The following is a 56066-nucleotide window of genomic DNA, read 5'->3' as shown; positions in this document are numbered from 1 at the left end:
GGACCGGCGCCTACAAGCGCGGCGTCCGGGCAACCACGTTCGCCTGGGGCGACAAGGGCATCTGCTACTTCCTTGGGGAAGGTGCCGACGCCCGCATCGTCCGGGCCGTCGAGATCGACGCCCCGGCCGCCGAGGCCATCGCTCTGCGCGGCCGCGCGGCCCGGCAGGACGCCGGGTTGCTGGCCGGGTACGCCCTCGGTGAGGAGACGGAGGCTGAGCCGACGGCCACGTTCGATCTGTTGGCCGACCTCCTGGCCGTCATCGGCGCCGACGAACCGAAGCTGTGGAACGAGACCGCTGTGGCCCGCCTGGCCGAACTGCGGCCGCAGGTCTACGGCGGGTGGGAGGCCGAGCAGCTCACCGCCGCTCTGAAGCCGTACCGCATCGCCACCGGTCAGGTGTGGGGCAAGACCGAGGACGGCAAGGGCGCCAACCGGCGCGGCATCAAGCGCACCGACATCACTGCCTCCGTCGCAGAACGTGACCAGACCCGGGGTGCTGCGTAGCCCTGCATCGCCGCTAGACCTAGCGGACTCGCCCGCTAGGTCTAGCACCTCCACTAGCGATCAATACCTGCCCTGATCAGGGCGCTAGCGCCTAGCGCCCTTCCCCTCGCACGTCCTGAAACGGCTCCTGGAGGCCCTCCGTGCCCATCTCCGCTGACGCTAGCTTCGCACTCCTCCTCGTCGCTCTCGGTTACGCCGCGCTGTGTGCCGTCTCGCCGTTCGGCAACTGCCGCAAGTGCCGGGGCTTCGGTGTCGAGATCCGCACCGACCGCAAGGGGCGCCCGCGCCCCGGCCGCACCTGTCCCCGCTGCCACGGCGACCGCAAGCGCATACGCCTCGGCCGGCACCTCTTCAACCTCGTCTCCCGCGCCCACCACGACGGCACCCGCTGACCCCGCACACCACCCCAGGAAGGACACCCGTCATGGCCATCACCATCTCCCTCGCCCTCTTCTTCGGCATCGTCCTGGCGCTGCTGCTCAAGTCCCACAGCGTCAGCGCCGGGTCCGCGTTCGTCGCTGCCGGGTTCGGCTACTTCCTCGCCGCGACCGGCGCCGCCGGGCCCATCAACGAGTTCACCGCCGCCGTCATCGCCGCCATTCCCAACCTGTGAGGGAAGCCGTGCCGAACGACCGGATCACGCTCATGGCCGCCGGCGAACTCCGCGACGCCATGGAAGCGCTGCGGCGGAACGACCGCCCCGCCGCCGCCCACGCCCTCATGTCCATCGACCCGGACTCCTGGCACGCCATCGAGCATCGCCTGAGCACGCTCGACGGCACCCTCGGCGAACTCCTCGCCGCGCCGTCCGACAAGGAGAACTGACCGTGACCGACACGGCCCCCGAGTACCTCGCCTTCGTCGCCGCCTCGGCGATCCGGGATCTCAACCACGCCACCTGGCCCGGCCGCGGGAGCCAGCAGCCCGCCGGCCTGGAGTACCCCGGGGACGCCTACGCCACCGTCGCGGGTCTCAAGCAGCTTGCGCAGCGGCTCCCACAGTCCATCGACCAGATCCAGCACTTCATGGAGCGGCTGGAGGCCCGCGGCCAGCTCCGCACCGACGAGAGCGGCAAGCGGCTTGACCTCGCTTTGCGCGAACTGCGCGCTGGCCTCGACCTCGCCCGGACGGCGGCCGAGTCGCTGGAAAACGGACTGAACACCGCGCACAACGCACTCGGCCCGATCGGCTACGCCGACTGAAGCCCCGGGGGCGACGGCCAACCGGCCAAGGAATGCCCGCCGCCCCCGGCTTCCCCTGCCCGCCCAACGAGACAGAACAGGAGACATCCAGGATGCCAGTTGATACCCCTGCCACGCTGCACGGCATTCCGCCACAGGACACCGGAGCGGAACAGGCCGTCCTCGGCTCGATGCTGCTCGCGCCCGCCGCGATCAGCACCGCCTGCGCGGTGATCGACCCCGGTGACTACTACCGCCCCGCACACGAGACGATCCACCGCGCCATCGTCGAAATGCGCGGCCAGGGCCAGCCCATCGACCCGATCACGGTCGCCCATTTCCTCGACCAGCGGGGAGACCTCCGCCGGGCCGGCGGACACGGCTACCTTCACACGCTGGTGCAGAGCACCCCGACGCCCGCGCACGCCGACTACTACGCGCGCATCGTCCGTGAAATGGCCGACCGGCGCCGCATGATCGAGGCCGGAACTCGCCTCGTCCAGGCCGCGACGGCTCCCGAGTCGACTCCCGACGACGTGCGCGAGGCCCTGGCCGCCGGGACCCAGTCCGTGCCCGAAACGTGGTCCGAGCCGATCCCGCTCAGCCACCGGCCGGCCCTGCCTCCCTTCCCCGTCCATGCGCTCCCCGGCTGGCTGGCCGACTTCACCGCCGCGCTGGCGGAGGAAACGCAGACTCCGTCCGACATGGCGGGATCTCTCGCCCTGGCGGTGCTGGCCACCGCCGCCGCAGGCCGCAGCGTCGTCCAGGTCCGCGGCCGTTGGCGCGAGCCGACGAACCTGTTCGTGGTCGTGGCGCTCCCGCCGGCGAACCGGAAGTCAGCGGTGTTCTCGGCGATGACCGGACCGCTGTACGAGGCGGAGAAGCAGCTCGCCGAGGCAGCGGCCGGCAGGATCGTGGAAGCCGAACTCACCGCGAAGGTGGCCCGGGAGGCGGCCGACAAGGCCGCGGGGAAGGCAGCCAACGCCGAAGGGCCCGAACGCGAAATGCTCGTGGCCGAGGCCGTGGACCTGGCGCAGACCGCCGAGGCTCTCACCGTGCCGGTGCGGCCTCGACTCCTGGCCGACGACGCCACTCCCGAGGTCGTCTCGACGCTGCTCTCCGAGCAGGGCGGCAGGCTCGCGGTGATGTCGGCCGAGGGCGGGATCTTCGACATCATCGCCGGACGCTATTCCGGTACCCCGAACATGGAGGTCTTTCTCAAGGGGCATGCCGGTGACCGGCTGCGGGTGGACCGGCGATGCCGGGAGGAGTACGTCGAACAGCCCGCCCTGACGATGGGCCTCGCGGTACAGCCGACCGTGCTGGAGGACATCGGCAAGAACCGTGGATTCGATGGCCGCGGCCTCCTCGCTCGCTTTCTCTACGCGCTTCCCGAATCCCTCGTCGGCTACCGCACCATCAACCCGACTCCCGTGCCCGAGAAGGTGGCCGCCACCTACGAGCAGAACGTCACCACGCTCACGCTCGCCCTGGCGGGCTGGACCGCCCCGACTGTCCTCCACCTCACCCCGGCCGCCTCCGAGACGGTCGTCGCCTACGAGGAGCGCATCGAACCCCAGCTTCGTTCCAAGGGCGGGAAGCTCGGTCACATCGGTAAGTGGGCGGGCAAGCTCGTGGGCGCCGCCGCCCGCATTGCCGGGCTCCTCCACCTCGGCAGCCACCTGGACGCCGGACACGAGCGGCCGATCGACAAGGACACCATGCGGGCCGCCATCGAGCTGGCCGACTACTACGCCGAACACGCCCTGGCCGTCTTCGACCTCATGGGCGCCGACGCCACCCAGGCCCGGGCCCGGACGGTCCTCGATGTCCTCACCACGGGCGGGTGGGAGACCATCAGCCGCCGCGACCTGTTCGCCAAGCTGCCGCGCTCCCAGTTCCCCACCGTGGCCGACCTGGAGCCCACCCTCGCCCTCCTGGAGGACCACGGCTACCTCCGCAACCACACCCCGCCCCGCACCGGCAAGCGAGGACGCCCGCCGGCACCCCGGTACCTCGTCCACCCGCAGCTCCGGGAGGCCCAGGCATGACCACAGCTGCCAACGCCCGGCGCTCCGGACGGCCGCCGCAGAATCCGCAGAAACAACAGAATCCGGCGCGCACCCCGGCTGGCCAGCGACGCAGCAACCAGCCGAGGCCCAGTGCCACGTCGCCGCAGAAAGCCACGGAACCGCCGCACAAATCGCGCCGGACCAACCGCAGCAACCAGGCTGCTCCTCCTGCTACCCGCTCCGCCGGCCGGGCCCCTGCCCCCGTCGCTGGTTTCTGCGGCGATTACGGCGATTTCCGCGGCGCCGCCCAACGCTTGCCTATCCCCGCAGGTCAGACCAGTCGTAGCCGCCTTTCTGCGGATTCTGTGATTTCTGCGGCGAGGGTCCGACCCGCACGGCGAACCGCCCAACCGCCCTACGAGGAGGAAGCCTTGAGCGTCGCCGCCCCGGACCGAGCCATGCCGACCACGCCCATGCTCTACCGGGTCGAGGACGCGATGCGCGTGCTGAGCATGGGACGGACCTTGATCTACGAGCAGATCCGCCGGGGCCGCCTGCGTTCCGTCAAGCAAGGGCGGACGCGACTCATCCCCCTCGCCGCCATCGAGGAGTACGTCGCGCTGCTGGAGCGCGAAGCAAGGGGTGGTGAGCGGTGACCAAGCGACGCAGCCGGGGTGACGGCGGTCTCCACTGGGACGAACGAAGGCAGCGCTGGATCGCCACGGTCCACCTCGGCTTTGACGCTCGGGGGAAGCGCATCGTCAAGAAGGGCAGCGGCAAGACGAAGACCGAGGCCAAGAACAAGCTGAAGGAGGTGCTGAGGGACTACGAAGACGGCCTCGCCATCGCACCCTCCGGCTACACGGTCAAGGACGCCGTGACGGACTGGCTGACATACGGTCTCGCGGGCCGCGACCAGAGGACCAAGGACACCAACGCGAGCCTCAGCAAGAACCACGTCATCCCGGCTCTCGGGGCACGAAAGCTGCGCGACTTGAGCGCAGAAGACGTGGACCGATGGCTTGCCGAGAAGGCGGAGACCCACAGCACCCGCACCCTCCAGGCGATGCGTTCGTGTCTGAACCGGGCGGTGAAACGGGCGATGGCGCGGGACAAGGTGAAGCGGAACGTGGTGGAGCTGTGCGAGATCCCCGAGGGTCGGACCGGACGCCCGTCGAAGGCCCTCACATTCGCCCAGGCCGAGGCTGTGCTCAACGCCGCGGCGAACTCGCCGATGTACGCCTACATCGTGGTCTCGCTCCTCACCGGCGGGCGTACGGAGGAACTCCGGGCACTCACCTGGGATCACGTGGACCTGGTCGGCGACCCCACGGCAACCCCCGCTGTGCCACCGCACGTCGCGGTGTGGCGATCTGTCCGCCGCACGGGCGACACCAAGACACGGAAGTCCCGCAGGACGCTCGCTCTGCCGGCGCGATGCGTCGATGCTCTCAAGGTCCAGCGGGAGCGTCAGGGGTGGCAACGCCTGGCCGCCGGGGCGCGATGGCAGGAGAACGGTCTCGTGTTCGCGTCCGATGTGGGGACCAAGCTCGACTCGGCGAATGTACGACGTGCTTTCCGCACGGCCGTCAAGGGCGCTGAGGACATCGACCCCGACGAGTGGACGCCTCGTGAGCTACGGCATAGCTTCGTGTCGCTGCTCTCCGACAACGGGCTACCGCTGGAAGAGATCTCGCGGCTGGTAGGCCACTCCAGTACGGCTGTCACCGAAGAGGTCTACCGGAAGCAGATCCGACCGGTGATCCAGTCCGGGGCGACGGCGATGGACGGGATCTTCGGAGGCACTCAGGACGAAGATCAAAAACCGTAGTCACTCAGTTAGTCACCCGACGCCGTGAGGGCCGGTTTCCCGAATTGGGAAACCGGCCCTCACCTGCTACTTCACAGTCGGGGTGGCGGGATTTGAACCCACGACCTCTTCGTCCCGAACGAAGCGCGCTGCCAAGCTGCGCCACACCCCGAAGCAACGGGGACTACTTTAGCCCACGCTCGCGTGAGCGCGAAATCCGGTTTCGCGGGGCTCAGCGGGGCCGGGGGGTGAGGGTGAGGAGGGTGGCCTCGGGGGGGCAGGCGAAGCGGGCCGGGGTGTAGCGGCTGGCGCCGCAGCCGGCGGAGACGTGGAGGTAGGCGCGGCGGTCGTCGATGGTGTGGGTGGAGAGGCCGCGGGCGCGGGCGGTGTCGATGTCGCAGTTGGTGACGAGGGCGCCGTAGCCGGGGATGCGGAGCTGGCCGCCGTGGGTGTGGCCGGCGAGGATGAGGGGGTAGCCGTCGCCGGTGAAGGCGTCGAGGCTGCGCAGGTAGGGGGCGTGGACGACGGCGAGGGAGACGTCGGCCGCGGGGTCGGGGCCGCCGGCGACCCGGTCGTAGCGGTCGCGCTTGATGTGGGGGTCGTCGAGCCCGGTGAGGGCGAGGTCGCAGCCCTCGAGCTTGATGCGGCCGCGGGCGTTGGTGAGGTCGGCCCAGCCGGAGGCGTCGAAGGCGTCGCGCATGGGTTCCCAGGGGTTGTGGACGGCGCCGACGACCGGGGGGTTGCCGTTGAGGCCGTGGCGGCCGCTGACCTTCTCCATGAGGTAGCGGGCGGGGTTGCGCAGGCGGGGGCCGTAGTAGTCGTTGGAGCCGAAGACGTAGGCGCCGGGGTAGGCCATGAGGGGGCCGAGGGCGTCGAGGAGCTCGGGGACGGCCTCGGGGTCGGAGAGGTTGTCGCCGGTGTTGACGACGAGGTCCGGATGCAGGGCCGCGAGGGACTGGAGCCAGCGCCGCTTGCGCCGCTGGCCGCTGACCATGTGGATGTCGGAGACGTGGAGCAGCCGCAGGGGGCGCATCCCGGGGGGCAGGACGGGGACGCTGATCCGGCGCAGGCGGAAGGCGAGGGGCTCGATGCCCACCGCGTAGCCGACGCAGGCCGCGCCGAAGGCGGCCACACCCAGGGGAACTCCGTATCGCACGCGCATCCGTCCATGGTCTCAGAGGGATCGCAGGTCGGGACGGTCAAGGGGAGGGGGACTGCTCGACTCGGGGGACGGAGGCCGGCCTCGGGACCCGCGGGGCTCTGGGGGTCAGGTGGCCGTGGCCACGGCGGCGCCGTAGCCGGTGGGAGTGTGGACGTCGGTGATCGTCCAGCCGGGGAGGGCGGCGGCGGTGGGGCCGGAGCCGATGTAGTCGAGGCCGGGGTCGCGGGCGAGGCCGATGCCGAGGCCCTTGAGGTAGGCCTCCTTGCGGGTCCAGGTACGGGTGAACGCGGCGGGCGCCTCGTGGGGCGGCAGGGCGCGCAGCTCGGCGGACTCGCGGGGGTGGAGCGAGCGGATGACGGTGCCGACGGTGTCCGGGGACGGGAGGGCCTCGACGTCGGCGCCGACGGGAACGGTGGCGACGGCGACGAGGGCGAGGTCGCCGGTGTGGGAGAGCGAGAAGTGGAGGGGCGAGCCGACGACGGCGGGGCGGCCGTGGGGTTCGCCGCAGCCGGGGCAGGTGAGCCGGGTGAGGGGGACGGACTGGGGAGAGCGGTCGAGGTAGGCGGCGAGCAGGAGGCGCAGGGTCACGTGGGAGGTGACGTAGAGGGCGCGGTCGGCCTCGCGGCGGAAGGCGGCGGCCTGGGTGGCCTCGGCGGGGTCGAGGACGTCGGGGGCGAGCCGGGCGGCTTCGGCGCCCAGGGCGGCGACGTGGGCCGTCCACAGGGCGGGCGTGCCGTCCTCGGCGAGCGGCGCCGGCCGCAACCGGGTCTGTACGGACGTGAGTTCCGTCGGCTTGTACACAGGGCTCCCCTCCCGTGCCGATGGGCTGTTCGTGATCGTACGGCCTGTGGGGCGGGCGGGTGCGGCGGTCACGGGGATTATGCGGACGCGTGTGTGGGGGATTGCTGGCAGACTGACGGGCATGACCACGCTCAAGTCCCGGCTGCAGGATGATCTGACCGCAGCGATCAAGGAGCGCGACGAGCTGCGCTCCTCCACTCTCCGGATGGCCCTGTCCGAGATCAGCAAGGAGGAGGTGGCGGGCAAGGAGGCCCGGCAGCTCTCCGACGACGAGGTCCTGAAGGTTCTCACGCGCGAGACGAAGAAGCGCCGCGAGGCGGCCGAGGCCTTCGACAAGGGCGGCCGGGCGGATTCGGCCGAGCGGGAGCGGGCCGAGGGCCGGTTGCTGGCCGAGTACCTGCCCGCGCAGCTGACGGACGAGGAGCTGGACGCCCTGGTGGCCGCGGCGATCGCGGAGACGGGTGCGGAGGGGCCGAAGGCCATGGGCCAGGTCATGAAGGCCGTGAACCCGAAGGTGGCGGGGCGCGCGGAGGGCGGCCGGGTGGCCGCCGCTGTGAAGAGGGCCCTCACGGGCTGAGCCGCCCTCGTGGAGTCGGCCCGCGTCCCACCCGCCGTCCACCTGGCCGCCTCGGCCAACGGACGCCGCCTCGGCTGACGGACGCCGCCGGCTGCCTCGTCCGGGCGCCTTTCGGCCGTCCCGGTGAGGGCGTGACGGCTCCGACGTGACGCGACGACGAAGGGCCCGCTCCTCCTTGGGAGCGGGCCCTTCGTCGTGGTGCCGTTACCGCGGGCTCGGCGGGTAACCCGGCTCGCCGGTGGTGCCGCCCCAGCCGCCCATGGTGCCGCCGTCCGTCGTGCCGCCGTCGGTGGTTCCGCCGTCCGTCGTGCCGCCGTCCGTGGTGCCGCCGTCGGTCCAGCCCCCGGTGGTGCCACCGTCGGTCCAGCCGCCGTTGCCGTTACCGCCGCCGTTGCCGTTGCCGCCGGTCAGCGGGTCCCAGGGGAACTCGGGCCACTCCGGGTCGCCGGAGGGCGGCGGAGGTCCGCCGGGGCGGCCGTCGTCGCGGTCGTCGTCCTTGGGCTTCTTCTCCTTGTCCGGCTTGGCGCGCGGCACCTTGACCGGGTTGAACGCGGAGGCGGGCACGCCCTCCAGGGCGCCGGACATGGCCGTCCGCCAGATGGGGCCGGGCAGGCCGCCGCCGCTGACCTTGGCGTAGTACTGGCCGCCGATGGTGATGTCGAACATCGACACCTTCTTTGCGCCGTCGCCGCCGACCCAGACGGCGGTGGAGAGCTCCGGCGTGTAGCCGACGAACCAGGCGTTGCGGCGTTCGTCGGTCGTGCCCGTCTTGCCCGCGGTCTCGCGGCCGGGCAGGCCGGCGGAGGTGCCGGTGCCGTCCTCGACGACGCCCTTGAGCATCTGGTTGATCGTGTCGGCCGTCTTCGGAGCCATGGCGGAGCTGCAGTTCGGGCCCGGGGGCCGCAGTTCCTTGCCTTCGGCGTCCGTCACGGACTCGATCGCCATCGGCTCGCAGTACGTGCCCCGGTTGGCGAAGGTGGCGTAGGCAGCGGCCATGGTGAGGGGGCTGCTGGGCTGAGCGCCGAGGGCCATGGAGGGCTGGATGTCCAGGGGCTTGCCTGAGCCCTGGGTGATGCCCATGGCCTTGGCCATCTTGGCCGTCTCGCACATGCCGGTCTTCTGCAGGAGGTCGATGGCGTAGGTGTTGATGGACATGCCCAGGGCGCTGGTCATGTCCCAGGTGCCGCGCTCGGTCTTCAGCTCGTTGGGGACGTCGTACTTCTCCTGGTTGTACGGCTGTCCGTCGCACGTGGTGAACTTCGACAGGTCGAACTCGTGCCTGTAGTCGCTCTTGAAGGTGTGGGCGGGGCTGATGCCCTTCTGCAGCGCGGCGGCGGCCACGACGGGCTTGAACGTGGAGCCGACCTGGAATCCGAAGGTCGAGCCGCCCATGTCGTGGTTGACGGACAGGTTGAGCATGGTCTGGTGCTTCTCGGCGTTGAACCCGTACGGCCGGGACTGGGCCATGGCGACGATCTTGCCGGTGCCGGGTTCGACGGAGACGACGGCGGCGGCGACCTCGTCGTCGGGGTTGACCTTGCTCTTGGACGCGGCGGACGCGGCGGCCTGGGCCTTGGGCTGGAGCGTGGTGTGGATGGTGAGGCCGCCGCGGTTCCAGCGGGCGAGCCGCTCCTTGTCCGTCTTGCCGAAGGCCGGGTTCTTGAGGAAGGCCTTGGCGACGTAGTCGCAGAAGAAGCCGGCCTCGTCGGCGGCGGTGATGCAGCCCTGGCGGGGGGCGCTGACGTCGAGGCCGAGCTCCTCGCCCCGGGCGGCCTCGGACTCCTCGGGCGTGATGTCGCCGACCTCGGCCATGCGCCGCAGCACCGTGTCGCGGCGCTCCTTGGCGTTCTCCGGGAAGGCGACCGGGTTGTACTTGCTCGGGTTCTGGACGATGCCGGCCAGCAGGGCGGCCTCGTGCAGTTCGAGGTCCTTGGCGGGCTTGGAGAAGTAGCGCTGGGCGGCGGCCTCGACGCCGTAGGCCTGCTCGGAGAAGTACGTGATGTTGAGGTAGTTCTCCAGGATCTGGTCCTTCGTCAGCTCCTGTTCCAGCGCGATGGCGTACTTCAGCTCGGTGATCTTGCGGCCGAGGGTCTTCCGGGTGGCGTACTCGAAGGCCTCTTCCTCGTTGCCCGCCTCCTCGACGAAGACGTTCTTCACGTACTGCTGGGTCAGGGTGGACCCGCCCTGGGTGACCTCGCCGCTCTGGGCGTTGCGCGTCAGGGCGCGCAGGAGGCCCTTGAGGTCGACGGCGCCGTGCTCGTAGAAGCGGGAGTCCTCGATGGCGACGATCGCCTGCCGCATCCACGGGGAGATGTCGTCCAGGGGGACGACGACCCGGTTGCGCGAGTAGACGTCGGCGATCAGCCCGCCCTCGGCGTCGAGGATGCGGGTCTTCTGGCTGAGCGGGGGCCGCTTGAGGTCGATCGGCAGTTCCTCGAAGCCCTGCGCCGTCTCCTTGGCGGTGAGGCCCGCGATGCCGACGGCCGGCAGGGCGATCCCGGCCGCGACCGCTCCGGCGAGGACGCTGACGCCGAGGAACTTGGCGGCCTGCTGCGTCGCGGACAGCCCACCGCCCGAGCGTTTGTTTGCCATGCGGGCAAGGGTAGCCCGACGCCCGGCCGCTCCCCCAGCGCCGCAGGCCCCCGCGGGCTGCGGCGCCACCGGGTTCGCGGGCCCTCCGGGTCGCCCGGCGTCGTCCGGCGTCGTCCGCGCGTGGGGGTCGTTCAACTGAGGGGCGAGAGAGGAAGCCGCCGAACACGCGTGGGAAAAGAGCGAACACGAGTGCGGATGTTCGGCTAGGGTGGCCGCGCGCAGGGGCCGTAACGTCCGGAATCTCACTCCTGCGAGTGATGAGAGCCGTCCAGATTGGCGTCATATGACAGACAACTGGTCGCCCGGACGCATGGCAAGCCGCCCGACGTGGGGTCACTCCGTTGGGTGATGTCGCGCGCACGCATAGTCCGTTCGGGCCATTCAAGATTGGGCCCGACGGGGGTGTTGTCGCTTGCTCGCCTTCCGTAACGTCCTCAACTGGCGACGGTGCATATGCCGTTTGTCGCCGTGGGGGAGCCTCGATTTCGGGAGAGGACGGCACCAGCATGAGTAGCTGGGCAACCGACTGGAGTACGCAGGCCGCCTGCCGTACGACTGATCCGGATGAACTGTTCGTGCAAGGCGCGGCCCAGAATCGAGCCAAGGCGGTGTGTACCGGATGTCCGGTACGCACCGAATGCCTGGCCGATGCCCTGGACAACCGCGTGGAGTTCGGCGTCTGGGGAGGCATGACCGAGCGGGAGCGGCGGGCGCTGCTGCGCCGACGCCCCACGGTCACGTCCTGGCGTCGGCTGCTGGAGACGGCCCGGGCGGAGTACGAGTCCTTCGGGCAGGGCTACGCGGCACCTCCACCCGGCCAGGCGGAGGTGCCGGTCGCCGCGGTCTGAGGGGTCGCCGCCTCCGCGCCGGCGAGGTCTGCGCCAGCGGGAGGCGCGGGGTCGGCCGGCGCGGGGCACCGCTCGGGCAGAGCGCGCCCCTGCCCGCAGGGTGCGGGTGAGTCGCAGCCGGTCGCGCGGTGCCCCGCGTCCCCGACGGAGTCCCGTTCAGGGGCGCTGGACGGCGAGACGCTCTCCGATGTCGCGCAGCCCCGCCAGGTCGTGGACATCGCCGGGAAGCGCGGCCACCTCAGCCACCGGCACCTCGGGGTGCAGTGCGGTGAAACGATCCCGCATCCGGCGCTCGCGGGCGATGACCCGCATCCGTTCGGCGTGCAGGGTCAGCAGTCCCGCCGCCAGCTCGTGGTACTCGCCGTCACCGGTGGCGTCCTCCAGGGCCTCCGCCGCCGCCAGCGCGCGTTCGGCGCCCAGGGAGTCGGCGTCGCTGCCGTGGACGCGGTTGAGCACCAGCCCGGCCAGGGGCATGCGGTCGGCGTGCAGCCGCTCGACGAAGTACGCGGCCTCCCGCAGGGCGTCCCGCTCGGGCGCGGCGACGACGAGGAAGGCGGTGCCCGGGGCCTGGAGCAGCCGGTAGGTGGCGTCCGCCCGCGCGCGGAAGCCGCCGAACATGGTGTCCATGGCCGCGACGAACGTCTGGACGTCGCGCAGCATGCCGGCGCCCAGCAGCTTGCCGAGCGCCCCCGTGACCATCGACACGCCCGTCATGCCGAGGCTGAACATCTTCAGCCCGGCCTTGCCGCCCGCCTTCGCCGGTGCGGACAGGAGCCGGATGAACCGGCCGTCGAGGAAGGACCCGAGGCGGCCGGGGGCGTCGAGGAAGTCCAGCGCGCTCCGGCTGGGCGGGGTGTCGACGATGATGAGGTCCCAGGTGTCGCGGGCCCGCAGCTGGCCGAGCTTCTCCATCGCCATGTACTCCTGCGTCCCGGCGAAGCCGGCCGACAGCGACTGGTAGAAGGGGTTCGCCAGGATCGCGCGGGCCCGCTGCCCGTCCGCGTGCGCCTCGACGATCTCGTCGAACGTGCGCTTCATGTCCAGCATCATCGCGTGCAGTTCGCCGCCCTTGGCGGAGTCGACGCCGGGCACCCGCCGGGGCGTGTTGTCCAGCTCCGTCAGCCCCATGGACTGCGCCAGCCGCCGCGCCGGGTCGATGGTCAGGACGACGACCTTCCGGCCGCGTTCCGCCGCCCGCACGCCGAGCGCCGCGGCGGAGGTCGTCTTGCCGACGCCACCCGCGCCGCAGCACACCACGATGCGGGTGTCCGGGTCGTCCAGCAGCGGGTCGGTCTCCAGGACCGGTACGTCCCGCAGGGTCTCCGGGCTCATGCTCCGGCTCCTTCCCGCTCGCCGCCGTCCGTGCCGTGGTCCTCGGAGACGTTCTGGGGCTCCTCGCAGCCCTTGAGCTCCGTGCGCACCCGCGCGGCCAGCTCGTACAGCCCCGCGAGGTCGACGCCGTCCCACAGCAGCGGCAGTTCCAGCGTGGGCAGGCCGAGCGCGGCGATCTCCTCCCGCCGCACCGCCTCCAGCCGTATCCGTTCGGCGTGCTCCCCGGCCTGCTGGAGCAGCGGCTCCACCAGGCGCCGCGCACCACCGCCACTGCGCTCGCCGCCGAGCCCCGCCGCGGCGAACGCCTCGGCCAGCTCGGGACGGAGGTCGTCGGCCCCGGCCAGGGCATCGGCGTCCAGCACCGCGGGGCGTGCCAGGTTGACCACGACCGCACCCACCGGCAGCCCGGCGCCGCGCAGTTCGGCGACCCCGTCGACCGTCTCCTGCACCGGCATCTCCTCCAGGAGCGTCACCAGGTGCACCGCCGTCTCCGGGGACTTGAGCACCCGCATGACGGCCTGGGCCTGGTTGTGCACGGGGCCGATGCGGGCGAGCCCGGCCACCTCGTCGTTGACGCCCAGGAACCGGGTGACGCGGCCCGTCGGCGGGGCGTCCATGACGACGGCGTCGTAGACGAAGGCGCCGTCCCGGTCGCGACGGCGCACCGCCTCGCACGCCTTGCCGGTCAGCAGCACGTCGCGCACGCCGGGGGCGATGGTGGTGGCGAAGTCGATCGCGCCGATCTTCTTCAGCGCGCGGCCCGCGCCGCCGAGCTTGTAGAACATCTGGAGGTAGTCCAGCAAGGCCCGTTCGGCGTCGATGGCCAGGGCGTACACCTCACCGCCCCCGGCGGCCACGGCGATCTTGCGCTCCTCGTAGGGGAGCGCCTCGGTCTCGAAGAGCTGTGCGATGCCCTGTCGTCCCTCCACCTCCACGAGGAGTGTGCGCTTCCCGGCGTCCGCCAGGGCCAGCGCGAGTGCGGCGGCGACCGTCGTCTTGCCGGTACCACCCTTGCCGGTGACCACATGCAGCCTGCTCACCCTGCGAGCGTAACGAGTGGGCCCCAGCCGTTACGCTCAGGCCCATGACGAAGTGGGAATACGCAACGGTGCCGCTCCTCGTGCACGCGACCAAGCAGATCCTGGACACCTGGGGCGAGGACGGCTGGGAGCTCGTCCAGGTCGTGCCGGGCCCGAACAACCCCGAGCAGCTCGTGGCCTACCTCAAGCGGGAGAAGGCGTGAGCGCGGGCCGCGTCGAGGCGAAGCTCGCCGAGCTGGGCCTGAAACTGCCCGAGGTCGCGGCGCCGCTGGCCGCGTACGTCCCGGCGGTGCGGACGGGTCCGTACGTCTACACCGCCGGTCAGCTCCCCCTGGTGGACGGCTCGCTGCCGGCCACGGGCAAGGTGGGCAGCGAGGTCTCGCCAGAGCGGGCGAAGGAGCTGGCGGCCATCTGCGCGTTGAACGCCCTGGCGGCCGTCAAGTCCGTCGCCGGTGACCTGGACCGGATCGCCCGGGTGGTGAAGGTCGTCGGCTTCGTCGCCTCCGCCCCGCACTTCACCGGCCAGCCCGGGGTCGTCAACGGCGCGAGCGAACTGCTGGGCGAGGTGCTCGGCGACGCGGGCGTCCACGCGCGCAGCGCCGTCGGCGTCTCGGTCCTGCCCATCGACGCGCCGGTGGAGATCGAGATCCAGGTCGAGCTGGCGTAGTCCCGGCGGCGCCCCCGTGGGCCCCGGCTCCCGGGGGCGCCCCCGCCCCCGCCCCCGCGGCGCGCGGGTTAGAAGGGGCAGGTGAGGGTTTGGGCTGCGGCGCGTAGGCGGGCCTCGACGGCCGCGCAGACCACGGCGGTGGGGCCGCCGTCGGCGGTCTCGCCGCAGGGCGAACGCCGGCGGACCGCGCCCAACAGCGCGGCGAGTCCGTCAGCGTGGGCCCCGGGCGTCGGCACCGGCGTCGGCCCGGTCGGCAGGCAGCGGCCGTACCGGGCGCCGAAACGCCCGCGAACGCACACGAGCCGGCCCTCGGCCAGCAGCCGGGCGCACACCGCCTCGTAGACGGACGGCGCCAGGTGCTCGAGGCAGCCCTCCAGGCAGCGGCCCCGCCCGCTCAGCAGCAGGGCGCCCAGCACCCCGTCCGCGACAGGGTCCTCGACCCGGGCGGCGGACCGGACGGTGACGCCGTCGGGCCGGACCGCCACGCGTCCGATGAGCGCCAGGTCGACGAGGACGGCGCCGGCGGCGCCCAGGCCCAGTTCGGTGCGCCACCGGTCCGGCCGCCCTCCGGTCGCCTCCGCCGCGTGCAGCAGCAGGGCGTCGGCGAGGCGGCCGGTCGCGGTGGGCGGCCGGATCACTCCGGGCGGCCCGTACGCGTCGGGTATCCCTTGCGCTTCCAGTACTCCAGGCCGCCGATCATCTCCTTGACCCGGAACCCGAGCGCCGCGAGCTTGGCCGCCGCGCGGGTGGCGCCGTTGCAGGCGGGGTCCCAGCCGTAGACGACGTGGACGGCGTCCCGGTCGAGCCCGGCGACGGACTCGGCGTCGATGTGCTGGTGCGGGAGGCTGATCGCCCCGGGCAGCCGCTCGCTCGCGTACGCCTCGGGCAGCCGGGCGTCGACGACGACCAGGCCCGCGACCTCGGCCTCGATGTCGTGGTGGAGGTCGAACGGGTCGGTCTCGCAGGCCAGCCGGGCGTCCCGGAAGTACTCCACCGCCCGTTCCGGCGCGGCCGGTTCGGTGCTGAGGACGCGGCTGGGGCGGTGGTAGCGGATGGGACGGTAGTCGGCGAGCCGCCGGAAGTCGCGGTAGGCGGCCTCGTAGTCCTTGTTGAGCACGAGGAAGGTACCGCCGTTGGCGATGAGCGAGTTGCTCTTCTCGATCTCCTCGCCGACCTCCACCTTCCAGGTCATCTCGACGTCGCTCTCGAGCTCGGGCTCGATCAGCTCGGCGACGATGCCGTGGCTCTTGGGCACGACGCCGTCGTAGCAGTAGATCTGCTCGGCGTCCCAGGGGCGGCTGGGCACCCCGCTCTCGATCTGGAAGGCGAGGTTGACGAAGGCGATGGCGTAGTTGCGCTGCATGGCGGCGAGCCCCGCCATGCCCTTGAAGCGGGCGCCGACCTCCAGGAAGACGAGTTCGTCGTCCTCGGTCCGGAACAGCTCCAGGTGGGAGGCGCCGTCGATGCGGCCGAGGGCATCCATGGCCTGCTCGCCGAAGGCCACCATGCGGGCGACGCGCGGGTCGGAGTCGATGAGGTTGATGTCGGCGTTGACCTTGCCGCCGGGGATCTCCATCGAGTTGACGAGGTACTCGGTGACGCCGCCGAAGACGGTCTTCCCGCCCTCGGTGACGATGTTGACGCTGTACATCGCGCCCTCGACGAACTCCTCGTACTCGTAGTCCCGCCCGAAGTCGGCGGGCAGACGCTCGAACTCCGCCACGTCGGCGATCTTGAGGACGCCCTCCGAGCCGGCCGCGTCGGTCGGCTTGAGGATGAAGGGCAGGCCGACCTCGCCGACGATCTCCTTGAAGTATCCGGCGCGGTCCTCCGCGTACCGCTGGGGGGAGAAGACGCCGAACAGCGGTACCCGGACGCCGGCGTCGAGGAGCCGCTGCTTCATGAGCACCTTGTCGCGGTACGGCAGGATGTCGTCCAGGCCGGGGCCGCGGATGCCGAAGTGGGAGCGGATCCCCGCCGCGACGATCATGTTCTGCTCGTCGTAGCAGTGCAGGGTCAACTCGTCCAGGGAGCTGCCGTCCAGCTCCTCCCCGACCGCCTTGCGGGCCGCGTCCTCATCGACGAGCGAGGCCAGCATGGCGCTGGGGTCGGGGAGCCCGCACGGCACCACGTGGATCCGCTCGAACCAGCCGCGCTGCTCCTCGGTGAGGTTGACGACGTCCAGGTCGGAGAAGATCCCGACGAACCGCACGGACTCCGGCGACTCCAGCAGGTCGTACCGGAAGGCGGCGAACCCCCGGGTCGAGACGATGACTGCTGTCTTCATGCGGTCGGCACTCCGTTCGTGGTCAGGTCGTGCTGGTCAGACTGGCCGCCCTGTGCGACGGCGGGGTGCAGCTCGGCCAGGGAGTCGATGAGGATGGTGAGCCCCGCCGACAGGGAGACCTGGCTGATCGTGAGCGGCGGCAGGATCTTGAGGACCTCGTCGGCCCGGCCGCAGACCTCCACGACCAGCCCCTTCTCGAAGCAGCGCCGCGACACCTCGCCGGCGTCGAGCCCCGGGACGCCGCTGACGTCGACGGCCTGCATCAGGCCGAGGCCGCGGACGCGGACGCCCAGCGGCTCGACGACCCGGCGCTGGAGCAGCTCGGTGACCAGCTCGCCCTTGGTCCGCACCCGCTGGCAGAAGGTGTCGTCGCTCCAGTAGTGCCGCAGGGCGGATGCCGCAGCGACGAAGGCGAGTTGGTTGCCCCGGAAGGTGCCGTTGTGCTGGCCGGGCTGCCAGATGTCCAGCTCCGGCTTGAGGAGGAGCACGGCGAGCGGCAGTCCGTAGCCGCCGATCGACTTGGACAGCGTGACGAGGTCGGGAACGATCTCCGCCCGCTCGAACGAGAAGAACGTCCCCGTCCGGCCGCAGCCTGCCTGGATGTCGTCGACGACGAGCAGGATGCCGTGCTCGTCGCACAGCTCGCGCAGGCCCTGGAGGAACGGCACGGGGGCCACCCAGACGCCACCCTCGCCCTGCACGGTCTCCAGCAGCACCGCGGCCGGCTTCTCCACCCCGGAACTGGGGTCCTCCACCATGCGGCGGAGCAGGTCCAGGCTGTCGAACTCCCCGAGCGGGGAGTCCGGGTAGGGGATGTGGGTGACGTGGTTGAGCGTGGCGTGCAGCCCCTGACGGAAGTAGCCGGAGGCCGTCGCCGCGAGCGAACCCGCACTGACACCGTGGAAACCGCCGCTGAACGCCACCACGTTGGTCCGGCCGGTGGCCAGCCGGGCCAGCTTCAGGGCCGCCTCGACGGCGTTGGTGCCCGTGGGCGAGGTGAACTGCACCTTGTAGTCGAGCCCGCGCGGGGTCAGGACGAAGGTGCGCAGCGCGTCGAGGAAGTCGGCCTTGGCCGAGGTGGACAGGTCGAGGCCGTGCATCAGCCCGTCCCGCTCCAGGTAGCCGATCAGCTCCTGCTTGATGCAGTCCGGGCTGTGGCCGTAGTTGAGCGTGCCCGCTCCGGAGAGGAAGTCGATGTACCGCTCCCCCGCCTCGGTGAACAGCAGGTCGCCCTTGGCACTGGTGAAGATGCCCGGGAAGGAGCGCGCGTAGGAGCGGACCCCGGACTCGACGGTCTCGAAGAGCGTCGGCGTGATGGTGTCAGTGGCCATGTGACGTCTTACCTTCCGCTGTCCGCTACGGCCAGTTCCCCGTGCGCCTCGGTGAACCGGGTGGGAGGTGCCGCCTCGAAGGCGGCTCCGATGTCGGACCGGTACCGCATGCCGGGGAACGTGATCCGCTCGATGCGCCGGTAGGCGGCGGCGCGGGCCTCGGCGAGGGTGATGCCGGTGCCGACGACGTGGAGCACCCGGCCGCCGTTGGAGACGGCGCGGCCGTCGGCGCCGGTGCGGACGTTGGCGTAGAACACCTGGCCGGCGTCCGGCGCCTCGGTCGTGGTCTCGGTGATGGGCTGGCCGGTGACGAAGTCGCCGAAGGGCCAGCCCGGCGGCGTCGTCGGGTCGGAGAGGTCCAGGCAGCCCTGGGTGAGGGCGACGCTGCACCGCACGAGCCCGTCCGTCACGAGGGGGTGGCCCGCGACGTCCCGGCGCAGGACGGCCCGGCACAGCTCGGTGAAGTTGCTGTGGACGCCCGGCAGGACGGCCTCGGCCTCGGAGTCGCCGAAGCGGGTGTTGATCTCGATCACCCGCAGACCCGTGCCGGTGATCATCGCGCCGATGTAGACGAACCCGGTGTAGGCGAGCCCTTCCGCGCGCAGGCCGCGCACCAGCGGGTCCACGAGGGTGCGCCGGATCTCCTCCATGAGGAGCGGGGACGCCTGCGGGTGCGGGGAGATGGAGCCCATGCCGTCGCAGTTCTTGCCGGCGTCGCGCTCCAGGGTGCGCTTGAAGTCGAGCGCGGTGGGGAAGAGCAGGTAGCCCGCGTCGTCCAGCAGGGCGAAGACGGAGATCTCCTGCCCGTACAGGCGCTCCTCGATGACGACGTGGAAGCTCTCCCCCTGGGCCGCGGCGAACGCCTCAAGGGCCGCCTCGGCCTCGGCGGCGGTGTCGCAGACGACCGAGCCGTCGCCGTCCGGGGTGAGACCGTCCGTCTTGACGACGCAGGCGTAGGGCACCGCGCGGACGTGGGCGCGGGCCGCCCCGGGGTCGGTGAAGGAGGCGTAGCGGGCCGTGGGCAGCCCGTGCTCGTCGCAGAACCGCTTGCCGCGCTCCTTGCTGGCCTCCAGCGCCGCCGCCTCGCGGGACGGCCCGATCACCCGGTGTCCGTGCTCGGCGAGCACGTCGGCGTAGCCGATGGACAGGGCGTCGATGTTGGAGACGAAGACGAACTCGACCGGGTGCTCGGCGAGGAACTCCAGCGCGCTGTCCGGGGAGTCGAGCCGGATGGCGGGCACCGGGACGATGCGCTCGGCTTGGAGCGCGTCGCAGCCGGGCCCGTAGTACACCCGGGTGGTGGGGTCGGTACGCACGAACAGGTCGCAGATCGCGTGCCCGCGCCCGGTGCCGTCGATGACCAGTACGTCCGTCACGGGGTGCCTCCCGGTGCCTTGCTCACGGAGCCCGCGGGCGCGGGGACGACGCCGGTGAGAACGGGGACCGACTCCTCCCACGGCGTGGGTTCGGTGTCCTCCGGCAGGCCCGTACGGTCGCCGTCGACCTGACCGGCGGCGCGCAGGTGGTCGGCGAGCGAGCCCCACACCTCGGTGTAGCGCTCGGGCCGGTTGTCCTGGTCGTCGGCGCGGATCCAGGGGGAGTTGGCCCAGTCGCAGGCGGGCATGACGTGGTGCAGGTCGTGCTGGACGGTGTCGCCGACGAGCACGAACATCCGGTAGGCGGAGTGCACGAGCAGCATCCGGTACGTCCAGTGGGTCCACGCGCCGAGCTTGCGCACGCCGCTGAGCGACGGGTCCGGCACCGGCTCACCGCAGAAGCGGCCGAAGGTCAGCAGGTCGCGCTTGTCCCGGCTGAGCCGCTCCTGGTTGCCGAAGAGCCACCAGCGGTGCTCGGTCATGGTGTAGAGGAACGTGCAGTTCTGGAAGACGTACGACACGGGGAAGACCCACAGCAGCAGCCACTCCAGCCACCAGCCGGTCAGGGCGACGAACGTGGCGGTGGCGGCGGCGTAGACGATCGACATGACCAGCCGGTACCGCGGCTTCACGCCGACGAAGTTGCCCTTGACCCGGCCGTAGAAGCCGAGGAGGTGGTGCCGGGGCGAGAACAGCGCCTTCCACAGGTACGTGCGGAACTGCGAGCGGGTCATGCCGGGCCGCATGCCGGTGCCCAGCAGGTAGAGGGTGTCGCTGTCCTTCATGGAGCAGGGGTAGGCGTGGTGCGCCAGGTGCTCCTCGCGGTTCTTGTCGTAGGGCGTGCGCCAGAACGCGGTGGTGATGATCTCCCCGACCACCCGGTTGACGCGCGCGGACTTGTGGAACATCCGGTGCAGCGTCTGGTGGACGACGACGACGTCGAGCCGCCGCATGCCGCCGCTGGTGAACAGCCACCCCAGGACGAGCAGGGGGATGGACCAGGCGGTGAAGGGGTGCAGCGCGAACGCGCCGAGCGTGATGCCCCCGGCCATCTGGAACAGGCCCAGCAGGCCGGCCCGGTTGGGGCTCCAGGGTATGAGCTGCTTGCCGCCCTTGAGGGGCACGCCGGTGATCCAGGTGAGGTAGGGCTGGACGAAGCCGGGGAAGAAGCGCATGCTCTCCCGCGGCTCCGCGTCGGCCAGCTCCGCGACGTCCGAGGTGCTGCTGTGCCGGAGCTGCTCGGCGCCCTCCGGCGTCGTCGGGGCCGTCTGCTCCGCCGCCCGCGGCTTCTCCTGCTCCTGCGACTTAGGCACCGGTACCTCCGAACAGCGCGTCGTTGGTCTCGTGCGTGATCTCACGGGTCAGGTCGGCGGCGCTGGCGAGCGTCATGTTCACGATCGTGCGGCTGGTCTCGCCGCGGATCGGGTAGACGCGGTGCATGGTGGTGTCGGTCTTGACGACGTAGGCGTCGCCCGCCTCCAGGTGGTACGAGCGCACCTGGCTCTTGAGCAGGGCGCCGTACACGTCGGGGTTCTGCTTGTCCCAGGAGGTGTGGGGCACGGCCTGGACGAAGCCGCCGTCCCGGTAGTCGGGGGCCTGGAGGACGAGGATGAAGCCGTAGGTGTAGTCGTCCCAGTGCCAGCCGTGGGTGTCGCCGTTCTTGCCCAGCCTACTGATCACGTAGTGCTCGCCGGCGTAGGGGCAGGTGTACACCTCCTCGCCCACGATGGAGCCGATCAGGCTCTTGACGGCCGGGGAGAAGTAGGTGGCGTGGATGAGGTGGCCCTCGTCCTTGATGACCGGCTGGCCCACCGTCGTCATCTGGCGGGGCGTGCCGTCGGTGATCTCGAAGGAGAACTTGCGGTCGACACCGTGCTCGTCCATGATCCCGAACGCCTCCCGCTGCAGCTCGCGCAGCAGGTCGGGCGGGCAGAACCCGCGGATGGGGACGATGTGCTCGTCGCGGAACCGCTCCTGTAGGCCGCTGAGTTCGGCACCGGTGAAGCGGTCGGCGAAGTGCTTCTCGTAACGGGCGTCTGTCTCCTGCATCTTGCTGGTCTGCGCCTGTGCACCGGACTCGGTAACCGTCATGGGGGATCGCTCCTAGGCAAGGGTTGCGGAGTGGTGGTACCTCGGGAACAAGAGCTGGTTGTTGGGGTTGTCGCCCAGCGGCCTGCCGTCGAAGAGGGTCTCCCTCCGCACGGTCAGGATCTTGCGGTGCAGTTCCTCGACGCTGTCGGCGGTCACGATGACCATGCCGACGACGTCGAGCTGGTCGGCACGCCCGGAGAGCGGCGTGCCGATCTCCTTCATGTGCCGTCCGTACTCGGTGCCCTCGGGGAAGCCCAGTTCGCACATCACGGTGGCTTCCGGGGGCGGCAGAAGGAGGATGTCCGCGGAGGCGCGGCGGGCGTTGCCGAGGAAGCCGAGGTCGGGTCGCTCGCCGCAGGCGATGTCGGTGAGCGGCACGGCGTACTCGATGCCGAAGGCGTTGCCCATGCACACCGCCATGGCCAGCCCGGCCATGCGGATGTTGAAGTCGATCAGCTCGATCGGCCCCTCGTCGGGGACCATGACCTCCAGGTGCGTGGGCCCGTGCCCGATGCCCAGCGCGGCGTGGAAATCCCGGGCCGCCGACTCGATCTCCGCGCGTCGCGGGTGCGGGTAGGGGAAGCACGCGGCCTGCTCGACGACGGGGTCCATCGCCGAGACGTACCGCCCGGTGAGCCCGACGACGTGCACCTCGCCCCGGTCCACGAGGGACTCCACGGAGAGCAGTTCGCCCTCGGCGCGCTCCTCCAGGACGAACTCGCCGTGGCTGAGGATGTACTCCTTCATCATCGGGTTCACCACGGCCGCCGCGGAGACCTGCTCCGCGGCGTCGCGCAGCTCGTCCATCGTGCCGACCATGAAGCACAGCGCGCTGCCCGTGCCGTTGGCGGGCTTGAGCACCGCGGATCGCTCGAACTCCCAGCTCTCCCAGGCCAGCGCCTCGGTGAGGGAGACCGAGCGCAGCGTGGAGAGCCCCTCGGCGTAGAGCTTGCGACGCACCCGCGCCTTGTCCAGCACCTGGGTGACGCCGTGGAATCCGCTGGTGGGGAGCCCGGCGCGGTGCCTGATCTCGGCCTCGAAGGGCAGCGTCGCCTCGAAGGCCGCGTAGGTGCCGACCACGTCGTAGGTGGCGTGCACGGTGTCGACGATCTTGCCGACCTGCTCCGCGTCGGACCAGGAGGGCACCCGCACGAGCTCGTCGACGAGGCCGTCCGGCACCGCGAAGGGCCCCTTGTCCTGTAGCGGCCCCTGGTTGAGGACGACGACGTGGTGGCCGCGCCGCTTGGCCTCCTGCGCGATCAGGAGCATGTGGTTCATCAGTTCGAGCAGGACGAAAGCCTGCTTCTTCTCGGACGCCGTCATGGCTGGTTCCTCCAACAGGGCTTACTGAGCGGCGGTCTGGGCGGGTGCCGGGTCGTCGACACCGGACGGCGTCGCCTGCTGCTCACGTCGCTGGATCCTCCTGCGGAGGAGCTCCCAGCCGATGACGAGTCCGACGGTGAGCGCGACGTTGAGGTACACGGTGGTGTCGATGCCGAGACTGCTGTCCAGGCCGCGGGCGAAGACGAAGGCGAAGACGGCCATGAGGCTGTAGCCGATGGCGGTCTGGAGCCCCACCACGGAGGAGACCCGCGCGTCCGGCGTGGTGGCGATCATCAGCTTGAAGTGGTGCACCCAGATGATCTCGCCGCCGAGGACCATCAGGGAGAACACGGCGACCGCGAGGACGATGTTGTCGCTCGTCGCGGGCATCGCCAGATACAGGGCGGTGATGGCCGTGACGACCGACAGGTTGACCTTCTGCTTGTTCGCGTCGTTGATGAGGTCGCGGCGGCTGAACCACTGGTAGATGAAGGCGCCGGCCATGATGCTGATCGACTCGAAGGTGAAGAACAGCGCGATGCCGGACTCCCCGTAGCCGTACCAGATCTCCGGGATCACCGTGATCAGCGACTCGTAGGTGGCCTGGAACGCGGTGACCGACAGGACGATGTAGAAGACGGCGGTGCCGATCGTGTCGTTGCGCGACATCAGCGAGGACGCTTCCCGCACGCCGGCCAGGCTGGTGCGGCGGCCCTCGCCCCGCGAGCTCTTCAACGAGGCTTCCAGCCGCGTCTTGTTGGGCCGCACCAGCACCATCAACCCGGCGGCGACGAGGAAGCAGGCGGCGTCGATCAGGACGACGGCGGCCATCCCGGCGATGTCGAGGATCACGATGCCCACCGCGCCCGCCAGCGCCATCGCGATCGGCAGGGCGGAGTTGAACAGCGGCGAGAAGGTGTTGGTCTCCTTCTCGCTGAAGAACTGCACGAGTCCCTTGACCCGGGCGTTCTGCACCGCGCTCTTCAGCAGCGCCCGCAGGAAGATGATGACGACCGCGTACACGTAGAGGTCCGGGTCCGTGAAGCCCAGGAACACCAACGTGACGCCGGCGGTGACCAGGTTGAGCCAGATCAGCAGCTTTCTGGCGTCCTGCCGGTCGATGTACTGCGCGCCCAGGATGCCGATGAAGAGGTTCGCGATCCAGTCGGCGGCGAACACGATCGCGGCCAGCGTCGCACTTCCCTTTTCCGTGAAGACGTACGCCACGTACGAGATCATCAGCAGCTTCGAGCCGAACAGGGAGATGAACGACGCGAGGAAGCTGAGCAGGAAGTTGCGGTGCAGGTACACACTCATGTCACAGAGGATCTTTCTGTTCGTGAGGCATCACGGCGCTCGGTCGCGATCCCGTCGCATGGGCGCATGGCGTGTTCGCGTCGCCAGGGGCACGTGAGGTCGGCGCACGACGTTGACGGGGCGCTGGGGCGCTCGCCGACGCGGTCATGGGCTCGGCAAGGGCGTGGCACGGGCGCGGCACGAGCGGCCGGACCGGTCTCGTCCGGCCGACGCGGACTCCGTCCCGCTGTCGCGGGGCACCGCGCGTGTGCCGGACGGTGCCGTCAGGACCTTCCACGGACCGGCCGACGGCCGCGTCCCGGAAGCACACCGAACAGACCCCCGTTCTCCCCGCGGAGCACGGACGAGGCAACGGCCCGAAGGCCGGCCTCCCGCCCGCTTGCTCCCAGCACTCGGGTCAGCCCCACCCTGTGTCGCCCTGGGAACCTCCGGACTGCACGGCGGCGGAGATCTGGCCGGGCCGCTGATCCGCCGCCACGTGCGCGGCCGGACCCGCGTCCTGTGTCAGGACTCCACCTGCCAGCACCAGGCCCAACGCCAGTGCGGAGGCCGAAGCGGCGAGCGCTGCTCTCTTGGCCATGTCCCCGTATCCAATCCTGTGAAGATTGTTCTCTGAAGGTCGCCTGAGGTGGCGGCGAGCCCCACGGGAAGAGGTTGCCCCGGCCTCGTGTCGCGCGGCAACATAACGACATTGTCGTGATTGAGACAGGCGTAAGTAGGAAGGCTTGCGCAGCAGGCCAGCGCCGTTCCACCGCGGAGCACAGCCCTCCACGCTCCTTTGCCCGGTCGTGACGTGACGGACCACACCGTGCGTTCGGGCAACGGAACACCCCCGGTGGCATCTTCCCCACCGGCACGGCGGCCGGCGTCCGGAAGGGGGGTGTCATCCGGCCGTCACGACCGCTCCCGGCGCCCGGCGCCCGCCGCCGCCCGCACGTCGCGGGCGGCCTGCTCGCACCCTGCTGGCGAAGTCTCGAAGGAGGGCCCAACGCCTCTGTTTTACCCGGTACTTCGCGCGGAATGCTGTGGCAAGCTCAACATGGCGTCGTAAAAATGACAGTCTCAAGAAGGACAGGCCCCGATGGTCAGCGAAGGCGCACGGACGATACCCCCCGTTCTCAGCCCCACGGCGATCCGCCTCTACCGCCACGTCGTCCGGCACACCGTCCTCCCCATCGAGGAGGCCACCCGCGCCGCCACGGGCGACGAGGGCGAACCGGCCGACGCAGCCGTCGAGTCCCTGCTGCGGCTCGGGCTGCTGCGCCGCGTCGGACGGCAGCGCATCGCCGCCGTCGACCCGGCCCTCTCCTCCATGCGGGTCCTCCACAGCCACGAGCAGCACCTCGCCGAGGAGAAGCGCCGCCTCGCCGCCCTGCGCGACCAGCTCCACCTGCTCGACTCCATCCACCGCGCCCAGGGGGAGCTGGACGCCCCCTCCCAGGAGCGGCTGACCTCCAACCGCGCCGTACGGGAGACCCTCAACCAGCTCGCCACCTCCTGCGCCAAAGAGGTCCTGGCGGCCCAGCCCGGAGGGCCCCGCCCCGCCGACGTCCTCGCCGAGGCCGCCGACCGCGACCTCGACCTGCTCAACCGCGGCGTCCAACTGCGCTCCCTCTACCAGCACTCGGCCCGCTTCGACAGCGCCACCCTCTGGCACGCCACCCAGCTCACCTCCCACGGCGCCGAGATCCGCACCCTCAGCAGCGGCCTGACCCGCTTCCTCGTCTTCGACCGCGAGACCGTCGTCCTCCCCCTGCCGGACGCCCCCGAGGGCGCCCTCGTACTGCGGGACCCCGACCTCAGCTCCTTCGCCGCCGACGTCTTCGAGGTCCTGTGGGCCCAGGGCCAGCCCATGGGCCGCTGCCAGGACAAGCCCTCCATCCAGGGCATCGGCAACCAGACCAAGCAGGCCATACTGCGGCTGCTCGTCCAGGGCTCCGACGACCGCGGCGTGGCCCGCGCCCTCGGCATCTCCGTGCGCACCTGCCAGCGCCACGTCTCCGAGATCATGACCCGCGTCGGCGCCAAGAGCCGCCTGGAACTGGGCTACCTCATCCGCGAGCGCAACCTGCTGGAGCCCTGAGCGCGCCGGGCGCCTCCGGCCGTGCCGGGCCCGCCGCGCGTCCCGGTGGCGGGCCCACCCCGTCGATCGGCTTACATGGAGCCATGACCGACGCAGAGACCATGCCCGACTGGGAGAAGCGGTTCCGCGCCCCGCGCGTCTCCCTGCCCGACTGGGCCGAAGACGCCCCCGACCACGCGCTGTTCGTGTCGAACGCGACCGGCACCTACGAGCTGTACGCCTGGGACCGGACCACCGGCGAGACCCGCCAGGTCACCGACCGCCCGAACGGCACCACCGACGGCCTCCTCTCCCCCGACGGCCGCTGGATCTGGTGGTTCGCCGACACCGACGGCGACGAGTTCGGCGTCTGGATGCGGCAGCCGTTCACCGGCCCCGGCGGGGACGGCGAAGGCGGTGCGGGCGGCGACGAACCGGCCGTGCCCGGGCTCAAGGCCGCCTACTCGGCCGGGCTGGCCCTCGGCCGCGACGGCACCGCCGTCGTGGGCCGCTCCACCGACGAGGAGGGCACGACGATCCACGTCGTACCGCCGGGCGGGGAGCCGGCCGAGATCTACCGGCACCGGGAGTCCGCGGGCGTGGGCGACCTGAGCCACGACGGCCGCTACCTCGTCATCGAGCACACCGAGCACGGCGACGCCATGCACGCGGCACTGCGCGTCGTCGACCGCGACGGCGGAGCCGTCGCCGAGCTGGACGACAGCGAGGGCGGCACCAAGGAGCTGGGGCTCGCCGTCCTCGGCTTCGCCCCGCGCGACGGTGACACCCGGCTGCTGGTCGGGCACCAGCGGCGCGGCCGGTGGGAGCCGATGGTGTGGGACCCGGTCGCCGGGGAGACGCACGACCTCGCGCTCGACCTGCCCGGGGACGTCGGCGCCGAGTGGTACCCGGACGGCACCGGGCTGCTCGTCGTCCACAGCTACCAGGCCCGCAGCGAGCTGTGGCGCTACGACCTGGCCGACGGCGAGCTGACCCGGGTCGAGACACCGCCGGGCACCGTGTCGGGAGCGACGGCCCGCCCGGACGGCACCGTGGAGTTCCTGTGGTCCTCCGCCGCCCGTCCTCCCGCGCTGCGCTCGACCTCCGGCGCCGTCGTCCTGGACCCGCCGGGGCTCAAGGCGCCCGCCTCCCGGCCGGTCGAGGACGTGTGGGTCGAGGGGCCCGGCGGGCGCGTGCACGCCCTCGTCCAGCGGCCCGACGGCGAGGGACCCTTCCCCACCGTCTTCGACATCCACGGCGGCCCGACCTGGCACGACTCCGACGCCTTCGCCGCCCAGCCCGCCGCCTGGGTCGACCACGGCTTCGCCGTCGTACGCGTCAACTACCGCGGCTCCACCGGCTACGGTCGCGCCTGGACGGACGCCCTCAAGCACCGCGTCGGGCTCATCGAGCTGGAGGACATCGCGGCGGTGCGGGAGTGGGCCGTCACCTCCGGCCTGGCCGACCCCGAGCGGCTCGTCCTGACCGGCGGCTCCTGGGGCGGCTACCTCACCCTGCTCGGCCTCGGCGTGCAGCCCGGGGACTGGACGCTGGGCATCGCGGCCGTCCCGGTGGCCGACTACGTCACCGCCTACCACGACGAGATGGAGGCGCTGAAGTCCATGGACCGCACGCTCCTCGGCGGCACTCCCGAGGAGGTGCCCGAACGGTACGCGGCCTCGTCGCCCATCACCTACGTGGACGCCGTCCGGGCCCCGGTCTACATCTCGGCCGGCGTCAACGACCCGCGCTGCCCGATCCGGCAGGTGGAGAACTACATCGAGCGCCTGGCCGCCCGGCGGCACCCGCACGAGGTGTACCGCTACGACGCCGGGCACGGCTCGCTGGTGGTGGAGGAACGGATCAAGCAGGTCGGTCTGGAGCTGCGGTTCGCACTGCGGCACCTGGGTCTTCCCGAGTCTCCCGGCCTGGCGTCTCCCGGTCCGGAGTCCGCCGGTCCGCAGTCTCCCGGTCCGGACTCCGCCCGTCCGGCGTCCCGGGAATGAGGCCCATCTCGGCGTCGCGGGCCACCTCCACCTCACGGCGGAAGAAGCGGAACCACATGAACACCACGAACCCCGCGAAGACGAACCACTCGGCCGTGTAGCCGAGGTTCTGGAAGGCCTTCATGTCCAGCCCGCTGCCCTTCGCGGCGGCGGGCGGGACGGCCCTCAGCGGCTCGCGCGCCGACTGCACGGTGATCCAGGCGTCCTCGACGTCGTAGGGCACGAGGTTCACCAGCGAGGCCGCGCTGATCACCCCGAGCTGCCCGGCCGGCAGACCCGTCCGGCCACGGCTCTCGGACGCCTGGAGCGCGCCCGTCACTCGCACCTCGCCCGCCGGGGCCGGCGGGACGCGGGACGCGTCCGGCTCCCCCGGCAGCCAGCCGCGGACGACGGGCACGGCCGGCCCGCCGCCGTCCGGACGCAGCGGCGTCAGCACGTAGAAGCCCCGCTCGCCGTCCAGCGAGCGGTCCGGCACCAGATACTCGTGCCCGGAGTCGTAGCGGCCCTCGACCCGCGCCATCCGGCCGGAGGTGTCACCGGTGACGGGAAGCAGCGCGGCCAGCGGCTCGGCCTCCTGGGCGGCGCCCTGCGTGGCCAGCCGGTCGTGGCGGCGCTGCGAGTCCACCCGGTCCTCGAACCGGCTCAGCTGCCAGGCGCCCATGACCACGCAGAACGGCACCGCCAGCACGAGGAAGACGTTGAGCATCCACCAGCGGGGAGTCAGCAGGAACCGGTACACACCCACCACGGTACGGGGGCGAAACCGGCACGCCGGACCCACCCCCGCCCGGCGGGACGGCGGGCGGCGGGACGGCGGGCGGCGGGCGGCGGGACGGCGGGCGGCGGGCAGCGGGACGGCGGCGGCTCAGCTCACCGGCAGCACGCCCGTGCGGTACACCGTCCCGGCGCAGACCCCTCCCAGGAAGGCCGTCGGAGCCGACGGCTCCCCCGCGGCCGGGACGTAGCGCAGGATCACGGCCGTGGCCGCGCCCTCGTCCTCGGCCTCGTCCACCTGCTCACCGCTGCCCGTCCCGGTGTCGGAGAGCGTCGTCAGCCCGGACGGCTCGTTCTGCTCCGGGCCCGATCCGCTGGACGTCGCCGTCTGCTCCCCGCCCTCGGTGCCGCCGCCCCCGGTGGACCCGGACGTCGTCTCCTCGCCGCCCTCGGTGCCGCCGTCCCCGCTCTGGGCGCCGCCGTCGTCCCCGCCCGAGCCTCCGGTGGTCTCGCTCCCGCCCGACGTGCCGCCCTCCGACGGCTCCGGATCCGGCTCCGCGTCCGGCGCCGGGCAGCCCCCGGGGCCGCGCTCCGCGTCCGGCATCCAGGCGAACCGCACCTGGAAGGACTCCCCGGGGCGCAGGATCAGCTCCTTCACGACCTCCGGCGGTTCGGGCAGGCCGGGTGCCCGGCCGCCCGCGGTGTGGTCCAGGACGGTGATCGCGGTGGCGTCCGCCTCCCCGCGCGCCTTCGCCGAGAGCTGGTCCGCCGCTCCGACCCGGCAGCTCTCGCCGGAGACGTTGGTGAACCGGAAGGCGCCGTGGATGACCCCGTCCTCGTCCGGCTTTCCGACCTCGGCCTCGGGCTCGCCGAGCTGGTCGCGCAGGCAGCTCGGGGAGGACGGGCCCAGGCCGTCGGTGTCGTCCGGGCTCGGGGAGGTGCTGGGCCGCGACGCGGCGCCGCCGTCTCCCGTCCCCTCGTCGCCGGACGACTCGCCCTGCGCCCCCGTCGTGTCCCGGCCACCGTAGGGCTTGCCGCTCCCGGCGTCCGTGCTGTGCGCCGCGTTCGCCCGGTCGTCCTCAGCGAGCGGCCCCGGCACCACGCCGGTCGTCATCAGCGGGACCGTGACCGCCGTGACCAGCACCGCCGTGGCGGCGCCGATCATCGCGTGCCGGCGCCGGGCCCGGCGTACGGGCACCGCGTGCCGCAGGTGGTCCAGCGCGTCCCGGGACGGCTCGATGTCGCGCACGGCGTCCTGGAGCAGCCGCCGCAGCTCGTCCTCGTCCTCGGGCAGCCCGGAGCCCTCGTCCGGCTCTCGGCCCTTGCCCGGCCCCGCCGTCATGCCGGTGCCTCCATCGCCACCCGGAGCGCGGCGATGCCGCGCGAGCCGTACGCCTTCACCGAGCCCCGGGAGATCCCGAGCGTCTGGGCCACCTGCTCCTCGGTCATGTCCGCGAAGTACCGCAGCACCAGGACCTCCCGCTGCCGCCGCTGCAGCCCGCGCAGCGCCCGCTTGAGCTCGTCGCGCTCGAGCGCCTCGTAGGCGCCCTCCTCCGCGCTCGCCGCGTCCGGCATCGGCTTCGACAGCAGCTTCAGCCCGAGGATGCGGCGGCGCAGTGTGGAACGCGAGAGGTTGACCACGGTCTGCCGCAGATACGCCAGCGTCTTCTCCGGGTCCTTCACCCGCCTGCGGGCGGAGTGCACGCGGATGAACGCCTCCTGCACGACGTCCTCGCAGGAGGCGGTGTCGTCCAGCAGCAGGGCCGCGAGGCCGAGCAGCGAACGGTAGTGAGTGCGGTAGGTCTCGGTCAGGTGGTCGACGCTGGTGCCCACGACAGCGGCACCGTCAGTCTCGCCGTACGCCGCGGGCGGGAGCCCCGCGGCCGTCGGGGGGGCCGTCGCACCCCGTGATCCGGACGCTCGCGCCACCGCCGGGCGCTGGGAAGCCGCCGACCACGGCGCCATCACAGGCACGCCGCCGATAGGCCGTGCCGTCGAAACGAGTACCTCTGCCACGCCTGTATGACACGCCGCCCCCCGTCAGGGTTGTACGCGCTCGGCGTCGCATCTGACGACGTCACGAACTCCCCCATGCGTACTCGCCTCACTCGTACTTCCCCTTCACCGGCGCCGTGGAGCTCGCGATGGCGCCCCGAGGACGCGCCGGAGTGCCCTGTTGTTCCAGGCACCGCGAGCATCTTCGACCACGGGATGACCCTGGGCAAGTCCATACCAAACACAGGTCGATCACGACTGTTTCACATTTCCCGCCAACCCGGCCACTACGGGACGGACCGGGAACGCCGAGGGGCGCCGGACCGCGTCCGACGCCCCTCGGTCCCGCGGAGTGTGGCTCAGCGGCCGGTGCCGCCGTAGACCACGGCCTCCTCGGAGTCGCTGTCGAGCCCGAACGCGGTGTGCACCACCCGCACGGCCTCGTTCACGTCGTCCTGCCGGGTGACGACCGAGATCCGGATCTCCGAGGTGGAGATCAGCTCGATGTTCACGCCCGCGTTGGACAGCGCCTCGAAGAACGTGGCCGTGACGCCCGGGTTCGTCTTCATACCCGCGCCGACCAGCGAGATCTTCGCGACCTGGTCGTCGTAGCGCAGCGAGTCGAAACCGATCTGCGCCTTGCGCCGCTCCAGCGCCTCGATCGCCCGCTTGCCGTCCGTCTTGGGCAGCGTGAACGAGATGTCCGTCAGGCCCGTCGAGGCCGCGGAGACGTTCTGCACGACCATGTCGATGTTCAGCTCGGCGTCCGCGACGGCCCGGAAGATGGCGGCGGCCTCGCCCGGCTTGTCCGGCACGCCGACGATCGTCACCTTGGCCTCGGAGGTGTCGTGCGCGACACCCGAGATGAGCGCCTGCTCCATGGGCTCGTCCCCTACTCGCGGTTCGTTGCTGACCCACGTACCCGGCAGGCCAGAGAACGACGACCGGACGTGGATCGGGATGTTGTATCGGCGTGCGTACTCCACGCACCGGTGCAACAGCACCTTGGAGCCGGAACTCGCCAGCTCCAGCATGTCACCGAAGGAGATCCAGTCGATCTTCTTCGCCTTCTTGACGACCCGGGGGTCGGCGGTGAAGACGCCGTCGACGTCGGTGTAGATCTCGCAGCACTCGGCGTTCAGCGCGGCGGCCAGCGCCACAGCCGTCGTGTCGGACCCGCCACGGCCGAGCGTGGTGATGTCCTTGCTGTCCTGCGAGACCCCCTGGAAGCCGGCGACGATGGCGATGTTGCCCTCGTCCAGCGCGGCCTGGATCCGCCCCGGCGTCACATCGATGATCCGCGCCTTGTTGTGCACGGCGTCGGTGATCACGCCGGCCTGGCTCCCGGTGAAGGACTGCGCCTCGTGGCCCAGCGATTTGATCGCCATGGCCAGCAGCGCCATGGAGATACGCTCTCCGGCGGTCAGCAGCATGTCGTACTCGCGACCGGAGGTGATCGGAGACACCTCGCTGGCGAGATCGATCAACTCATCCGTCGTGTCACCCATCGCCGACACCACGACGACCACCTCGTGGCCACGCTTCTTGGCTTCGACGATCCGCTTGGCGACGCGCTTGATGCCCTCTGCGTCGGCAACGGAGGAGCCGCCGTACTTCTGCACGACTAGGCTCACGTGCGCTCCTCGTTTCTCAGTCTCACCGGACCCTTTCGCCGGGGCCCTCGGTCGGCTCATTTTATCGAGCGGTCGGATATCGGCCTCTCGAAACCGCATCCTGAGACGCGGCCACGGCCTCCCCTGCCCGCTCCCCGCGCGCCCACACGGAAACGTGCGATACCTCACACAATGCGTCACCGCCCCGGTGAGCCCGACGCCCCGGCACCCCTACGCGTAGTCCCTCAGCTTCTCCGTGTGCAGCGTGATCCCGACGGGCTCCGGCAGGCGGACCGTGTCGCCGCAGTCGTGCGTGCGGCGGCTCTTGTACCGCCCCCTCTCCGGCTCCGCGTACACCGCGTCACGTTCGGCTCCTCACCGATGGCCGCATCGTCGCTCGCACACGGTTCACCTGGGCGGAAAGCGCCTGCGCGTCGATGCGCGGGCGGCTGGGCCGGGCCTCCCCCCGGCACGCGGCGCAGACGCCGCCGGGAAGGGCCTCGGGGCGGCCCGGAGCCTGGCACACGCTGCACTCCAGCAGCCGCAGGGCCGACGCGGGCCGCGACGGCGCCGGGGCGGCCGGGGGCACGGGTGGGACCGGGGGCGGCTCGGGCGGCATGCCGTCGGTCAGCCGGCGCCGGGCGAGGGCCCGCGGGCTGTGGACCTCGGACGGCAACCCGGCCGTCAGCGCGAGCCCGAGCCCCTCCGGCGTGACGCCCCGCTCCAGCCATCGGGCGGCGAGGGGCGCGAGCGCGGCGCAGGCCGCGGCGGACAGCGTCATGCGCGCGTCGCGCCGCCCCAGCCCGGCCAGCGCCTCGAAGGCGGGCTCCCGACGGCGTGGGGGCTCCGCCTCCCGCACCCCGCGCGACGGCACGCCGCCGCCCGCGCGAAAGGAGGCCCACCACGCGTCGTCCCGCGCGGTGCGGGTGAAGTACGTCCGCGTTACCCAGTGCTGCGGGCCGTCCCCGAGCAGATGCTCGCGCACCCGCCGCAGATGCCCGGCCTCCGACAGCCGCCGCAGCGCCGTCCACAGGGCGCACTGTCCGTAAGGCAGCACCTTGGCCAGCGTCTTGACGGAGACGTCCGCGCCCTCGGGCAAGCGGTCGAGGTAGGCGGCGATGGACGCCTCGCGGGCGGGCAGATGTGCGAAATCTGAGGCGGTACGGGGAAGTTGTTCGGGCGCCGAGCGCTTTCCGTACCCCGGATTGGCGAGAGGGTGTGCGTCGGCGGCGGACTCGGGGCTAAGCTCGTGAACAGCCACGGATCGTTGGTCTTTCTACTTGTGGACGATTCGTCGGTCAGACCCCGGCTCTGGTGCTGACGACACCAACCGGGGTCATTTCTTTCTTGCCGCGAACGCTAAACCGCGCGCACTCGGCGTGGCAATTCGACCACCTTTAGTCATATTTACACCCTGAGCGGTTGCTCTCCCTCGACCGGACAGGGGTGGGTGGGCGGGTGGAAGCCCTCCACCCATTCCTTGCAAAGACGGCTCGGAGCCCGCGACTTGAGCCTCGGAGCTATCGCGCCGCGACGTCCCCGAGGTCGATCTCGACGTCGAACGGGACACTGAGCTTCAGCACGTCGTGGTGAATTCCGGTGACCGCGTACGTCCGCGTCGCCGGCTCCAGCTCGAAGACGTAGACCACCGGCCGCCCACCGGTGTTCTCCACCCGCCAGAAATGCGGAATGCCCGCCGCCGCGTACTTGCGCGGCTTGGTGTCCCGGTCCCGGGCTTCGGAGTCCGGCGACACGACCTCAACGGCGACGAGGACGTCTTCGGGGTGGAACGCGGTCTGCCTCAGCCCGGTGACGGCATCCGCTCTCGCCACGCACAGGTCCGGCTCCGGCCTGTTGCGTTGGTCCAGGGCGACGGTCATCTCCCGGACGACCGTCAGCTCGGGAGGCACGGCCTGGATCAGCCCCCGCTCCAGAACGCGCAGCACAAGCATGTGGAAGATGGCTTGCGGACTCACGAAAACGAGACTCCCGTCGATCAGCTCCGTGTGCGGGGGCAGATTCGGAAGCCGGTCGAGGTCCTCGGCGGTGTAACCGCCCTCGGGCGGGGTCGGCCACTGGTAATCGGGCTCGGTGCTCATTACTGCTCCCATGGGCCGCATGTTCGCCGACCACAGCAGCGTACCCACGAGAAAGGGCGACAGCGTCACCACAGCGAGTGAGGAATCACAGCAGAAGAAACGATCACCGAAATATACGTTCGAACGCGCATCCGCGAGACACACTCAAGAACGCGGACGGGCGCGGCACCGAGGCCCGCCGAGCGAACGGCGGGCCTCATTCACCCACGGTTCAGCGCACCGCGCAGCGCTTCCGCAGGGCCGCCCGCGCGGTGCGCAGCGTGAGCGCGGCGGAGCGCGGCTCGACGGTGACCCTCGGGCGACGGCCGAGGCCCCAGCCCCCGCCCGCGCCGGACACCCGCTCGTTCAGCTCCTCCGCGAACGGCTGACCGGAGCGGCGCAGGCACAGCAGCTCGTAGTGATCCGGGTGCCCGGTGCCGGTGTGGTGCAGGCCGAGCCGCAGCCGCGCGTACCGTCCCACCGTGGCGTGTGCCGACACCGACACGACCGCCTCGTACGGAATGCGGCTCACCGCCTTGCGGTCCTCCCACTCGATGCCGTCCTCCGAAAGCCGGACGGTCACCCCGCCGCAGCGCAGAACGGGCTCGGCCCCCGCTGTCTTCGTTTCCCCCATCGTCGTCCCCCTTCCCCTGTGACAAAACCATGCCGCACCACGGCCACCGCCCGCCAGTCCATTGCCGGTCGTTTGTCGACGGCTCCCGTTGCCGGGATCCGGCAACGGGCCGACGGCTCGGCCGTAGCCCGCCTTCGAGCCCGGCGTCTTCCCGAAGTTGGGCAAGGCGTCCACCACGCGGTGCTGTCGGGCGCCTGTGGTCGGGAGAAGGGGTTGTCCTCGGCGTACGAGAGTAGATTCGATCTCTGACACCATGAGCACCGGCCGGGGGGAGAACAGCCACATGGACTGGGGGACGCTCGTCGCGACCGTGAGCGGCGGTTCCATCGCCATAGCCGGAACCGTCCTGGCCGACTTCCTGAGCCATCGCCGTGAGAGCGGGCAGGGGTTGGGGGAACGTCGGCGAGCGGTGTACATCGAGTTCATCGGCGCCGCCGAGGCGTGCCACGCCCAACTGCGCCGGATCGCCCAGTTCCCCGGCAGCGTCCCCGACCTCGACGAGGCGGCCCGCGCGGCCCTGGGGGACAGCGGGATCAACGAGGTCAGGGAACGCCTGTTCATCGACGCCGACACCGCCGTCGCCAGCGCGGGCCAGGCCATGTACCAGCGTCTCCGCGGCCTCCAGCGCGCCGTCGCGGCGGGCGCCGACCCCTCGTCGGCCGCGTTCCACGACGCCTACCACCCCTACATCGGCGCCGTCTGGGCCTACCGCGTGGCGGTTCGCGAGGAGTTGGAGGGGCAGTCCCTCACGCCCAAGGCCTTCGGCTGGACCCGCTGGGACGGCAAGGACCGCTGCCCGCAGTGCGAGGCCGCATGACACCGCGCGTCCGTTCCCTCCGGCCCGAGGGCTGGCCCGTCTGGCGCGAACTGCGCCTCAGGGCCCTGGCCGAGGCGCCCCACGCCTTCGGCTCCACCCTGGCCGAGTGGACGGGCGACGGCGACCGGGAGGCCCGGTGGCGGGCCCGCCTGGCCCTTCCCGGCTCACGCTCCTTCGTCGCCTCGCTGGGCGACCAGGACGTCGGCATGGCCAGCGGCATCCCGGGCGAGACGGCCGGAGTGACGGAGCTGACCTCGTTCTGGGTCGCCCCCGAGGCCCGGGGCCAGGGCGTGGGCGACGCCCTCATCCGGGCCGTCGAGGACTTCGCCCGCGCCTCCGGGTCCGCGCTCCTGGAGTTGGCGGTCCGGCCCGACAACGCGCCCGCCCTCGCCCTCTACCGCCGCAACGGCCTCACCGACACCGGCCCCCACGGCGACGTCACCCCCGACGGCCGCCGCGAACACCTCCTGCGCAAGCCCCTGACCGGGGATGACGTTCAGCGATCGTTCAACTCCCCCTGGTAGCCTCCGTTCCCGACCGAACAACTGACCACAGTGGGACGGAATCGGGCTGCATGAGTTTCGACGCGGAATGGGCTGAGCTCCGGGCGAACGCACAGGAGCGACACAACGCCACCAGGCTCAACGGCCTCGACGGCGAGGGCGGCTACGGCGGCGGCCAGCCCGATCTCGTCGTCCACCAGGACGACCTGGGCGCGGTGGGCAACGCCGCGTTCGACCTGCACGGCAGGTTCAGGAAGGCGGCGGACATCCAGGGCGCCGGGCGCGACGGCGAGGGCCTCAGTTCAACCGCCAGGGCAGGCCTGAGCCTTGAGCGGCACAACTTCCTCTCCGGCCGCACCCTCAACATCACCGAGGCGACGTGGAAGACCAAGGTCGACACGTTGCTTCAAGCCTGCGCTCACATCAGTAACCACCTGGACTTCTCCAAGAAGCGCCACGCCGAGGACGAGGCACACATCGAGGCCACGATGCGACACCACCACAACAAGGCCGTCTTCTCCGTCTCGGAGATCGACAAGCTGATCCGCTGAGCGGGGAGAGATCATGGGGAAGATCACCTTCGCGGACCTGCGCGACGTGGACCTCGGCGCACTCGGCGAGGCAGTGGACGACTGGAAGACCATGGTCGACGCGCTCGACGACATCGCCGAGCATGCCAACACGCACAACAGCGGCATGGTCCGCCTCTCCGAGAACGCCCGCTGGGCCGGGCTCAACGCCACCGTGACCAGGGAGTTCGTCAAGAAGACCGGCAACGAGTTCAACGACGCCCACGCCGAGGCCCGCAGCATCTGGAGCGTCCTGCGCGACGCCCACACGGAGCTGGAGGAGATCCAGAAAAGCCTCAGGCGCGCCGTCGAGCACCGGGACCCCATGCTCGTCGTCATCGACAACGGCGACGGCACCGTCAAGGTCAGCTTCGCCACCTACCCCGGTGACTCCGGGCCCATCCAACGCACCGACGCCGAGATCGAAGCCCGCGACGCCCTGGAGCGACGGCTCAACCGGCTGATCGAGAACGCCGAGGAGATCGACGCCTCCCTCAACCGCGCCCTCGACAAGAGCCAGGGTCCCGACGCCCGGAACTTCGGCCACGCGACCTACGACTCACTCGACGACGCCCAGTCCGAACGAGCCACCCAGCTCGCCGAGAAGAGCCTGAAACTCACCGAGCAGGGCAAACAGCTCAGCACGAAGGAACTCACCGAGTGGCAGCTCCTCATGGAGCACAACTCCAAGGACGACGCGTTCGCCACCGCGTTCTACCGTGCGCTCGGCCCCGAGGAGGCCCTCCGCCTCCACGCCCAACTCGGCGTCGACGCCTCCATGGACGGCGACAAGGAACGCCTCGAACTCGCCCGCCACATCCAGAACAGCATGGGCGTCACCCTCGCCACGGCCACCGACCTCCCGCCGAACCACCAGCCCACGGCGGCCGGCGACAAGACGTACATCGGTGACCGCTGGATCGCCGACCTCAAGAAACTCGGCCGCGAACCCCTGGTTCTCAACCACCCGGACACGGCCTACACCCCACGCGGCTACCAGGTCCTGGCGAACATCTTCCGCCACGGCGAGTACGACAAGGAGTTCCTCAACCCCATCGCGCAGGACATGGTCCTGTTCGAGCGGGAGAACGGCAACTACTACAAGACGTGGGGCCACCCCAGTCCCGAGCCGGGGCAGCGTGGCATCGACCTGAGCCTCGGTAAGCACGGAGGCGGCTTCGACCCCATGACGGGGCTCATGGAAGCCATGTCCCACAGCCCGGAAGCAGCCGAGGAGTTCTTCCACGGCTCGACCGGGGGCGGCGAGGGCAACCCGAAGAAGCTCAGCAACTTCGACTACTTCCTCGGCGACGAGAACGGCAAGGGCGCCCGCACGTGGCGTCCCGACTCAGCGGAGATCTGGAACGAGAAGGAGATCAACGGCGTCGACTCCCTCGGCCGCGCCCTCGAAGCCGCCACCTCGGGCCGCCCCTACGGCGACGAAGGCCCGTCAGTGAAGCACACCAAGGAGGGCGCCGAGCTCGTCGAGAAGCTCGTCTCCCGCTTCGGCGGAGGCGAGCCCGCCACACTCATCCGCCCCGGCGGAGAGCTCGAAGCCCTCACCGACAGCCTCGGCAACGTCGCCGCCGAATACATGCACGACATCCAGAAAGCCATGAATGGTGGCGATCTTGGGGGAATCGAATCCCACGGCGCTCCAGCAGAATTCAGGAAGGACGGGGAATACCTGTCCAGGTTCATCGAGAACGTGTCCACAGAACCAGATTCCTACGCCGCAATAATTCACGCCCAGCAGGCCGTGAGCGCCGAGATAATGCGGGAGGCATTGCTCGACCCCGGGGATAAGAGCTTGTCGGAGGCCGCTCGCCAGGCAGCATTCCCCGGAGCAGAAGTGGCCGCTGCCGCATCCGTCGGCCAAGCAGACGCAATCGCCGAAGCGGACGACCGCGTAAAGAAGGTCGAAGAATTCAACAAGTCGATCGAAACCGCCGATAAGTGGATTGGTCGCCTGACCGAGATGGGCCTGGAGCGAGCCAAGGTGGGTGGAGACGTGGCCGGATGGATCATCGAAGATCTACGCGAGGCAACGGTCGAGCACTTCAAGAAGGACCCCGAAGCGGCCGCAGCAGAGATCGCCGAGGATCGCGAGAATTTTATCGCTTCCGAGCGCTGGAATTCCGCAGACGCGATGAAGGAAACTGTCTACGCTGGCGCCGAGCAGGCAGGCATGTCACGTCACGACGAGAATGTAGGCGACGCCGCTACCGCAGCTTGGCAGGAAACCAAGGCAGCATACGAGCGATCCAAGTAGAAACCACCAAAGGTGATTCCCCAGATGGACTCTTCATTGGGCGACCCAGGGTCTAAGACCCACGAGAAATGGAAGCGGCTTATGATTGGCGCAGCCGCGTCACTGGCGGTCGCATCGATAGCGGGCGGCATTTACCTCTTCACCGCACCACAGAAAATTCAAATCCCAGAGAAGGTGTGCAGCGAGAAACTGGCAGGGGCCCAAGTGGAGAAACTTCTACCGAGCGAAGGAGAGCCGCAGTTTACCGAGGAAACGTACGGGGGGAATTTCGGGTGGGTGGATTACACAATCTCGAAGGGAAACTGCACTCTCAGCGCCGGCCAAGAGACGGTAAACGTCTGGTACCTGTACCGTCACGGGGATACGTATCCCCAGGAAGAGGTACAGGAAGATCGGCGCCGCGTGGAATGGGGTGAGGAGTACGGCTACTACGAGGACGGCGCCTTCTTCATGTTCGTTGGGTGCCCGCGGTCCACTCATGACGATCAAGGCAAGTTGCAACTGGCAGTCAGGTCGTCTCGCGCTGAACGCAGCCAGAGCGATGCAGGCAAGGACATCTCAGAACTTGCCTCGCTCACTGCTTCTGTCACACGCACCCTCGTCACGGACATGTTCAAGTGCCGCTCTGCGGAGAGCCTCCCGGAAGGGCCGGTGGAATTCAGCGGAGACCAGCCCTGAGACCTTCGGCAGGGCCCGTGTGCTGCGTGGCGAGTCGGCGGGGGAACGGGCGCGGCCGACGCCGCTGAGGCCGAGATGGTCACCCCGCGGACTCGGCTCGCAATGGGGTTCAACCGTCCTGGTTGGCTCTGCGCGGCCAGGTGGCCCAGCCGTTCGGCAGCGCCTTGAGGCGCTTCCTCGCCTCGGTGAGCCGGGCCTTCGGGTAGCCCTCGGCAGAGGCGCTGCCGCTCTCGCTCTCGGTACCGTCGGGCCCTGCGAAGGCATGGCCGATCGGGCAGCTCGCGCCGCGCCGGTAGTGTTCGCGGAACCTCCCCTCGGCGACGGCGAGGACCCGCCACTCCAGCTCCTCGGCCTCCTCCTCCACATCCTCGTCGCACGCGTCACACCCGCACACCGGATGCGAAAAGTCGTGCAGGACACCGGCACGCACCATCACCGAGGGGTACGCCGTGAAGACGAACGCCAAGGGGGCCCCGTCCTCGCAGGAGTTCGGCGTCAACGTGGCCACGCGCACTGGCGGCTCGTCCAGCTCGCTCACCAAGTCCGCGACAGGGGCCGGGTCGTGGCCCAGCCGGACGTCGTACGCGTCGACCAGGTAGTCGATGAGCGCGGCGGCGACGGTGTGCAGCGGGGCGAAGCGCTCCGGGTGTGCGTCAACGCTGTAGGAGTCGGCCGGGGGCTCGTCATCGCCCCACCGATTCCCGTACTCGATCACCGCGCCCGAGGCATCGCGGAAGACCGGGAGCGACAACCGGGGGCGAACGTACGCTGACATGCGATCGAGCCTATGCGGCATCCGCCTGCGGGGAAACGCGTTATTCCACGACGGGGGAAGGCCCGGCTCGTCGTGGAGCCGACGGCGTGATCAGGGCTCGCTCAGGGTCTGGGGTCGATGCGTCGTGAGGGTCCGGCGACATGCGTGTCAGGGCGACTCGCCCGACGCGCCGCCGCTTCCCATGACATCGAAGACCGCTAGCTTCGGGTCGCTCCCGACGTCACGGAACAGTCGAGGCGCTGCCGGGCCATCCGGGGCAGCTCGCGCGGCCTCCAGTGCGGCGCTGTCCCGCCACACCGTCTGGATACGCCACCGCCCGTCGGCCCCGCTCAGCAGGTCCGTGCGGACCAGCCCGGCCGGCAAGGCACTGGCGACGAGATCACGGTAGGCCGCGACGAGGTCCGCTTCACGCTCGGGTGCGACGATCGCGCTGACCTCGGTCAGGATCTGTTCGCTCATGGTTCCTGGCTCCTGGCTTCGCATGCGGCGGCCACCTGATGGCCTGCTCCGCGTGGGGACGGGCGCGGCTAGTCAGGGCTGGTGTCGGTGGCGGTGGTCTGGCCGGGGAGGGGGTGGTCGAGATCGCCGGCGCGCAGGCGGTAGACCTGCAACCGCATGCCGTAGTACTTGTCGGTCTCCCCCACCCACTCCATACCGATGCGCTTGGCCGTCGCCTCCCCCCTGGTGTTGTTGGGGCGGACGACGGCGAAGAGCTCGTCCACTTCCGGCTGGCTCAGCGCCCAGTGAGCGATCGCGTTGCCCGCCTCCGCGGCGTAACCGTGCCCCCACGCCTCGGGCACAAGCTGCCAGCCGAACTCCAGGTCCTCCCCCTCCGGAGGCATCGGCAGCACGACGACGCCGCCGATCACCCGCCGCTCGGCCGTCAGCTCCACGGCCCAGCGTCCCGTGGGCGGGGTGGCGCGGAAGTCCTCCGCGATCCACTGCTGGAGCAGCAGCCGCATGGCGTCCCGGTCACCGACGGTGTCCATGGCGGGGCTGAGCCAGCGCGCGACGTCCTCGTGGCCGTAGATCGCCAGCGCGGCGTCGACGTCGTCCAGCGTCCACGAGCGCAGCGTCAAGCGCTCTGAGGTGAGCGTCGTCCCCATGGCGTCCTCCTGCGGGCCCGGCTACACCCCCCAGGTAACCCCACTCGACCGGGTGTACGCATCAGGAGCGGCGTTTCAGGGATCTGATAAAGGACGTCCAACTGTCCGAACGTACGACCACCGGGCTACGCGCGGGCGCCTTCGAGTCACGGAAGGCGACGAGGCCGGGGACGCCCTCCAGAACTTCGAGGCAGTCCCCGCCACTGCCGTCGCTGTGGGTGGACTTACGCCAGGTGAACATGACCCCAGAGTGCCCGTGGGGTAACGCCCTGATGCGGGCGCGCTTCAGAACGGCCGAAAGGTGTTCTTCGTTGCGGCGGTCACAAACGCCTCCCATGGGGCGGCGCCGAACAGCAGCGGGTGTCGGTTCAGCGCCTTGGAGTCGCGGACCGGGACCACTCCGGGAACGCCGTCAGCCACCTCGATGCAGTCGCCACCGCTGCCGCCGCTGTACGACGACTTACGCCAGCGAGCAGTGCGCAGGTCGTGTTCACTCTTCATGGGTGTACTCCTCCGCTACCGCTTCGATCAGGGTCAGGGAGCGTTCCGGTGAAAGCGCAGCCGCCCCGACGAGATCGTAAGTCATGGTGTGGTGCCTTACCTGTTCCGGATCATCGCTGAGTTGAGCGGTGCCCAGTCCCTGGAGGTAGGCAAGCGGGGGAGCGCCGTCGAACGCCATCAGCTTGAGCGACCCCTCAAGCGCCGCGTGGGCGCCCGCCTCGAACGGGAGGACCTGGACGATGATGCGGTGGCGACGGGCGAGGGTGGCGATGTGGGTGAGGGCCTCGGCCATGACGGCGCGGCTGCCGACGACCTGGCGGAGGACGGGCTCGCCGAGGATCACCCACAACAGGGGCGTTGTCGGATCGTCGAGGACGTGGGCGCGGTCCAGCCGGGCGTCGACGAGTTCGTCGATGACGTCCTCCGGGGCGGTGGGCTGGTAGGCGCGGAAGACGGCGCGGGCGTAGGGCCTGGTCTGGAGGAGGCCGGGGATCAGAAGAGGGGCGAACTCCCTGATGTCCGTGGCGATGGCCTCGGCTTCGGCGGCCGCGGCGAAGTGGTCCGGGTAGCGGGACTTGCCCGCGGCCGCGCAGTTGCGGGAGAAGTAGCCGTCGGTCTTGAAGATCTCGTCGAACTTGGCGGCGAACTCGGGTTGCATGCGCCGGGTTCCGGATTCGAGTTGCCCGATGAACGAGCCGCTGACGAAGAGGTGTTGGCCCAGTTCCTCCTGGGTCATTCCGGCTTCTTCGCGCTTGTAGCGGAGCTCGGCGCCGAGGAAGGCGCGGGGCGAGGAGGAGGGGTCCAGCTTCTTGGGTGCGGGCATGGTGGTGCAACTCCCCACTGAGCAGGCGTCCTTGTTGGACATTTCCGCTGTTAACGCTAGCCCCTGAACGGACACGCTGGGTGTGGAACGTGAACACTCAGCGTGGAAAGGCGGTGCGGCATGGCGTCGGACAGGAGGACGACGATCGAGCGGATCGGGGCGGCCGAGGCCGTCGCGGAGGAGTTGCGGGAGGCCCTGGGGTCGGCGGGCGTGAAGCTGCCGTCGCTGCGGGTGGATCTCGTGTCCGTCGCGCGGGAGGTGCCGCGCCCGCTCGTGGACCTGGGGCGGTGCAACCAGGAGACGGCCCTGGCGTTGGCGGCCGTGGTGCGGAAGGGGTGCGGGCGGTGATGCCGTGGTCGCCGGAGGTCGGCGTGTACGCGGTGGACGTGCGCTCGGACCGGGTCGGACGGGTCATGGCGTTCGAGGGCGGATACGTGCAGCTCCGGCCGCCGGGTGGGGGCGTGGAGTGGGACTACCCGCCGGAGGCGCTGCGCCCGGCGGGCGTGCTCGGGGAACTGCGGGCGCGGGTCACGGAGATCAACCGGGAGGGACGGCTGCCGTAGGCCGCGGGCGGCCCCTCCCGGTCGGCGGTCAGGAGTTGCGCCAGAACTGGTCGAGGTCGGACGGGTTGCAGGCGGTTCCCTGGAGCCCGTAGGAGCTGTTGACGGTGAGGCACGTCCCGTCGGCCACGTTCACGAGGCTGTGCCCGTTGGACGACGTGGTGCCGACGCGCCAGTGCTGGGCATCCGAGCCGTCGCAGTCCTTGAGGGAGTAGCCCGCGTAGCTGACCGACTCCAGGCACTGGCGGGAGCTCTGGGCGACGAGGCGGAAGGTGCCGCCGCCCACAGAGGCGTACGTCCACTGGTAGTAGCGGGTGGTGCCGTTGCTCGCCTGGGAGCCGCAGGCCGCGTTCTGGACGGCGGAGCCGCCGTACGGGTTGTCGGACTCGGCGACGCACCGGTTCGTCGACGCGCTGCGGATCTGGTGACTCCCCGACGGCGGGGGCTGCTCGGGGGTGCCGCCGGTGGAGCCGCCGGAGGTGGTGGAACCGCCGGACGTTCCCGAGCCGCCGGACGTTCCCGAGTCCCCGGAGGAACCACCGGAGGAACCACCGGAGGAGCCTCCCGAGGAGCCGCCCGAGGAGCCTCCGGACGTGCCCGGGCTTCCGGTGCCGCCGGAGCCGCCGCCCGAGCCGTCCGGCCCTCCGGCGGTGCCGCCGTCGGAGCCTCCGGTGCCGCCGCCCGAGCCGGTGCCGCCGTCCGTGCCCTCGGCCGGTCCGGGCGCTCCCGGCGACGGGCTGCCGGAGGGCTCGTCCCGGCGGCCCGAGGGGCTGGGCGAGGGGGAGTTCGCGTTCTGGGAGTCCTCGGTCGGCGTCTCGGTGGACGGTGGCGCGACGGCCGACGGCGGCTCGGCGGCGTCGGCGTCGGCGTCGGCACCGGCGTCCCGTGGCGGGAGCAGGTGAGGGGTGAGCGAGACGGTCAGGATCGTGCCGGCGGCGACCACGACGGGGGTGAGGAGGAGCATCCCGCGGCGCCTGCGCCTTGCGCCCGGCTCGCGGGTGGGCTTGGCGTCGGGCGCGGTACCGCGAACGGACGCGGCATCGGGCTGGGGCTCGGGCTCCGGCTCCGGCTCCGGCTCCGGCTCGGGAGGGGCCGGGAGCGGGGGCGGGGGCTGCGCGGCGAAGGCGGCCCGCTGCGTGATCCGCTCCTCGACGGGCTGCGGCCACAGGGCCGTCGTCGCCGCCGGGACGTGCTCGTCCGCCAGGCCGGTGAGTTCGGCGGCGGTGGGGCGGTCCGCGGGGTCCTTGGCGAGGCACGACCCGACGACGGCCGCCAGCTCCGCGTCGGTCTCGGGCAGGCGGCCGAGGGAGGGCTCGGCGTGGACGACGCGGTAGAAGAGGTCGGGGCCGGAGCCGTCGCCGAAGGGAGGCCGGCCGTTCACCGCGTAGAGAATGAGCCCGGCGAGGGCGAACACGTCGGCCGCGCCGGTGAGTTCCCGCTCGGCCACGGCCTGCTCCGGGGCCATGTAGGCGGGGGTGCCGATGACCATGCCGGTCCGGGTCAGCCGGCTCTGGTCGGCCGCGCGGGCGACGCCGAAGTCGATGAGCGTCACGCCGTCGAGGGTCAGCATGACGTTGGAGGGCTTGAGGTCGCGGTGGACCATGCCGGCCTCGTGGACGGCGCTGAGCCCGGCCGCCGCGTCCCGGAGCAGCCTCCACAGGCTGTCGGGCGGCAGCGGCTCGCCGTTCCGCCGGACGGCGTCGCTGAGGGTGACACCGGGGACGAACTCCGTGGCGAGCCAGGGCGGCTGGGCGTCCCGGTCGCTCTCCAGCAGGCGTGCGCTGACGCCGTCGGGCAGTCGGGCGAGGTTGTCGAGCTCGTGCCCGAAGTGGCGCAGGAAGTCCTGGTCCTCCGCCAGCGCCGGGAGGACCTGCTTGACGGCGACGTACGTCCCCGCCGAGTCTCCCAGGTAGACGCGGCCCATACCGCCCGCGCCGAGCAGCCCGAGCAGCCGGAACGAGCCGATGCGCCGTGGGTCCCCCGGTTGGAGGGGCGTGGCGCCGCTACCGCTCAAACTAGAATTTTCTTCCAGTCCCCCATGCATGCGGCTCAGGCTAGCGGAGGTCGCCCGGCGACCCAAGGGGGGAACAATTCAGTTACGGGGTTGCTGAGTTGACCTGCCCTTGGGGCCTGCCGTCAGGGCGCGGGACGCCAGGGGCTGAGGGCGATGCGGCCGGTGGTACCGAGGTCGAGGCCGCCGTCGGGGGTCAGGGTGTGCCAGGGCTCCCCGGCGCCGGGAGCGACGTCGAGGTGGGGGGCGCCCACGATGTCCCCGAACTCCACGGTGTTGCGCCAGACGACGCTGGCCTGCGCCGATTCGCCGGGCTGGAGCGTGACGCGGCGAACGGCGGCGTCCTGCCCGCCGGTGGCGGTGATGTGCCCGGTGCCGTCGAGTACCCGGACGTCGACGGGCCGACGGTCGGCGTCGAGGACGCGGGCTTCGGGGTAGCCCTCGACGGTGTATGGGGTATCACCGCAGTTGGTGAGGGTGAGGCCCATGGCCCGCAGGCCCATGGCGGCTTCGGGCGGCCAGGGGGCGGTGATGCGCACGCCGGAGTCGGGGCAGGTGGTCGGCTCGGGCGAGGGCGTCGGGTCCGGCGGGAGCGGATTCGGGACCGAGGTCGGAGGCGGGGGCAGGGGCAACGCCCGGTCACCGCCGGTCGGAGCATCGGAGCCGTCGAGGTCCAGTTCGTCGGCCTCGACGGAGTACTCGCGGGTGGGCGGGCCGTCGCCCGCGGGTGCCGCCGTCACCGTCGGCCCGGCGCCGCAGCCGGTCAGCAGAGCCGCGCAGGCTGCCAGGGGCGCCCAGAGGCGGTGTGCGGCAGGCCGCGCGGTCAGGTGTCGTCGTCTCGCCGGGTTCCCCACCATCGTCTGATCATCACACAGCCCTTGGCCGTCGACCCGCCGAACTGGCCCGCCCGGCGCGGGAGGCGCAATCTGGAACAGGGGGCGGACAAGCTCAGGATCACGACAGGGAACGGACGGAAGAAGGAGAGACTCATGGGCACCGCGGCAGCAGGCTCCGCCTTCGACACGGACGCGCTCAGGCGCGCCGTCGAGGGGCGGGACACCAGGACCATGCTGGAGCTCTACGCGGACGACGCCGAGTACCGCATGATCGACCGGAACACGCAGCCGAGCCACCCGATGGTCAGGCACGGCCGGGACGAGATCCGGGGCGTGCTGGAGGACGTGTTCTCACGGGACATGACGCACAAGCTGGAGGAGTGCGTGGTGCAGGGCGACCACATCGCGTACGTGGAGTCCTGCGAGTACCCGGACGGGACGAGGGTGCTGGCCAGCTCGATGGCCACACTGCGGGACGGACGCATCACCGAGCAGACGACCGTGCAGGCCTGGGACGAGTGAGCACGTCGTCCGGGCGGCCGCGGTTCAGCTGAGCGGCAGCTCGGCGCGCACCGTCGTACCGGCCGGAGTCAGCCGGACGGAGGTGCTGGTGGCGCAGGCCTCGACGAGGGCGAGGCCGCGCCCGCGCTCGGCGTAGCGCTGGTCGGCGTCGGGGGCGGGGACGGCGTGCGGGCGCCAGTGGCCCGCGTCCTCGACCTCGACGTGCAGCGTGCGCCGTGTGGGCACGCACCGCATCCGCAGGCTGACGTCGGCGCTGCCGCTGTGCAGGATGACGTTCGTGACCAGCTCGGTGACGACGAGGGCCAGGGCGTCGTGCAGTTCCTCGCGCAGGTTCCAGCCGCGTGCGGTGGTCGTGGCGAAGTGGCGGAGAGCGGGTGCGGCGGCGCGCGTGACCGGCAGCGTGCACGCGGCCTGCTCCGGGGTGGCGGAGGGCTCGGCGAGCGTCGTCGTGACGCTCTGCTGGTGGTGTGCGCCGTGCTCTGCGGTGATCATGCGGCTCTCCTGCGCGCTTGTTCCGCTTGCCCGTAGCCGTCTCCCAGGGGTCCGGGATCTGGACTACTCGTGAAAACCACGCTGCCGCCGTCCCCCTCTCCCAGCAATCAGGGCAAACTGAAGTACGGATACGCAAAGAACGCCGGCAGGCCCGGTGAGCAGCGCTCGGGAGCAGTGTGGTCACGGTAGGTGAGGAATTCTGGGTGCGTCGGCTGCGGCGGGCGCTGGCGGAGGCGGATTCCGGGCCGACGCTCATCCTCGTCGAGGGCCTCGCGGGCACGGGCAAGAGCCGGCTGCTGCGACGGCTGACCGAACTGCCGGAGGCCGCCCGGGGCTCGACGGTGTCCTGGCGCTGCGGCGCTGCGGCCGGGCCACCGCCCGAGGTCGCACCGGGCGGGCCGGTGCTGCTGCTCGTGGACGACGTCCACCGCGCCGACGCCGAGGAGCTGGCCCGGCTGCGGGGCACGCTGGAGAACCCGCGCCCCGGGCTGGCCGCGGTCGTGACGTACCGGCCCGAGGAGCTGGCCGTGGCCGGGCTGCCGCTCGGCGCGCCGCCACCCCGGTACGGGGACGAGCTGACGGTGTTGCCGCACCGGCTGGCGCCGTGGACCCCGGAGCAGGTGCGGCAGGCCGCCGTGGAGGCGGTCGGCGAGGGCTGCACGCCGGAGGCGGTGGCCCGGCTGCACGAGCGCACCGGCGGCGTGGCACAGGTCGTGGTGGACCTGCTGGCGGCCCTGCGGGACAGCACCCGGCTGCGGTGCACGGCGGCGGACGTGGACGACGTCGGCGTGCCGGTGCGGCTGCGGGACCTGGTGCTGGGCCGGACGGCGGCGCTCCCGGCGCGGGCCCGCCGCGTGGTGTGGGCGGCGGCGGTGCTGGGTGAGCCGGTGAGCGGCCCGGAACTGCTCGCGGTCGCCGGGCTCGACGGCGGCCCCGGCCACGCCGATGACCACACCGACACCGACCACGGGGGCGACGGCACCGCGCCCGGCCATGCCGCCCTCGTCGCCGCGCTCACCGGTGGCGCGCTGGCGGAGGACGCCGAGCACCGGTACGCCCTGCCCGTACCGCTGGCCGCGGACGCCGTCTACGCGACGCTGCCCGGACCCGTCCGGCAGGAGCTGCACGGGCGGGCGGCGGACGTCCTCCAGCGCAGGCAGCCGGTGCCGTGGACGGCGCTGGCGCAGCACCGCAGGGCCAGCGGCCGGGTCCGGGGCTGGCTGCGGGCCGTGGAGCGGGCGGCCCGGGAACACGCTCAGGCGGGGCGGCACCAGGAGGCCATCTGCCTGCTGGAGACGACGCTGGCCTCGTCCGCCGTCCCGTTGGAGACCCGGGCGCACCTGGCGGGGGTGCTGGCGAGCAGTGCGGTGGTGGGGCTGCGGTCGGACCAGACGGTGGAGGTGCTGGCCCAGATCGTCGAGGACGAGCGGCTGCCCGCCACCGTCCGCGGTGAGATGCGGCTCGACCTGGGGCTGTTGCTCTGCAACCAGGTGGGGATGAGCCACCAGGGCTGGGGCGAGCTGGAGCGGGCCGCGGGCGAACTGCGCGCCGCACGGCCGGACCTGGCGGCGCGGGCCATGTCGGCGCTGGCCATGCCGTACTGGCCGGGCAGCTCGCTCGACGTCCACCACGCGTGGCTGCGGGAGGCCGAGGAGGCGGCGGAGGCCAGCGGTGACGACGTGGTGCGGGCGGCGGTCGCCGCCAACCGCGCTTCACTCGCGCTGAGTTACGGAAACCCGGAGGGGTGGAAGCTGCTGGAGGCGCTGCCCATGGACAGCCCGGACCCCAAGCGGCGTCACCACGCCGCGCGCGGGCTGTGCAACGCCGCCAACGCGGCGGCGTGGCTGGGGCACTACGAGCGGTCCCGGGAGCTGCTGGAGCAGGGGCTGGAGCTGTCGACCAAGAGCGGCTCCCCCTACACCGAGCAGACGGGGCTGGGCACCAGGCTGCTGCTGGAGTGGACGGAGGGGCGGTGGGACGGCCTGGTCGAGCGGTGCGCGGAGTTCGTCCGCAAGACCTCCGACATGCCGGTCATCTCGGCGGACGCGCGGATGGTGGCGGGTCTGCTCTGCCTGGCGCAGGGCGAGTGGAGCCGGGCGCTGGCCTGGCTGTCGGGTCCGGACGCCCCGACCGTCGAGCACGCGGCGGCGCCGCTGGCCTCGGCGGTGTCGGGTGCGCTCATCCGTCTCGCGCTGGCCCGGCAGGACCTCCCGGCGGCGGCGGAGGAGGCCCGCGCGGCGTGGTCGAAGCTGGCGGAGAAGGGCGTGTGGGTGTGGGCCGTGGAACTGGTCCCGTGGGCCGTGGAGGCGCTGGCCCGCGCGGGAGAGGCGGCCGAAGCACACGCCATGACGGAGGAGTTCGCGGCCGGGCTCGACGGGTTGGACACGCCCGCGGCCTTCGCCACGTTGCGCTGGACGCGCGCGGTGCTCGCCGAGACGACGGGCCGGACGTCAGAGGCCGCGGTCCTGTATCAGGAGGCCGAGGCGGCGTTCGCCGCACTCCCCCGCCCCTACGTCCAGGCCCTGACGGCCGAGGGCGCGGGGCGCTGCCTGCTCGCCTCGGTCACGGACTCGGACTCGAACCCGGCCCCGGACCCGGACCCGGCCGCGGCCTCGGACCCGGCCGCGGCCTCGGCGGACGGCGGAGGAGGCGAGGGCCACCCGAGTGAGCCGCACGAGGAGGACGCGGGCGAGGAAAACCAGCGCGACGGAAGCGGCAGTTCGTCAGTTTCCGCCGCGCGGGGCGCCGTGGCCCGCACCCCCGAGGAGGCGCGGTCGCAGGGTGTCGCGGAGCTGGCGACGGCGGCCCAGCGGTTCGCCGAGCTCGGCGCGGCCTGGGACGCGGCCCGGGTGCGGGCGGCGCTACGCACGCACCAGCCCGCCGAAGGGCGACGCCCGCCGGGGCGCCCGTCGTACGGGGACCAACTCTCCCCCCGCGAACGCGAGGTCGCGGAACTCGCTGCGACGGGGTTGACCAACCGGGAGATCGCGACAACGCTGCACCTCTCGCCCCGGACCGTGGAGCAGCATGTCGCCCGCGCGATGCGGAAGCTGGGCACGGCGTCCCGACAGGACCTCGCAGAGGCCCGGGAGTCCGCCGATTTCCCCGAAAGCGCAGGTCAGGACTAGACCAGGCGTCCGACGGACGCTGGGGTTAATTGCGTATCCGTAGGTTGCGGCATCCGGATAGTCGTACAAGCTGTCCGTCCGTAGGTTCCTGGCCACCGGTTGGTCGAACGTTCACCCGCTGCGGGGGATTCGCTGCGACCGCGCTCGGCCAGCCGGTGTCGTGCAAGGGCACCCCGGAGGGAGCGGGCGTGCGGGAGGGCACCGTTCACCAAGGCGGGGTCACCGGCACCCTGCGGTCCCGGCACCGAGCACGAGTGCGCGCACCCATCGCATTCGTGTCGGCGTTCCCTCCGTTGCCCGCGTCCACCCCCTTGGCCGCCACCCCCCACCCCAACCCCCTACCCCACCCCCCACCGGGCGGCCGACGCAGCATGCGCGACTTGTCATGAACCGCACCATTCGCCGGTTCCGCTTTCCGGGGCCGGCCCGTGAAAGGCAGCACCCCCTTGAACGGTTCCAGACATCTCCGCATATCCGTCCTGGCAGTAGCCACGGCCGCACTCCTGGGCACGGGAGTGACGACGTCCCTGGCCGCCCCCAGCGCCCAGCCCACCGCGGCAGGTGCGGAGGAGACCGCCGACAGCGCAGCCCAGCGCCTCATCGTCGGCTACAAGACGCAGGCAAGCGAAGCGAAGTCCAACACCGAGGCCAAGAAGGACGCCAAGGCCAAGGGCAAGAAGGCCGGCGAGTCCCTGGACTTCGAACGCCGACTGGGCACCGGCGCCGCGCTCGTCGACCTCGGCGGCGAGCTCAAGGACAGCGCCCTCGAGGACGTCATCTCCGAGTACAAGGCCGACCCGGACGTCGCGTACGTCGTCCCGGAGACGCGCATGTACACGATGGCGGACCCCAACGACACGCTGTACAACCAGCAGTGGGACCTCTTCGAGGCCACCGCGGGCATGAACGTCGAGAACGCCTGGACCTCCGGCTCCACCGGCTCGGGCGTCAACGTCGCCGTCATCGACACCGGCTACGTCGCCCACTCCGACCTGGCCGCGAACGTCATCGACGGCTACGACTTCATCTCCGACACCTTCATGTCGCAGGACGGCGACGGCCGTGACGCCGACGCCTCCGACCCCGGCGACTGGATGAACAAGGGCGAGTGCGGCACCGACCAGTTCGGCCGCCCCGTCCCCGCCCGTGACACCAACAACTCCTGGCACGGCACCCACGTCGCGGGCACCATCGCCGCCTCCGCGGACAACGGCCAGGGCATCGCGGGCATCGCCCACAACGCGACCATCCAGCCCGTGCGCGTCCTTGGCAAGTGCGGCGGCACCACCGCCGACATCATCGACGCCATCATCTGGGCCTCCGGCGGCTCGGTCCAGGGCGTGCCGGACAACCCGAACCCCGCCGACGTCATCAACATGAGCCTCGGCGGCGGCGGCTCCTGCGACGCGGGCACCCAGAACGCCATCGACGGCGCCGTCAGCCGCGGCACCACCGTCGTCGTCGCGGCCGGCAACAGCAACGCCAACGCGGCCAACTACAACCCCGCGAGCTGCGACAACGTCATCACCGTCGCCGCCAGCGACCGCGAGGGCAACCGCGCCAGCTACTCCAACTACGGCAACGTCGTCGACATCGCCGCCCCCGGCGGCGAGACGGCCGTCTCCAGCGCCAACGGCATCCTCTCCACGCTGAACAGCGGCACCCGCAGCATCGGCAACGAGAACTACGTCGCCTACCAGGGCACCAGCATGGCCGCCCCGCACATCGCCGGCCTCGCCGCGCTGATGTACGAGACCAAGCCCGGCATCACGCCGGGTGAGGTCGAGACCGCCATCGAGAACAACGCCCGCGCCCTGCCCGGCTCGTGCAGCGGCGGCTGCGGCGCCGGCCTCGCCGACGCGGCCGCCACCCTCACCGCCATCGGCGGCGAGCCGACGGACCCGACCGACCCGACGGACCCGACCGACCCCGGCACCGGCGTGTTCACCAACTCCGACAACGTGAACATCCCGGACGCCGGCAACTCCGTCACCTCGGCCATCGCCGTCAGCGGCATCGGCGGCAACGCCCCGTCCGACCTGAAGATCGACGTCGACATCAAGCACACCTACCGCGGTGACCTCAAGGTCGAGATCGTCGCCCCGAACGGTGCGTCCGCCGTCCTCAAGAGCAACGACTACTACGACGGCGCCGACAACGTCATCGCCTCGTACACCGTCGACGCCTCGTCCGTCGCGGCCGACGGCACCTGGAAGCTCCGGGTGACCGACGTCTACCGCGGCGACACGGGCTACATCGACTCCTGGAGCCTGACCTTCTGACGGTCACGCCTCCAGGCCACGACAGGGCCTGCCGGTGCCGAGGGGGCATCGGCAGGCCCTGCTCCACGTACGGAACGCCGCCTCCCTCACCGGGAGGCGGCGTTCCGTACGTGGGGACGGGCCCGCCGGGAACGGGGTTCCGGGAGGCGGCGGGGAAAGGGGAACGGCGTCCGTCAGACGTTGCCGTCGCCGCTGGGCCTCATCCCCAGCGGCACACCGATCTCGGCGGCCATGACCGCCCCGGCCTCGCGCTCCAGCTCGCCGTCGTCGCCGGCCGCGCCCGAGTCGGTGTCCAGGCCGTCCAGCTCGCCCAGCGGCGTGTCCAGCCGGACGTGCGCCACCAGCGACTGCAGCGCACGCAGCGCCGCCGAGGCCGTGGAGCCCCAGTTCGACAGGTACGAGAACTGCCACCACCACAGCGCCTCCGACGTCCGGCCCGCGCGGTAGTGCGCCATACCGTGCCGCAGATCCGTGACGACGTCGGCCATGTCGTCCGAGATCCGGCTCGTGACGGGCGCGTTCCGCGGGACGTACGGGTCGAAGACCTCCGAGTACACGTCCACCGGGTCCAGCAGGGTCGCCAGCCGCTCCCGCAGCTCGTCCACGTCGTCCGGCTCGGGGCCCGTGTCCGGCTCGTACCGCTCGTCGGGAACGATGTCCTCGTGCGCGCCCAAGCGGCCCCCGGCCAGCAGCAGCTGGGAGACCTCCAGCAGCAGATACGGCACCGCGCTGCTCGGCTCGTCCCCCTTCGCCACCTCCGTGACGGCGAGGATGAAGCTCTCGACCTGATCGGCGATCTGAACGGCGAAGTCGTCCGGGGCAGCCGCGTCGCTCAGCCGTGAAGCCACGCGCGAGCCCTCCGTGGTTACCGTGGCAGCGTGCGTCGTATCAGACATCAAGCAACCTTCTCCCCTCGAAGGCCCGCCCCAGCGTGACCTCATCGGCGTACTCCAAGTCTCCCCCCACGGGGAGACCGCTGGCCAGCCGCGTGACCTTCAAACCCATGGCCGACACCATCCGGGCCAGATACGTGGCGGTGGCCTCACCCTCCAGATTCGGGTCCGTGGCCAGGATCAACTCGGTGACGGCGCCGTCGGCGAGGCGCGCCAACAACTCCCGTATCCGCAGGTCATCCGGCCCGACACCCTCGATCGGGCTGATCGCGCCACCCAGCACGTGGTAGCGGCCCCGGAACTCCCGCGTCCGCTCGATCGCGACGACGTCCTTGGGCTCCTCCACCACACAGATGACCGACGGGTCACGCCGCGGATCACGGCAGACGCGGCACTGCTCCTCCTCTGCCACGTTCCCGCAGACCTCGCAGAACCGCACCTTCGCCTTCACCTCGGACAGCGCACTGGCCAGCCTCCGCACGTCGGCGGGGTCGGCCTGGAGGATGTGGAACGCGATCCGCTGGGCGCTCTTCGGCCCCACACCGGGCAACCGGCCCAGCTCGTCGATGAGGTCCTGAACGACGCCCTCGTACACCGCTGCTCCTCGTGCGCCTTGTCCTGGGGGTCCTGGGGGTCCTGGTGGTCGTGGTGGCTCAGAAGGGCAGGCCGGGGATGCCGCCGCCCCCGCCGCCGCCCAGACCCTGCGCCAGCGGGCCCAGCTTCTCCTGCTGGAGCTTCTGCGCCTCGGCGTTCGCGTCCCGGACCGCGGCCAGCACGAGATCGGCCAGCGTCTCGGTGTCCTCCGGGTCCACCGCCTTCGGGTCGATGTCGAGGGCCTTCAGCTCCCCGGACCCCGTCACCGTCGCCTTGACCAGGCCGCCGCCCGCGGAGCCCTCGACCGACGTCTCCGCCAGCTCCTGCTGCGCCGCGGCGAGATCCTGCTGCATCTTCTGGGCCTGCTGCAGCAGCTGCTGCATGTCGGGCTGACCACCACCGGGAAACACGGGCTCGCTCCTTCGTCCGCTTGGCTCGCCTGCTGGCGGGCACTGACACGTGCTCGTGTGCCGAGCCTACGTGCTCCGCGGTACTCCCGTCCGACTCACTCGTGGTTGATCTCCTCCACCACCGTGGCCCCGAGCTCGCGGATGATCAGGTCGTGGCCCGAGAGCGCCGACTCGTCCAGATCCGGGTCGTCGTCCTCGGGAATGTCGTCCTCAACGGACACGGCGGGGGGCGGCGGGCTCTCCGCCACCGGGGGCACGGACGGGGCGGTCCGCGCCGGCGACGGGCCGCCTTGCTGGTGGGACGACTGAGGCGGCTGGGGCCCCTGGGGTGCCTGAGGGTTCTGCGGAGCCTGGGGGGCTTGAGGAACCTGAGGGGCCTGGGTGGACGACTGCCACGGCTGCTGGGGCGGCTGCGACGGCTGTGACGGCTGTGATGGCTGGAACCCCGCGGACGGCGGCGGCTGCTGCGCGTACGACGGCCGGGACGGCGCCGCGGACGCCGACCCCTCGCCGCCGCCCGCGTCCACGACGGCCTCGATCTTCCACTGCACCCCGAAGCGCTCGCTGAGCACGGATCGCAGCACGTCCTCGCTGCCGCCGGAGGAGAAGTTGTCCCGCGCTCCGGCGTTCGGGAAGCCGAGCTGCAACGTCGTCCCGTCGAAGCCGCTCACCTGCGCGTTCTGGCTGAGCAGAATCCAGGTGAAACGACGCTTGCTCTTGACGGCCTCCAGCACGTCCGGCCACATCTGCCGCACCTGCGCGACACCGCCCCCACCGCTCTGCGGGGCCGGGGCCTGCGGGGCCGGGGCCTGCGGAGCCGGGTTCTGCGGGGCCGGGGCCTGGGGCGCAGGCGCTTCCGCGGGACGTGCCCCCGCCGGGGAACCCGCCCCCGCGCCCGCCGTCGGCCACGCCCCGGGACGCCGCCCGCCCTCGGCCCGC

The 56066-nt window shown here is 71.3% G+C and carries 56 protein-coding genes, 1 tRNA gene and 2 pseudogenes (1 of these 59 running past the window's edge); 24 read left to right on the top strand and 35 right to left on the bottom strand.

Annotation, left to right across the window (positions count from 1 at the left end):
• From HPT28_RS12880 to xerC, 8 genes are all read left to right on the top strand, one after another.
• Positions 1 to 506 carry the final stretch of a cell division protein FtsK gene (locus HPT28_RS12880; RefSeq protein WP_219091176.1) on the top strand. It extends 1639 nt beyond the left edge of the window, so the window shows 506 of its 2145 coding nt (coding positions 1640-2145); its start codon lies off the left edge, out of view; it ends in the stop codon at positions 504 to 506.
• A gap of 140 nt (positions 507 to 646) precedes the next feature.
• Positions 647 to 898: a hypothetical protein gene (locus HPT28_RS12875; RefSeq protein WP_219091175.1), complete on the top strand. Its 252-nt coding sequence runs from the start codon at positions 647 to 649 to the stop codon at positions 896 to 898.
• A gap of 32 nt (positions 899 to 930) precedes the next feature.
• Positions 931 to 1119, top strand: a complete 189-nt coding sequence (locus tag HPT28_RS12870; RefSeq protein ID WP_219091174.1) for a hypothetical protein — start codon at positions 931 to 933, stop codon at positions 1117 to 1119.
• 8 nt (positions 1120 to 1127) lie between these two features.
• Positions 1128 to 1331, top strand: coding sequence for a hypothetical protein (locus HPT28_RS12865; RefSeq protein ID WP_219091173.1), 204 nt, complete (start codon positions 1128 to 1130; stop codon positions 1329 to 1331).
• 2 nt (positions 1332 to 1333) lie between these two features.
• Positions 1334 to 1708: a DUF4011 domain-containing protein gene (locus tag HPT28_RS12860; RefSeq protein WP_219091172.1), complete on the top strand. Its 375-nt coding sequence runs from the start codon at positions 1334 to 1336 to the stop codon at positions 1706 to 1708.
• 92 nt (positions 1709 to 1800) lie between these two features.
• On the top strand, positions 1801 to 3738 hold the full coding sequence (locus HPT28_RS12855) for a YfjI family protein (protein WP_219091171.1): 1938 nt from the start codon (positions 1801 to 1803) through the stop codon (positions 3736 to 3738).
• A 392-nt stretch (positions 3739 to 4130) separates the two neighbouring features.
• Positions 4131 to 4355, top strand: coding sequence for a helix-turn-helix domain-containing protein (locus tag HPT28_RS12850; RefSeq protein WP_257578516.1), 225 nt, complete (start codon positions 4131 to 4133; stop codon positions 4353 to 4355).
• The gene (gene xerC, locus HPT28_RS12845) at positions 4352 to 5530 is read left to right on the top strand and encodes a tyrosine recombinase XerC (RefSeq protein WP_219091170.1); all 1179 of its coding nucleotides are present in this window, start codon (positions 4352 to 4354) and stop codon (positions 5528 to 5530) included. The genes HPT28_RS12850 and xerC overlap by 4 nt, the downstream gene beginning before the upstream one ends.
• 77 nt (positions 5531 to 5607) lie before the next feature.
• Here xerC and HPT28_RS12840 read toward each other — a convergent pair.
• From HPT28_RS12840 to HPT28_RS12830, 3 genes are all read right to left on the bottom strand, one after another.
• Positions 5608 to 5681 (bottom strand) — tRNA-Pro (locus tag HPT28_RS12840).
• Between the two features lie 60 nt (positions 5682 to 5741).
• Positions 5742 to 6671, bottom strand: coding sequence for a metallophosphoesterase (locus HPT28_RS12835; protein WP_219091169.1), 930 nt, complete (start codon positions 6669 to 6671; stop codon positions 5742 to 5744).
• 105 nt (positions 6672 to 6776) lie between these two features.
• On the bottom strand, positions 6777 to 7472 hold the full coding sequence (locus HPT28_RS12830; protein WP_308119194.1) for a 4'-phosphopantetheinyl transferase superfamily protein: 696 nt from the start codon (positions 7470 to 7472) through the stop codon (positions 6777 to 6779).
• A 121-nt stretch (positions 7473 to 7593) separates the two neighbouring features.
• Between HPT28_RS12830 and HPT28_RS12825 the strand changes: the two genes are divergently transcribed.
• Complete coding sequence (locus HPT28_RS12825) at positions 7594 to 8049, top strand: GatB/YqeY domain-containing protein (protein WP_219091167.1); 456 nt, start codon at positions 7594 to 7596, stop codon at positions 8047 to 8049.
• Positions 8050 to 8253: 204 nt separating this feature from the next.
• Here the strand turns inward: HPT28_RS12825 and HPT28_RS12820 are convergent, their stop codons facing one another.
• A complete protein-coding gene (locus HPT28_RS12820) occupies positions 8254 to 10641 on the bottom strand; it encodes a transglycosylase domain-containing protein (protein ID WP_219091166.1) in 2388 nt (795 codons plus the stop codon).
• 506 nt (positions 10642 to 11147) lie between these two features.
• Here HPT28_RS12820 and HPT28_RS26850 point away from each other — a divergent pair.
• Positions 11148 to 11489 (top strand): WhiB family transcriptional regulator, encoded by a 342-nt coding sequence (locus tag HPT28_RS26850; protein ID WP_257578515.1) that lies wholly within the window; start codon positions 11148 to 11150, stop codon positions 11487 to 11489.
• Between the two features lie 156 nt (positions 11490 to 11645).
• Here HPT28_RS26850 and HPT28_RS12810 read toward each other — a convergent pair whose 3' ends face one another.
• Positions 11646 to 12821 (bottom strand): ArsA family ATPase, encoded by a 1176-nt coding sequence (locus tag HPT28_RS12810; RefSeq protein ID WP_219091165.1) that lies wholly within the window; start codon positions 12819 to 12821, stop codon positions 11646 to 11648.
• Entirely contained in the window at positions 12818 to 13861 is a 1044-nt protein-coding gene (locus tag HPT28_RS12805; RefSeq protein WP_219091164.1) for an ArsA-related P-loop ATPase, read from the bottom strand. Before HPT28_RS12805 ends, HPT28_RS12810 begins: the two co-directional genes overlap by 4 nt.
• Positions 13862 to 13905: 44 nt before the next feature.
• On the opposite strand from HPT28_RS12805, the gene HPT28_RS12800 reads away from it, so the two are divergent.
• Both HPT28_RS12800 and HPT28_RS12795 read left to right on the top strand, forming a co-directional pair.
• Complete coding sequence (locus tag HPT28_RS12800; protein ID WP_003967454.1) at positions 13906 to 14064, top strand: DUF4177 domain-containing protein; 159 nt, start codon at positions 13906 to 13908, stop codon at positions 14062 to 14064.
• On the top strand, positions 14061 to 14528 hold the full coding sequence (locus HPT28_RS12795; protein ID WP_219091163.1) for a RidA family protein: 468 nt from the start codon (positions 14061 to 14063) through the stop codon (positions 14526 to 14528). Before HPT28_RS12800 ends, HPT28_RS12795 begins: the two co-directional genes overlap by 4 nt.
• Before the next feature lie 68 nt (positions 14529 to 14596).
• Here the strand turns inward: HPT28_RS12795 and HPT28_RS12790 are convergent, their stop codons facing one another.
• The 8 genes from HPT28_RS12790 to HPT28_RS12755 are packed head-to-tail and all read right to left on the bottom strand — an operon-like array spanning position 14597 to position 24253.
• Positions 14597 to 15166: a GPP34 family phosphoprotein gene (locus HPT28_RS12790; RefSeq protein ID WP_219091162.1), complete on the bottom strand. Its 570-nt coding sequence runs from the start codon at positions 15164 to 15166 to the stop codon at positions 14597 to 14599.
• The gene (locus HPT28_RS12785) at positions 15163 to 16815 is read right to left on the bottom strand and encodes an ATP-grasp domain-containing protein (protein ID WP_219091161.1); all 1653 of its coding nucleotides are present in this window, start codon (positions 16813 to 16815) and stop codon (positions 15163 to 15165) included. The genes HPT28_RS12790 and HPT28_RS12785 overlap by 4 nt, the downstream gene beginning before the upstream one ends.
• A complete protein-coding gene (ectB, locus tag HPT28_RS12780) occupies positions 16812 to 18146 on the bottom strand; it encodes a diaminobutyrate--2-oxoglutarate transaminase (RefSeq protein WP_219091160.1) in 1335 nt (444 codons plus the stop codon). Before ectB ends, HPT28_RS12785 begins: the two co-directional genes overlap by 4 nt.
• Positions 18147 to 18154: 8 nt before the next feature.
• The gene (gene purD, locus HPT28_RS12775; protein ID WP_219091159.1) at positions 18155 to 19522 is read right to left on the bottom strand and encodes a phosphoribosylamine--glycine ligase; all 1368 of its coding nucleotides are present in this window, start codon (positions 19520 to 19522) and stop codon (positions 18155 to 18157) included.
• Entirely contained in the window at positions 19519 to 20835 is a 1317-nt protein-coding gene (locus HPT28_RS12770) for a fatty acid desaturase (protein WP_219091158.1), read from the bottom strand. The genes purD and HPT28_RS12770 overlap by 4 nt, the downstream gene beginning before the upstream one ends.
• A complete protein-coding gene (locus HPT28_RS12765) occupies positions 20828 to 21613 on the bottom strand; it encodes a hypothetical protein (protein WP_219091157.1) in 786 nt (261 codons plus the stop codon). Before HPT28_RS12765 ends, HPT28_RS12770 begins: the two co-directional genes overlap by 8 nt.
• Positions 21614 to 21625: 12 nt before the next feature.
• Entirely contained in the window at positions 21626 to 22936 is a 1311-nt protein-coding gene (locus tag HPT28_RS12760; RefSeq protein ID WP_219091156.1) for an acetyl-CoA carboxylase biotin carboxylase subunit family protein, read from the bottom strand.
• 21 nt (positions 22937 to 22957) lie between these two features.
• Complete coding sequence (locus HPT28_RS12755) at positions 22958 to 24253, bottom strand: MFS transporter (RefSeq protein WP_219091155.1); 1296 nt, start codon at positions 24251 to 24253, stop codon at positions 22958 to 22960.
• Between the two features lie 1081 nt (positions 24254 to 25334).
• Between HPT28_RS12755 and HPT28_RS12750 the strand changes: the two genes are divergently transcribed.
• Together HPT28_RS12750 and HPT28_RS12745 are read left to right on the top strand one after the other, a co-directional pair.
• Entirely contained in the window at positions 25335 to 26336 is a 1002-nt protein-coding gene (locus HPT28_RS12750; protein ID WP_219091154.1) for a helix-turn-helix transcriptional regulator, read from the top strand.
• An 83-nt stretch (positions 26337 to 26419) separates the two neighbouring features.
• Entirely contained in the window at positions 26420 to 28321 is a 1902-nt protein-coding gene (locus tag HPT28_RS12745; RefSeq protein WP_374226958.1) for a prolyl oligopeptidase family serine peptidase, read from the top strand.
• Here the strand turns inward: HPT28_RS12745 and HPT28_RS27735 are convergent.
• The 8 genes and pseudogenes from HPT28_RS27735 to HPT28_RS12710 all read right to left on the bottom strand — a co-directional run.
• Positions 28212 to 29060 (bottom strand): annotated as a pseudogene (locus tag HPT28_RS27735) (SURF1 family protein); the annotation flags it as partial. The gene HPT28_RS12745 and the pseudogene HPT28_RS27735 sit on opposite strands and share 110 nt — an antisense overlap.
• Before the next feature lie 126 nt (positions 29061 to 29186).
• Positions 29187 to 30377 (bottom strand): hypothetical protein, encoded by a 1191-nt coding sequence (locus HPT28_RS12735; RefSeq protein ID WP_219091153.1) that lies wholly within the window; start codon positions 30375 to 30377, stop codon positions 29187 to 29189.
• Positions 30374 to 31000: a SigE family RNA polymerase sigma factor gene (locus HPT28_RS12730; protein ID WP_219091285.1), complete on the bottom strand. Its 627-nt coding sequence runs from the start codon at positions 30998 to 31000 to the stop codon at positions 30374 to 30376. Before HPT28_RS12730 ends, HPT28_RS12735 begins: the two co-directional genes overlap by 4 nt.
• Positions 31001 to 31389: 389 nt before the next feature.
• A complete protein-coding gene (locus HPT28_RS12725; RefSeq protein WP_219091152.1) occupies positions 31390 to 32664 on the bottom strand; it encodes an aspartate kinase in 1275 nt (424 codons plus the stop codon).
• Between the two features lie 210 nt (positions 32665 to 32874).
• On the bottom strand, positions 32875 to 33000 hold the full coding sequence (locus HPT28_RS26845) for a hypothetical protein (RefSeq protein WP_257578513.1): 126 nt from the start codon (positions 32998 to 33000) through the stop codon (positions 32875 to 32877).
• A gap of 4 nt (positions 33001 to 33004) precedes the next feature.
• Positions 33005 to 33904: a hypothetical protein gene (locus HPT28_RS12720; protein WP_219091151.1), complete on the bottom strand. Its 900-nt coding sequence runs from the start codon at positions 33902 to 33904 to the stop codon at positions 33005 to 33007.
• Positions 33905 to 34163: 259 nt separating this feature from the next.
• Entirely contained in the window at positions 34164 to 34742 is a 579-nt protein-coding gene (locus HPT28_RS12715; protein ID WP_257578512.1) for a Uma2 family endonuclease, read from the bottom strand.
• Positions 34743 to 34953: 211 nt separating this feature from the next.
• A complete protein-coding gene (locus HPT28_RS12710) occupies positions 34954 to 35355 on the bottom strand; it encodes a hypothetical protein (protein WP_219091149.1) in 402 nt (133 codons plus the stop codon).
• Between the two features lie 253 nt (positions 35356 to 35608).
• Between HPT28_RS12710 and HPT28_RS12705 the strand changes: the two genes are divergently transcribed.
• The 5 genes from HPT28_RS12705 to HPT28_RS12685 are packed head-to-tail and all read left to right on the top strand — an operon-like array spanning position 35609 to position 40194.
• Positions 35609 to 36172, top strand: coding sequence for a CchlQ (locus HPT28_RS12705; RefSeq protein WP_257578511.1), 564 nt, complete (start codon positions 35609 to 35611; stop codon positions 36170 to 36172).
• Positions 36169 to 36696, top strand: coding sequence for a GNAT family N-acetyltransferase (locus HPT28_RS12700; protein WP_219091148.1), 528 nt, complete (start codon positions 36169 to 36171; stop codon positions 36694 to 36696). Before HPT28_RS12705 ends, HPT28_RS12700 begins: the two co-directional genes overlap by 4 nt.
• 50 nt (positions 36697 to 36746) lie before the next feature.
• Positions 36747 to 37226 carry a hypothetical protein gene (locus tag HPT28_RS12695; RefSeq protein WP_219091147.1) on the top strand — a complete coding sequence of 160 codons (480 nt, stop codon included), beginning with the start codon at positions 36747 to 36749 and terminating at the stop codon, positions 37224 to 37226.
• Positions 37227 to 37239: 13 nt separating this feature from the next.
• The gene (locus tag HPT28_RS12690) at positions 37240 to 39516 is read left to right on the top strand and encodes a DUF6571 family protein (protein WP_219091146.1); all 2277 of its coding nucleotides are present in this window, start codon (positions 37240 to 37242) and stop codon (positions 39514 to 39516) included.
• Between the two features lie 24 nt (positions 39517 to 39540).
• On the top strand, positions 39541 to 40194 hold the full coding sequence (locus HPT28_RS12685) for a hypothetical protein (protein ID WP_219091145.1): 654 nt from the start codon (positions 39541 to 39543) through the stop codon (positions 40192 to 40194).
• Positions 40195 to 40303: 109 nt separating this feature from the next.
• On the opposite strand, the gene HPT28_RS12680 is transcribed toward HPT28_RS12685, so the two are convergent.
• The 6 genes from HPT28_RS12680 to HPT28_RS12655 all read right to left on the bottom strand — a co-directional run bounded on the left by HPT28_RS12680 (position 40304) and on the right by HPT28_RS12655 (position 43399).
• Positions 40304 to 40969 carry a DUF6226 family protein gene (locus HPT28_RS12680; RefSeq protein ID WP_219091144.1) on the bottom strand — a complete coding sequence of 222 codons (666 nt, stop codon included), beginning with the start codon at positions 40967 to 40969 and terminating at the stop codon, positions 40304 to 40306.
• A gap of 147 nt (positions 40970 to 41116) precedes the next feature.
• Positions 41117 to 41428, bottom strand: a complete 312-nt coding sequence (locus HPT28_RS12675) for an antibiotic biosynthesis monooxygenase (RefSeq protein ID WP_219091143.1) — start codon at positions 41426 to 41428, stop codon at positions 41117 to 41119.
• A gap of 68 nt (positions 41429 to 41496) precedes the next feature.
• Complete coding sequence (locus tag HPT28_RS12670) at positions 41497 to 42075, bottom strand: GNAT family N-acetyltransferase (RefSeq protein ID WP_219091142.1); 579 nt, start codon at positions 42073 to 42075, stop codon at positions 41497 to 41499.
• Positions 42076 to 42136: 61 nt separating this feature from the next.
• Complete coding sequence (locus HPT28_RS12665) at positions 42137 to 42316, bottom strand: DUF397 domain-containing protein (RefSeq protein WP_219091141.1); 180 nt, start codon at positions 42314 to 42316, stop codon at positions 42137 to 42139.
• Between the two features lie 44 nt (positions 42317 to 42360).
• Positions 42361 to 42576 carry a DUF397 domain-containing protein gene (locus HPT28_RS12660; protein ID WP_219091140.1) on the bottom strand — a complete coding sequence of 72 codons (216 nt, stop codon included), beginning with the start codon at positions 42574 to 42576 and terminating at the stop codon, positions 42361 to 42363.
• Positions 42566 to 43399, bottom strand: a complete 834-nt coding sequence (locus HPT28_RS12655) for a helix-turn-helix transcriptional regulator (RefSeq protein ID WP_219091139.1) — start codon at positions 43397 to 43399, stop codon at positions 42566 to 42568. The genes HPT28_RS12660 and HPT28_RS12655 overlap by 11 nt, the downstream gene beginning before the upstream one ends.
• Positions 43400 to 43519: 120 nt before the next feature.
• On the opposite strand from HPT28_RS12655, the gene HPT28_RS12650 reads away from it, so the two are divergent.
• Entirely contained in the window at positions 43520 to 43747 is a 228-nt protein-coding gene (locus HPT28_RS12650) for a hypothetical protein (protein ID WP_219091138.1), read from the top strand.
• Positions 43747 to 43962 (top strand): hypothetical protein, encoded by a 216-nt coding sequence (locus tag HPT28_RS12645; RefSeq protein WP_219091137.1) that lies wholly within the window; start codon positions 43747 to 43749, stop codon positions 43960 to 43962. Before HPT28_RS12650 ends, HPT28_RS12645 begins: the two co-directional genes overlap by 1 nt.
• Before the next feature lie 28 nt (positions 43963 to 43990).
• On the opposite strand, the gene HPT28_RS12640 is transcribed toward HPT28_RS12645, so the two are convergent.
• Together HPT28_RS12640 and HPT28_RS12635 are read right to left on the bottom strand one after the other, a co-directional pair.
• Positions 43991 to 46003 (bottom strand): serine/threonine protein kinase, encoded by a 2013-nt coding sequence (locus HPT28_RS12640; protein WP_219091136.1) that lies wholly within the window; start codon positions 46001 to 46003, stop codon positions 43991 to 43993.
• 92 nt (positions 46004 to 46095) lie between these two features.
• The gene (locus HPT28_RS12635) at positions 46096 to 46827 is read right to left on the bottom strand and encodes a DUF4232 domain-containing protein (RefSeq protein ID WP_219091135.1); all 732 of its coding nucleotides are present in this window, start codon (positions 46825 to 46827) and stop codon (positions 46096 to 46098) included.
• Between the two features lie 132 nt (positions 46828 to 46959).
• Here HPT28_RS12635 and HPT28_RS12630 point away from each other — a divergent pair, with 132 nt between their 5' ends.
• On the top strand, positions 46960 to 47328 hold the full coding sequence (locus HPT28_RS12630; RefSeq protein ID WP_219091134.1) for a nuclear transport factor 2 family protein: 369 nt from the start codon (positions 46960 to 46962) through the stop codon (positions 47326 to 47328).
• Positions 47329 to 47352: 24 nt separating this feature from the next.
• On the opposite strand, the gene HPT28_RS12625 is transcribed toward HPT28_RS12630, so the two are convergent.
• Positions 47353 to 47820 carry an ATP-binding protein gene (locus HPT28_RS12625; RefSeq protein WP_219091133.1) on the bottom strand — a complete coding sequence of 156 codons (468 nt, stop codon included), beginning with the start codon at positions 47818 to 47820 and terminating at the stop codon, positions 47353 to 47355.
• 203 nt (positions 47821 to 48023) lie between these two features.
• On the opposite strand from HPT28_RS12625, the gene HPT28_RS12620 reads away from it, so the two are divergent.
• Positions 48024 to 50948, top strand: a complete 2925-nt coding sequence (locus tag HPT28_RS12620; RefSeq protein ID WP_219091132.1) for a LuxR C-terminal-related transcriptional regulator — start codon at positions 48024 to 48026, stop codon at positions 50946 to 50948.
• Positions 50949 to 51394: 446 nt separating this feature from the next.
• Positions 51395 to 53230 carry a S8 family serine peptidase gene (locus HPT28_RS12615; RefSeq protein ID WP_219091131.1) on the top strand — a complete coding sequence of 612 codons (1836 nt, stop codon included), beginning with the start codon at positions 51395 to 51397 and terminating at the stop codon, positions 53228 to 53230.
• A 173-nt stretch (positions 53231 to 53403) separates the two neighbouring features.
• On the opposite strand, the gene HPT28_RS12610 is transcribed toward HPT28_RS12615, so the two are convergent.
• The 4 genes and pseudogenes from HPT28_RS12610 to HPT28_RS12595 all read right to left on the bottom strand — a co-directional run.
• Positions 53404 to 54126 carry a DUF5063 domain-containing protein gene (locus HPT28_RS12610; RefSeq protein ID WP_219091130.1) on the bottom strand — a complete coding sequence of 241 codons (723 nt, stop codon included), beginning with the start codon at positions 54124 to 54126 and terminating at the stop codon, positions 53404 to 53406.
• The gene (gene recR, locus HPT28_RS12605; protein ID WP_219091129.1) at positions 54119 to 54718 is read right to left on the bottom strand and encodes a recombination mediator RecR; all 600 of its coding nucleotides are present in this window, start codon (positions 54716 to 54718) and stop codon (positions 54119 to 54121) included. Before recR ends, HPT28_RS12610 begins: the two co-directional genes overlap by 8 nt.
• Positions 54719 to 54776: 58 nt before the next feature.
• Positions 54777 to 55127 (bottom strand): YbaB/EbfC family nucleoid-associated protein, encoded by a 351-nt coding sequence (locus HPT28_RS12600; RefSeq protein ID WP_219091128.1) that lies wholly within the window; start codon positions 55125 to 55127, stop codon positions 54777 to 54779.
• A gap of 95 nt (positions 55128 to 55222) precedes the next feature.
• Positions 55223 to 56066, bottom strand: a pseudogene (locus HPT28_RS12595) (DNA polymerase III subunit gamma and tau); the annotation flags it as partial.

Source organism: Streptomyces sp. JJ38, assembly GCF_019303475.1.
Classification (GTDB): Bacteria; Actinomycetota; Actinomycetes; order Streptomycetales; family Streptomycetaceae; genus Streptomyces.
Note: the sequence above shows the minus strand (reverse complement) of the source record. Positions and strands in the feature narration are given on the sequence as shown.

Coding starts and splice junctions, on each gene's coding strand:
- HPT28_RS12785 (WP_219091161.1), bottom strand. CDS start 16,815: ATGAAGACAGCAGTCATCGTCTCGACCCGGGGGTTCGCCGCCTTCCGG.
- HPT28_RS12690 (WP_219091146.1), top strand. CDS start 37,240: ATGGGGAAGATCACCTTCGCGGACCTGCGCGACGTGGACCTCGGCGCA.
- HPT28_RS12670 (WP_219091142.1), bottom strand. CDS start 42,075: ATGGGGACGACGCTCACCTCAGAGCGCTTGACGCTGCGCTCGTGGACG.
- HPT28_RS12855 (WP_219091171.1), top strand. CDS start 1,801: ATGCCAGTTGATACCCCTGCCACGCTGCACGGCATTCCGCCACAGGAC.
- HPT28_RS12825 (WP_219091167.1), top strand. CDS start 7,594: ATGACCACGCTCAAGTCCCGGCTGCAGGATGATCTGACCGCAGCGATC.
- HPT28_RS12695 (WP_219091147.1), top strand. CDS start 36,747: ATGAGTTTCGACGCGGAATGGGCTGAGCTCCGGGCGAACGCACAGGAG.
- HPT28_RS12710 (WP_219091149.1), bottom strand. CDS start 35,355: ATGGGGGAAACGAAGACAGCGGGGGCCGAGCCCGTTCTGCGCTGCGGC.
- HPT28_RS12835 (WP_219091169.1), bottom strand. CDS start 6,671: ATGCGCGTGCGATACGGAGTTCCCCTGGGTGTGGCCGCCTTCGGCGCG.
- HPT28_RS12745 (WP_374226958.1), top strand. CDS start 26,420: ATGACCGACGCAGAGACCATGCCCGACTGGGAGAAGCGGTTCCGCGCC.
- HPT28_RS12705 (WP_257578511.1), top strand. CDS start 35,609: ATGAGCACCGGCCGGGGGGAGAACAGCCACATGGACTGGGGGACGCTC.
- HPT28_RS12660 (WP_219091140.1), bottom strand. CDS start 42,576: ATGAAGAGTGAACACGACCTGCGCACTGCTCGCTGGCGTAAGTCGTCG.
- HPT28_RS12800 (WP_003967454.1), top strand. CDS start 13,906: ATGACGAAGTGGGAATACGCAACGGTGCCGCTCCTCGTGCACGCGACC.
- HPT28_RS12630 (WP_219091134.1), top strand. CDS start 46,960: ATGGGCACCGCGGCAGCAGGCTCCGCCTTCGACACGGACGCGCTCAGG.
- HPT28_RS12635 (WP_219091135.1), bottom strand. CDS start 46,827: ATGGTGGGGAACCCGGCGAGACGACGACACCTGACCGCGCGGCCTGCC.
- ectB (WP_219091160.1), bottom strand. CDS start 18,146: ATGGCCACTGACACCATCACGCCGACGCTCTTCGAGACCGTCGAGTCC.
- HPT28_RS12675 (WP_219091143.1), bottom strand. CDS start 41,428: ATGAGCGAACAGATCCTGACCGAGGTCAGCGCGATCGTCGCACCCGAG.
- HPT28_RS12640 (WP_219091136.1), bottom strand. CDS start 46,003: ATGCATGGGGGACTGGAAGAAAATTCTAGTTTGAGCGGTAGCGGCGCC.
- HPT28_RS12610 (WP_219091130.1), bottom strand. CDS start 54,126: ATGTCTGATACGACGCACGCTGCCACGGTAACCACGGAGGGCTCGCGC.
- HPT28_RS12765 (WP_219091157.1), bottom strand. CDS start 21,613: ATGACGGTTACCGAGTCCGGTGCACAGGCGCAGACCAGCAAGATGCAG.
- HPT28_RS12760 (WP_219091156.1), bottom strand. CDS start 22,936: ATGACGGCGTCCGAGAAGAAGCAGGCTTTCGTCCTGCTCGAACTGATG.
- HPT28_RS12755 (WP_219091155.1), bottom strand. CDS start 24,253: ATGAGTGTGTACCTGCACCGCAACTTCCTGCTCAGCTTCCTCGCGTCG.
- HPT28_RS12645 (WP_219091137.1), top strand. CDS start 43,747: ATGCCGTGGTCGCCGGAGGTCGGCGTGTACGCGGTGGACGTGCGCTCG.
- HPT28_RS12680 (WP_219091144.1), bottom strand. CDS start 40,969: ATGTCAGCGTACGTTCGCCCCCGGTTGTCGCTCCCGGTCTTCCGCGAT.
- HPT28_RS12735 (WP_219091153.1), bottom strand. CDS start 30,377: ATGACGGCGGGGCCGGGCAAGGGCCGAGAGCCGGACGAGGGCTCCGGG.
- HPT28_RS12665 (WP_219091141.1), bottom strand. CDS start 42,316: ATGTTCACCTGGCGTAAGTCCACCCACAGCGACGGCAGTGGCGGGGAC.
- HPT28_RS12685 (WP_219091145.1), top strand. CDS start 39,541: ATGGACTCTTCATTGGGCGACCCAGGGTCTAAGACCCACGAGAAATGG.
- HPT28_RS12750 (WP_219091154.1), top strand. CDS start 25,335: ATGGTCAGCGAAGGCGCACGGACGATACCCCCCGTTCTCAGCCCCACG.
- HPT28_RS12715 (WP_257578512.1), bottom strand. CDS start 34,742: ATGAGCACCGAGCCCGATTACCAGTGGCCGACCCCGCCCGAGGGCGGT.
- HPT28_RS12820 (WP_219091166.1), bottom strand. CDS start 10,641: ATGGCAAACAAACGCTCGGGCGGTGGGCTGTCCGCGACGCAGCAGGCC.
- HPT28_RS12655 (WP_219091139.1), bottom strand. CDS start 43,399: ATGCCCGCACCCAAGAAGCTGGACCCCTCCTCCTCGCCCCGCGCCTTC.
- HPT28_RS12810 (WP_219091165.1), bottom strand. CDS start 12,821: ATGAGCCCGGAGACCCTGCGGGACGTACCGGTCCTGGAGACCGACCCG.
- HPT28_RS12700 (WP_219091148.1), top strand. CDS start 36,169: ATGACACCGCGCGTCCGTTCCCTCCGGCCCGAGGGCTGGCCCGTCTGG.
- HPT28_RS12730 (WP_219091285.1), bottom strand. CDS start 31,000: ATGGCGCCGTGGTCGGCGGCTTCCCAGCGCCCGGCGGTGGCGCGAGCG.
- HPT28_RS26850 (WP_257578515.1), top strand. CDS start 11,148: ATGAGTAGCTGGGCAACCGACTGGAGTACGCAGGCCGCCTGCCGTACG.
- HPT28_RS12650 (WP_219091138.1), top strand. CDS start 43,520: ATGGCGTCGGACAGGAGGACGACGATCGAGCGGATCGGGGCGGCCGAG.
- HPT28_RS12625 (WP_219091133.1), bottom strand. CDS start 47,820: ATGATCACCGCAGAGCACGGCGCACACCACCAGCAGAGCGTCACGACG.
- HPT28_RS12870 (WP_219091174.1), top strand. CDS start 931: ATGGCCATCACCATCTCCCTCGCCCTCTTCTTCGGCATCGTCCTGGCG.